The organism is Mesoflavibacter profundi, from assembly GCF_014764305.1.
In the GTDB taxonomy this organism is placed as follows: Bacteria; Bacteroidota; Bacteroidia; order Flavobacteriales; family Flavobacteriaceae; genus Mesoflavibacter; species Mesoflavibacter profundi.
Genome location: NZ_CP061703.1, coordinates 2,235,317 through 2,292,987, shown reverse-complemented (window position 1 = coordinate 2,292,987; position 57,671 = coordinate 2,235,317). Strand labels below are relative to the sequence as shown.

The 57,671-nt window shown below is 29.8% G+C and carries 56 protein-coding genes (2 of these 56 running past the window's edge); 10 read left to right on the top strand and 46 right to left on the bottom strand.

Annotated features, from left to right (window positions below):
* On the bottom strand, nucleotides 1-801 hold the start of the coding sequence (locus tag IFB02_RS10325; RefSeq protein WP_106687292.1) for a peptidylprolyl isomerase. 1,143 nt of this gene lie to the left of the window's left edge; the window shows 801 of its 1,944 coding nt (coding positions 1-801); its start codon is at nucleotides 799-801; its stop codon lies beyond the left edge, outside the window.
* A 161-nt stretch (nucleotides 802-962) separates the two neighbouring features.
* Here IFB02_RS10325 and IFB02_RS10320 point away from each other — a divergent pair, with 161 nt between their 5' ends.
* Nucleotides 963-1,418 (top strand): SRPBCC family protein, encoded by a 456-nt coding sequence (locus IFB02_RS10320; protein WP_106687291.1) that lies wholly within the window; start codon nucleotides 963-965, stop codon nucleotides 1,416-1,418.
* Nucleotides 1,418-1,654: a hypothetical protein gene (locus IFB02_RS10315; RefSeq protein WP_106687290.1), complete on the top strand. Its 237-nt coding sequence runs from the start codon at nucleotides 1,418-1,420 to the stop codon at nucleotides 1,652-1,654. The genes IFB02_RS10320 and IFB02_RS10315 overlap by 1 nt, the downstream gene beginning before the upstream one ends.
* 139 nt (nucleotides 1,655-1,793) lie before the next feature.
* Here IFB02_RS10315 and guaB read toward each other — a convergent pair whose 3' ends face one another.
* The 9 genes from guaB to IFB02_RS10270 form a co-directional block, all read right to left on the bottom strand.
* A complete protein-coding gene (gene guaB, locus IFB02_RS10310; RefSeq protein ID WP_106687289.1) occupies nucleotides 1,794-3,263 on the bottom strand; it encodes an IMP dehydrogenase in 1,470 nt (489 codons plus the stop codon).
* A gap of 169 nt (nucleotides 3,264-3,432) precedes the next feature.
* Nucleotides 3,433-3,681, bottom strand: a complete 249-nt coding sequence (locus IFB02_RS10305; RefSeq protein ID WP_106687339.1) for a hypothetical protein — start codon at nucleotides 3,679-3,681, stop codon at nucleotides 3,433-3,435.
* Between the two features lie 105 nt (nucleotides 3,682-3,786).
* Nucleotides 3,787-6,216 (bottom strand): TonB-dependent receptor domain-containing protein, encoded by a 2,430-nt coding sequence (locus tag IFB02_RS10300; RefSeq protein WP_106687288.1) that lies wholly within the window; start codon nucleotides 6,214-6,216, stop codon nucleotides 3,787-3,789.
* Complete coding sequence (locus tag IFB02_RS10295) at nucleotides 6,197-7,555, bottom strand: HTTM domain-containing protein (RefSeq protein WP_106687287.1); 1,359 nt, start codon at nucleotides 7,553-7,555, stop codon at nucleotides 6,197-6,199. The genes IFB02_RS10300 and IFB02_RS10295 overlap by 20 nt, the downstream gene beginning before the upstream one ends.
* Before the next feature lie 50 nt (nucleotides 7,556-7,605).
* Nucleotides 7,606-8,700 (bottom strand): imelysin family protein, encoded by a 1,095-nt coding sequence (locus IFB02_RS10290; RefSeq protein ID WP_106687286.1) that lies wholly within the window; start codon nucleotides 8,698-8,700, stop codon nucleotides 7,606-7,608.
* An 89-nt stretch (nucleotides 8,701-8,789) separates the two neighbouring features.
* On the bottom strand, nucleotides 8,790-10,004 hold the full coding sequence (locus IFB02_RS10285; protein ID WP_106687285.1) for a DUF4856 domain-containing protein: 1,215 nt from the start codon (nucleotides 10,002-10,004) through the stop codon (nucleotides 8,790-8,792).
* Between the two features lie 112 nt (nucleotides 10,005-10,116).
* Nucleotides 10,117-10,983, bottom strand: a complete 867-nt coding sequence (locus tag IFB02_RS10280) for a hydroxymethylglutaryl-CoA lyase (protein WP_106687284.1) — start codon at nucleotides 10,981-10,983, stop codon at nucleotides 10,117-10,119.
* Nucleotides 10,984-11,020: 37 nt separating this feature from the next.
* Nucleotides 11,021-11,647 (bottom strand): LysE family translocator, encoded by a 627-nt coding sequence (locus IFB02_RS10275; RefSeq protein WP_106687283.1) that lies wholly within the window; start codon nucleotides 11,645-11,647, stop codon nucleotides 11,021-11,023.
* On the bottom strand, nucleotides 11,648-12,700 hold the full coding sequence (locus IFB02_RS10270; RefSeq protein ID WP_106687282.1) for a quinone-dependent dihydroorotate dehydrogenase: 1,053 nt from the start codon (nucleotides 12,698-12,700) through the stop codon (nucleotides 11,648-11,650).
* Nucleotides 12,701-13,016: 316 nt separating this feature from the next.
* Between IFB02_RS10270 and pepT the strand changes: the two genes are divergently transcribed.
* Entirely contained in the window at nucleotides 13,017-14,258 is a 1,242-nt protein-coding gene (gene pepT / locus IFB02_RS10265) for a peptidase T (protein ID WP_191072728.1), read from the top strand.
* A gap of 10 nt (nucleotides 14,259-14,268) precedes the next feature.
* Nucleotides 14,269-15,099: a hypothetical protein gene (locus IFB02_RS10260; RefSeq protein ID WP_191072727.1), complete on the top strand. Its 831-nt coding sequence runs from the start codon at nucleotides 14,269-14,271 to the stop codon at nucleotides 15,097-15,099.
* Between the two features lie 42 nt (nucleotides 15,100-15,141).
* Here IFB02_RS10260 and IFB02_RS10255 read toward each other — a convergent pair whose 3' ends face one another.
* Both IFB02_RS10255 and recQ read right to left on the bottom strand, forming a co-directional pair.
* The gene (locus tag IFB02_RS10255) at nucleotides 15,142-16,074 is read right to left on the bottom strand and encodes a peptidylprolyl isomerase (protein ID WP_106687279.1); all 933 of its coding nucleotides are present in this window, start codon (nucleotides 16,072-16,074) and stop codon (nucleotides 15,142-15,144) included.
* 212 nt (nucleotides 16,075-16,286) lie between these two features.
* Nucleotides 16,287-18,479, bottom strand: coding sequence for a DNA helicase RecQ (gene recQ, locus IFB02_RS10250; RefSeq protein WP_106687278.1), 2,193 nt, complete (start codon nucleotides 18,477-18,479; stop codon nucleotides 16,287-16,289).
* A 195-nt stretch (nucleotides 18,480-18,674) separates the two neighbouring features.
* Between recQ and IFB02_RS10245 the strand changes: the two genes are divergently transcribed.
* The 4 genes from IFB02_RS10245 to lptB all read left to right on the top strand — a co-directional run bounded on the left by IFB02_RS10245 (nucleotide 18,675) and on the right by lptB (nucleotide 21,639).
* Nucleotides 18,675-19,640 carry a KpsF/GutQ family sugar-phosphate isomerase gene (locus IFB02_RS10245; protein WP_106687277.1) on the top strand — a complete coding sequence of 322 codons (966 nt, stop codon included), beginning with the start codon at nucleotides 18,675-18,677 and terminating at the stop codon, nucleotides 19,638-19,640.
* On the top strand, nucleotides 19,640-20,476 hold the full coding sequence (gene tatC, locus IFB02_RS10240; protein WP_106687276.1) for a twin-arginine translocase subunit TatC: 837 nt from the start codon (nucleotides 19,640-19,642) through the stop codon (nucleotides 20,474-20,476). Before IFB02_RS10245 ends, tatC begins: the two co-directional genes overlap by 1 nt.
* Nucleotides 20,460-20,810 (top strand): carboxymuconolactone decarboxylase family protein, encoded by a 351-nt coding sequence (locus tag IFB02_RS10235; protein ID WP_106687275.1) that lies wholly within the window; start codon nucleotides 20,460-20,462, stop codon nucleotides 20,808-20,810. The genes tatC and IFB02_RS10235 overlap by 17 nt, the downstream gene beginning before the upstream one ends.
* A gap of 88 nt (nucleotides 20,811-20,898) precedes the next feature.
* Complete coding sequence (lptB, locus tag IFB02_RS10230; protein ID WP_106687274.1) at nucleotides 20,899-21,639, top strand: LPS export ABC transporter ATP-binding protein; 741 nt, start codon at nucleotides 20,899-20,901, stop codon at nucleotides 21,637-21,639.
* Between the two features lie 81 nt (nucleotides 21,640-21,720).
* On the opposite strand, the gene IFB02_RS10225 is transcribed toward lptB, so the two are convergent.
* Together IFB02_RS10225 and IFB02_RS10220 are read right to left on the bottom strand one after the other, a co-directional pair.
* Complete coding sequence (locus IFB02_RS10225; protein WP_106687273.1) at nucleotides 21,721-22,530, bottom strand: TerC family protein; 810 nt, start codon at nucleotides 22,528-22,530, stop codon at nucleotides 21,721-21,723.
* An 8-nt stretch (nucleotides 22,531-22,538) separates the two neighbouring features.
* Nucleotides 22,539-23,288 carry a CDP-alcohol phosphatidyltransferase family protein gene (locus IFB02_RS10220; protein WP_106687272.1) on the bottom strand — a complete coding sequence of 250 codons (750 nt, stop codon included), beginning with the start codon at nucleotides 23,286-23,288 and terminating at the stop codon, nucleotides 22,539-22,541.
* Between the two features lie 124 nt (nucleotides 23,289-23,412).
* On the opposite strand from IFB02_RS10220, the gene IFB02_RS10215 reads away from it, so the two are divergent.
* A complete protein-coding gene (locus tag IFB02_RS10215) occupies nucleotides 23,413-24,483 on the top strand; it encodes a putative type IX sorting system protein PorV2 (RefSeq protein ID WP_444704727.1) in 1,071 nt (356 codons plus the stop codon).
* 6 nt (nucleotides 24,484-24,489) lie between these two features.
* On the top strand, nucleotides 24,490-25,647 hold the full coding sequence (locus tag IFB02_RS10210; protein ID WP_106687271.1) for a lipoprotein N-acyltransferase Lnb domain-containing protein: 1,158 nt from the start codon (nucleotides 24,490-24,492) through the stop codon (nucleotides 25,645-25,647).
* A 129-nt stretch (nucleotides 25,648-25,776) separates the two neighbouring features.
* On the opposite strand, the gene IFB02_RS10205 is transcribed toward IFB02_RS10210, so the two are convergent.
* From IFB02_RS10205 to IFB02_RS10050, 32 genes are all read right to left on the bottom strand, one after another.
* A complete protein-coding gene (locus IFB02_RS10205) occupies nucleotides 25,777-27,171 on the bottom strand; it encodes a sugar transferase (protein ID WP_106687270.1) in 1,395 nt (464 codons plus the stop codon).
* 80 nt (nucleotides 27,172-27,251) lie between these two features.
* Nucleotides 27,252-28,262: a glycosyltransferase family 4 protein gene (locus IFB02_RS10200; protein WP_106687269.1), complete on the bottom strand. Its 1,011-nt coding sequence runs from the start codon at nucleotides 28,260-28,262 to the stop codon at nucleotides 27,252-27,254.
* The gene (locus IFB02_RS10195) at nucleotides 28,222-29,571 is read right to left on the bottom strand and encodes an O-antigen ligase family protein (RefSeq protein WP_106687268.1); all 1,350 of its coding nucleotides are present in this window, start codon (nucleotides 29,569-29,571) and stop codon (nucleotides 28,222-28,224) included. Before IFB02_RS10195 ends, IFB02_RS10200 begins: the two co-directional genes overlap by 41 nt.
* Before the next feature lie 3 nt (nucleotides 29,572-29,574).
* Nucleotides 29,575-30,648, bottom strand: coding sequence for a glycosyltransferase (locus tag IFB02_RS10190; protein ID WP_106687267.1), 1,074 nt, complete (start codon nucleotides 30,646-30,648; stop codon nucleotides 29,575-29,577).
* 95 nt (nucleotides 30,649-30,743) lie between these two features.
* On the bottom strand, nucleotides 30,744-31,865 hold the full coding sequence (locus tag IFB02_RS10185) for a glycosyltransferase (protein WP_106687266.1): 1,122 nt from the start codon (nucleotides 31,863-31,865) through the stop codon (nucleotides 30,744-30,746).
* Nucleotides 31,865-32,416, bottom strand: a complete 552-nt coding sequence (locus IFB02_RS10180; protein ID WP_106687265.1) for a serine O-acetyltransferase — start codon at nucleotides 32,414-32,416, stop codon at nucleotides 31,865-31,867. Before IFB02_RS10180 ends, IFB02_RS10185 begins: the two co-directional genes overlap by 1 nt.
* 10 nt (nucleotides 32,417-32,426) lie before the next feature.
* On the bottom strand, nucleotides 32,427-33,425 hold the full coding sequence (locus IFB02_RS10175; protein ID WP_106687264.1) for a glycosyltransferase family 2 protein: 999 nt from the start codon (nucleotides 33,423-33,425) through the stop codon (nucleotides 32,427-32,429).
* Nucleotides 33,422-34,453 carry a hypothetical protein gene (locus tag IFB02_RS10170; RefSeq protein ID WP_106687263.1) on the bottom strand — a complete coding sequence of 344 codons (1,032 nt, stop codon included), beginning with the start codon at nucleotides 34,451-34,453 and terminating at the stop codon, nucleotides 33,422-33,424. The genes IFB02_RS10175 and IFB02_RS10170 overlap by 4 nt, the downstream gene beginning before the upstream one ends.
* Nucleotides 34,446-35,996 carry a glycosyltransferase family 2 protein gene (locus IFB02_RS10165; RefSeq protein ID WP_106687262.1) on the bottom strand — a complete coding sequence of 517 codons (1,551 nt, stop codon included), beginning with the start codon at nucleotides 35,994-35,996 and terminating at the stop codon, nucleotides 34,446-34,448. Before IFB02_RS10165 ends, IFB02_RS10170 begins: the two co-directional genes overlap by 8 nt.
* Nucleotides 35,993-37,138 carry a glycosyltransferase family 4 protein gene (locus IFB02_RS10160; protein ID WP_106687261.1) on the bottom strand — a complete coding sequence of 382 codons (1,146 nt, stop codon included), beginning with the start codon at nucleotides 37,136-37,138 and terminating at the stop codon, nucleotides 35,993-35,995. The genes IFB02_RS10165 and IFB02_RS10160 overlap by 4 nt, the downstream gene beginning before the upstream one ends.
* Nucleotides 37,138-37,788, bottom strand: a complete 651-nt coding sequence (locus IFB02_RS10155) for a sulfotransferase family protein (protein ID WP_106687260.1) — start codon at nucleotides 37,786-37,788, stop codon at nucleotides 37,138-37,140. The genes IFB02_RS10160 and IFB02_RS10155 overlap by 1 nt, the downstream gene beginning before the upstream one ends.
* Nucleotides 37,789-37,873: 85 nt before the next feature.
* Complete coding sequence (locus IFB02_RS10150) at nucleotides 37,874-38,134, bottom strand: hypothetical protein (protein WP_106687259.1); 261 nt, start codon at nucleotides 38,132-38,134, stop codon at nucleotides 37,874-37,876.
* Nucleotides 38,131-39,051, bottom strand: coding sequence for a lysylphosphatidylglycerol synthase domain-containing protein (locus IFB02_RS10145; protein WP_106687258.1), 921 nt, complete (start codon nucleotides 39,049-39,051; stop codon nucleotides 38,131-38,133). The genes IFB02_RS10150 and IFB02_RS10145 overlap by 4 nt, the downstream gene beginning before the upstream one ends.
* Nucleotides 39,038-39,616, bottom strand: a complete 579-nt coding sequence (locus IFB02_RS14025; protein ID WP_106687257.1) for an acyltransferase — start codon at nucleotides 39,614-39,616, stop codon at nucleotides 39,038-39,040. The genes IFB02_RS10145 and IFB02_RS14025 overlap by 14 nt, the downstream gene beginning before the upstream one ends.
* A 10-nt stretch (nucleotides 39,617-39,626) precedes the next feature.
* Nucleotides 39,627-40,391 carry a sulfotransferase domain-containing protein gene (locus IFB02_RS10135; protein WP_106687256.1) on the bottom strand — a complete coding sequence of 255 codons (765 nt, stop codon included), beginning with the start codon at nucleotides 40,389-40,391 and terminating at the stop codon, nucleotides 39,627-39,629.
* A gap of 21 nt (nucleotides 40,392-40,412) precedes the next feature.
* Nucleotides 40,413-41,381: a glycosyltransferase family 2 protein gene (locus IFB02_RS10130; RefSeq protein ID WP_106687255.1), complete on the bottom strand. Its 969-nt coding sequence runs from the start codon at nucleotides 41,379-41,381 to the stop codon at nucleotides 40,413-40,415.
* Nucleotides 41,374-42,525: a hypothetical protein gene (locus IFB02_RS10125; protein WP_106687254.1), complete on the bottom strand. Its 1,152-nt coding sequence runs from the start codon at nucleotides 42,523-42,525 to the stop codon at nucleotides 41,374-41,376. Before IFB02_RS10125 ends, IFB02_RS10130 begins: the two co-directional genes overlap by 8 nt.
* Nucleotides 42,522-43,916, bottom strand: coding sequence for a glycosyltransferase family protein (locus IFB02_RS10120; RefSeq protein WP_106687253.1), 1,395 nt, complete (start codon nucleotides 43,914-43,916; stop codon nucleotides 42,522-42,524). Before IFB02_RS10120 ends, IFB02_RS10125 begins: the two co-directional genes overlap by 4 nt.
* Nucleotides 43,917-44,153: 237 nt before the next feature.
* On the bottom strand, nucleotides 44,154-45,029 hold the full coding sequence (locus tag IFB02_RS10115) for an N-acetylneuraminate synthase family protein (protein ID WP_106687252.1): 876 nt from the start codon (nucleotides 45,027-45,029) through the stop codon (nucleotides 44,154-44,156).
* A 13-nt stretch (nucleotides 45,030-45,042) separates the two neighbouring features.
* Nucleotides 45,043-46,197, bottom strand: a complete 1,155-nt coding sequence (locus IFB02_RS10110; RefSeq protein WP_106687251.1) for an acylneuraminate cytidylyltransferase — start codon at nucleotides 46,195-46,197, stop codon at nucleotides 45,043-45,045.
* A gap of 117 nt (nucleotides 46,198-46,314) precedes the next feature.
* A complete protein-coding gene (locus IFB02_RS10105; RefSeq protein WP_106687250.1) occupies nucleotides 46,315-47,217 on the bottom strand; it encodes a hypothetical protein in 903 nt (300 codons plus the stop codon).
* The gene (locus IFB02_RS10100; RefSeq protein WP_191072726.1) at nucleotides 47,218-48,657 is read right to left on the bottom strand and encodes an MBOAT family O-acyltransferase; all 1,440 of its coding nucleotides are present in this window, start codon (nucleotides 48,655-48,657) and stop codon (nucleotides 47,218-47,220) included.
* Nucleotides 48,657-49,538: a glycosyltransferase family 2 protein gene (locus IFB02_RS10095; RefSeq protein WP_106687248.1), complete on the bottom strand. Its 882-nt coding sequence runs from the start codon at nucleotides 49,536-49,538 to the stop codon at nucleotides 48,657-48,659. Before IFB02_RS10095 ends, IFB02_RS10100 begins: the two co-directional genes overlap by 1 nt.
* A 3-nt stretch (nucleotides 49,539-49,541) precedes the next feature.
* On the bottom strand, nucleotides 49,542-50,684 hold the full coding sequence (locus tag IFB02_RS10090; RefSeq protein ID WP_106687247.1) for a glycosyltransferase: 1,143 nt from the start codon (nucleotides 50,682-50,684) through the stop codon (nucleotides 49,542-49,544).
* Nucleotides 50,685-50,687: 3 nt separating this feature from the next.
* Nucleotides 50,688-51,638 (bottom strand): glycosyltransferase family 2 protein, encoded by a 951-nt coding sequence (locus tag IFB02_RS10085; protein WP_106687246.1) that lies wholly within the window; start codon nucleotides 51,636-51,638, stop codon nucleotides 50,688-50,690.
* Nucleotides 51,635-52,591, bottom strand: a complete 957-nt coding sequence (locus IFB02_RS10080) for a glycosyltransferase family 2 protein (protein WP_191072725.1) — start codon at nucleotides 52,589-52,591, stop codon at nucleotides 51,635-51,637. Before IFB02_RS10080 ends, IFB02_RS10085 begins: the two co-directional genes overlap by 4 nt.
* A 5-nt stretch (nucleotides 52,592-52,596) precedes the next feature.
* A complete protein-coding gene (locus IFB02_RS10075; protein ID WP_191072724.1) occupies nucleotides 52,597-53,778 on the bottom strand; it encodes a TDP-N-acetylfucosamine:lipid II N-acetylfucosaminyltransferase in 1,182 nt (393 codons plus the stop codon).
* Nucleotides 53,771-54,901, bottom strand: a complete 1,131-nt coding sequence (rffA, locus tag IFB02_RS10070) for a dTDP-4-amino-4,6-dideoxygalactose transaminase (protein ID WP_191072723.1) — start codon at nucleotides 54,899-54,901, stop codon at nucleotides 53,771-53,773. Before rffA ends, IFB02_RS10075 begins: the two co-directional genes overlap by 8 nt.
* The gene (locus IFB02_RS10065; RefSeq protein WP_191072722.1) at nucleotides 54,901-55,530 is read right to left on the bottom strand and encodes an acetyltransferase; all 630 of its coding nucleotides are present in this window, start codon (nucleotides 55,528-55,530) and stop codon (nucleotides 54,901-54,903) included. The genes rffA and IFB02_RS10065 overlap by 1 nt, the downstream gene beginning before the upstream one ends.
* The gene (locus tag IFB02_RS10060) at nucleotides 55,530-56,162 is read right to left on the bottom strand and encodes an HAD family hydrolase (RefSeq protein ID WP_191072721.1); all 633 of its coding nucleotides are present in this window, start codon (nucleotides 56,160-56,162) and stop codon (nucleotides 55,530-55,532) included. The genes IFB02_RS10065 and IFB02_RS10060 overlap by 1 nt, the downstream gene beginning before the upstream one ends.
* A gap of 2 nt (nucleotides 56,163-56,164) precedes the next feature.
* Complete coding sequence (locus tag IFB02_RS10055) at nucleotides 56,165-57,145, bottom strand: ATP-grasp domain-containing protein (RefSeq protein ID WP_191072720.1); 981 nt, start codon at nucleotides 57,143-57,145, stop codon at nucleotides 56,165-56,167.
* Nucleotides 57,124-57,671 carry the 3' portion of an NAD-dependent epimerase/dehydratase family protein gene (locus IFB02_RS10050; protein ID WP_191072719.1) on the bottom strand. 295 nt of this gene lie beyond the right edge of the window, so the window shows 548 of its 843 coding nt (coding positions 296-843); its start codon lies off the right edge, out of view — the gene reads right to left on this strand; its stop codon occupies nucleotides 57,124-57,126. Before IFB02_RS10050 ends, IFB02_RS10055 begins: the two co-directional genes overlap by 22 nt.

Here is a 57,671-nt window from a genome sequence, read left to right as displayed (position 1 = left end):
GGCTAAAGCTTCAAAACTTTCACCTTGTTTTATACGCTTGTAAATCTCTGTAATTTGTTGTTCTGCATCCTGCGCTTTGTCTTCGTTATTATTGGTTAGCATTATGTGCGCAACGGTTACTGTACCTCTGTTTTCTCTTTTATCTAAAACATTAACTATATGAAATCCAAAACGTGTTCTAAATGGTTGCGACCATTCGCCAATAGCTGTTTGATAAGCTGCAGTTTCAAAATTGTAAACCATTTTAAAAGCGGTAAAAAAGCCTAATTCTTCTGCAAATAAAGTACGACCATTGTGTATAGATTTTACAGCATCGTAACCTTCTGTAATTACTCTATCACGTAATTTATTAATTTCATCTTCGGCTAATTTTACTTGACTTTCTGGAGCGTTTTCGTCTATTCTAACTAAAATATGTCTTGCATTTACCTCATATTTTAATCGCTCGTACGCTTCTTTAACCAAAGCTTCAGTAACTTGATTATTGCTTAAAAAATTGGTAGAAAGTTGTTTTTTATAGCCTTCAAATTCTCTTAAATATGCAGGTTTTTTGTCTAATCCTAACTGTTTTGCTTCAGCAATTTTAAGTTTATATTTGATAAATAAGTCTAAATAGTTATCGACGTCTTTTTGGTTTTCGTCTTTAACTAATTCTAGATTTTTTTTATAAACTCTTTTAAATTCAGATGCGTAAACTGGCGTATCTTCTACACTAAACAAAATTTGTTTTTCTTGTGCTTTTACAACCAAAAAAGTTGAAAAAAATAGAACCGTAAAAAGTGCTATATTACTTAGCTTCATATTATCAAGGACTTATTTTGAGGTACATGCAAAAATAGTAATATTACATTATTAGACAAGTAAATTACAAACGATAGTAGGATAGAATTATTATCTTATTTTAAAATTGAATTGAAATCCTAATTTCTAAATTTTATATTTGTTGTACCAACCAATTAGTAATGAAATATACTACCCAAATCCAAATAGATAAACCTATTGATACTTGTTTTGCTTTAATAGAAAATATAGACCATTTAAAACACTGGCAATCTGGTTTACATAGTGTAGAGCATATCTCTGGTACACCAAGACAAGTTGGAGCTATTTTACAATTAAACTACTTATTTGATAGACAATACTTAACGCTTACCGAAACCTTAACTTTTAAAGAAAAAAACAAAGCCTTACATTTTAACTTTGATACTAAAGGCATACATAATATTCAAGAAAATTATTTTGAAGCAACCGATAGTAATACAACTATTTGGACTTGTAATAACGAATTTATTCCAACTAGTTTATCTACAAGATTAATGTTATTGCTTATACCAAGAGCTTTTAAAAAACAAACAAAAAAATATCTAGCAGATTTTAAAAATTACGCAGAACAAGGCATTTCTGTAAAAGAAGACTAATGAGACAATTAAAACTAATTTGGGATTTTAGAGGACCAGATGCTTTAAAAATTGCCGAGCATCATGTGATACATTTAAAAGAATTTATCGCGATTAAAAATACACAACTTAATATTACTGGCGTAGAAAAATTGTCTGATTTACATTGCATTGCTTTTATGGTGGTTAATGAAAGTGAAATGAAACCAATACGTGATGCTTTAAAACCACATCGTGGACAAGTTTATAATCCGTAATACCTCTTTCATTGAATCACAATACAATCCAGTTAATTAAAATATACAGTTTAAGTCTGTTAAGAAAACAATTTCTAACCAAACACAAATAAAAAAGCACAACTATTATGTTGTGCTTTTTACTACTTATTAATTAAAATTATCTAGAATAATTTGGAGCTTCTTTTGTAATAGTAACGTCATGCGGATGACTTTCATTAATTCCTGAAGATGTAATTTTTACAAATCGTCCAGTTTCTTTTAAAGTTGCAATGTCTTTTGCACCACAATATCCCATTCCTGCACGTAATCCACCAACAAACTGATGTATACTTTCAAACAACTCTCCTTTATAAGGTACACGACCAACAATTCCTTCTGGAACTAATTTTTTAATATCGTCTTCTACATCTTGAAAATAGCGATCTTTACTACCTTGCTTCATCGCTTCTACAGATCCCATTCCACGATAAGACTTAAACTTACGACCTTCGTAAATAATAGTTTCTCCTGGACTTTCTTTTGTACCTGCTAATAATGAGCCTAACATTACTGTATCTGCACCTGCAGCAATTGCTTTAGGTATATCTCCTGTATATCTTATTCCGCCATCTGCTATCACAGGAACACCTGTTCCTTTTATTGCTGCTGCAACTTCTAAAACAGCACTAAACTGTGGGAAACCAACACCTGCAACAACACGTGTTGTACAGATAGATCCTGGTCCAATTCCTACTTTTACCGCGTCTGCGCCAGCTTCTACTAAATATTTTGCAGCTTCTGCTGTCGCTATATTACCAACAATTGCTTCTAATTGTGGGAATTTTTTCTTTATTTCTTTTAAAACATTTACAACACCTTTTGTGTGTCCATGTGCTGTATCTATAACAATTGCATCAACTCCTGCATTTACTAAAGCTTCTGCTCTATCTACAGCATCACCTGTTACTCCAATTGCTGCAGCAACACGTAATCTTCCGTAGTTATCTTTATTAGCAATAGGCTTTTGAGTAACTTTGGTAATATCTCTAAACGTAATTAATCCTTCAAGTTTATCACCTTCTACAATTAAAAGTTTTTCAATTTTATTTTGCTGAAGTATTTTCTCTGCATCTTTTAAAGACGTACCAATTGGTGCTGTTACTAGATTTTCGCTAGTCATTACTTCTACAATTGGTCTAGAATTTTGATGCTCAAAACGTAAATCTCTATTAGTTACAATACCTTTTAATTTTCCTGTGGCATCAACAATAGGAATACCTCCAATACTATGCTCTTTCATAGCTTGTTTAGCATCTGCAACAATTGCTGTAGTTGGCAAGGTTACTGGATCTATAATCATACCGCTTTCTGCACGTTTTACTTTACGTACTTTAGTCGCTTGCTCCTCTATGGTCATGTTTTTATGCAACACACCAATACCACCTTCTCTAGCCATAGCTATCGCCATACGACTTTCGGTAACTGTATCCATAGCTGCAGAAACTATAGGCACATTAATAGTTATATTTCTTGTGAATTTTGATTGAATATTGACTTCGCGTGGAAGTACTTCAGAAAACGCTGGAACTAGTAGGACATCATCGTAAGTTAATCCTTCGCCTACTATTTTATTATTGTGTGCTGTCATGTTGCAATTAGAATTAATTGCGCGTAAAGATAATCATATTATAATTAACAAAAGCTATTTATCACAAATAACTAGCCTAATTAACCTTAATTTTACATTAAACTTACTCTATGAATAAAAAAAGCTTACTGGTTTAGTAAGCTTTTTTGTTATTTATAATCTGTCGTTTTTATGCTTCAGCATGTAATGGTGCCCAATGAGAACATAACATTCCTGGTGCTGCTTTTTGTGGATTAGCACAAGATTTTTCATTAAATCTAGAGCATGTTTCGCAATTTGGATCGTTTTTTAAAGCCACTTGCATTTCAAAACTATCGCAAGTATAATGATCGTTAACTTGAACTTGGTGAGCACTACAGTAGTGACCTTCTGATATTTTTTGACAGTTTACACAACTGTTTCCTATTCTAATTGACATAACTTTTATTTTTAAATTCAATTAAAATTATGATAATATCTTTTTAGAATGAATTTAAACAACTGTTTTGCAACAGTTTGTATTTAGACTGTTTTAAAATAGTAATTAGAATTTCATTTGTAATGTTGCATAATAATTACGTGGTGCAGATGGTATAATTCCTGGTCCAGGATATCCTGTAGCACGTCTTGTAAAGTAATAATTGTCTAACGCATTATTAACGCCAGTTTCTAATTTAAACCTTTTGTAAGTATAACTTAAAGACACATCTAACACATCGTAAGCTGGAATTAGCCCAATCACTCCGCTTAGATCATCTTGAGAACTCGAATTTGTTGCATCTGAAAACTGATCTGACAAATACGAATATTGCACATTTAACAACGCGTTTTTATATCCAAATTTAATACCTGTTTTTAGATTAAATTCTGGCACAAATTCTACTTTATTTCCTTCTACAGCATTAGCTTTACTAGACACATATTCTGATGTAATTACAGAAGTATTTAAAAATGTATTTAACTTAAAATCGTCATTTAGGTTTAGCACCTTTTTTAAATTGAAATCTACTAAAGACTCTAATCCATAAATTACTGCATCTCCAATATTTCCTCTTTCACTTACAATGCGTCCATCGCCTCTATCTTTGGTAATAAATCCAATTCTTCTGTTATAGAATAATCCAAAAATATTAGCATCATAAGACACGTAGTTTTTTAAATTTCCTCTAATACCTAAATCGGCAGTAAAACCTTCTTCATCTGTAATATCTGGATTGATTTGAAATGCTGGATTAGAAATATTTATATCTGAAAAGGTGATCGATCTATAGTTTTGAGAAATATTAGCATAGGTTTCAAAATTGGTAGTAGGTTTATAACTTAAACCTAAACCAAGTAATGCAAACGAACGCTCGAAATTTTGAAACGTATCTACCGTTTCACTAAAAATAACATTACCAGCAAAATCTGTGTTTATGTTTTGATAAAAACCTTCGCTTTCGGTTTTGATGTATTCAAATCTAAAACCTGGTGTTAATGAAAATTTATCGGATAGATATAAAATATGTTCTCCAAAAACAGCCACATTAAGGTTAGGCAACTCGTATTTTGATTGGTTTGGATAATTTGGATATTGCTGTGTTGCAAAGTTAAAATTCGGATTTCCTTCTGCTGTTCCTGGACCTTGCTGTTCGGTATTGTTTGCTTTGTAAAACTTTGTTCCTATTAAAAAAGTAGCATCTTTATTAAATAGCTTGTATTTGGTTAGCAATCTACTTTCAAAACCAAAATTACTAAAATCGCCTTTTATTAAATCTCGTTCTTGATTAGCGTCTTCTTGATTAACACGATTGGTCCTAAAACCTAATGCATTACGTTGTGCTTTTAATCCAAAAAAGTTAAAAGTAAAGTTAGTTTTTTCTGAAAACTGATGCGCTAATTTTAAGTTATATAAAAACCAATCTACTTGAAACCAGTTTCGTTTTCTGTTACTTTGAAATGGATCTTCGTTAAACATTCTATCTGTTAATCCGCCAGCTTGCTGCGCTAGGTAACGCATGTAGGTTACTTCGCCTTCTAATTTTGTTTTATCAGACAGTTGATAACCAATATGACCAAAAATATTTTTAGACTCAAACTCGCTATTTGGTCTAAATCCGTCACCTTTTTTGTAATTAAAGTAACTGTAGTAGCTAAATTTGTTTTTTGTACCGCTAACACTTGTAAAGTTGGTATACAAACCAAAACTACCAACGGTATTACGCGTAATAAGTTCTAATGGTTTATTGGCATTTGGCGCTTTAGTTTTAAAATTAATCAAACCACCAAATTGAGTCCCATATTGTAAAGATGCTGCGCCTCTAATAACTTGTATTTGCTCTAAACCTTCGGCTGCTGGCGTATAATAACTTTCTGGATATCCTAAAACATCGGCGCTAATATCGTAACCATTTTGTCTGGTATTAAAATTTGACGTTCTGTTAGGATCTAATCCTCGTCCGCCAATATTTAATTGTAAACCTGCATCGTCGTTTTCAAAAATATTTAATCCTGCAACTTGACTGTAAATTTGCCTACTATTATTGGTGGCGAGGTTTGCTAAAGATTGATCGACAAGCACGACTTCGGTTTTTTTACCTGCATAAATCGCAGTTTCTTCAACATCTTTTAAACGTTGTAGTTGAAACACTTCTGCTTTTCTTGCGGTTAACTGCACTTCAGATAATTGCTGCGTTAAGTCTTCTAATTCAATATTTAAATTAGTTGTTGTGTTTGTGTTTATTGTACGTTCTTCAATTTCAAATTCATAAGTAAAAAATGCTAATGTTAGTGTTTCTTTTTCTGTCGTAAACGTAAAACTTCCGTTAGCATTGGTTTGTGTTAATAATCCTGATTGTTTATCATAAATTAACACATCTTGTATTGGAGATTGTGTAGATTTTGCAACAACGTTACCTGTTATTGTTTGTTGCGCGTAAGACACAACACTTAATAAAATTGCAGTAATTATAAAATTATAGTCCTTTAATGTCATCGTTAAAAGGTAATATCCAAGATTTGGGTTTAAAAGTTTCTTTTATAGCGTACAAATTTACGTCAGGATTTATAAATAAAGAACTTTGTCTTCCATTTAATGCAACATAACTTTGCACATATACTTCTATATTTTTATGTCCTTGTTTTGTAAAATGATCGCCTAAAAAGTGTGCGTATTCTAATATAAAGTCTGGCTGAAAGCTCATTTGCTTTTCTTGAAAGCTGGTTAAAAAATCAGAATTTTCTACGTAAAAAAATTCGCCTGTTTCACCATTTACAATTTTAAAAGTTGCAATTCCCATTTTTTCCATAAGCATAACACGCCAAGAAAATCGATACCCTTCTTCAGTCCAAAATAATTCACCTGGATATAATAGATATCTAAAAGGAAATACTAATTGAATGACGAAAAAAAGCAACACAATTCGCTTTTGAATATTTAACTTAGAAGGAAATGTTTGTAAAAACGAAATGGTGCTCTTTTTATATTTTGAAAGACTTTTATTGATAAAGTTGATAATTTTTAGATGAAATTTATAATCGAAAAAAATCAGCGTAGATACAATCATGATATACGGAAACATTCCTATGTTAAAAAGCACTCGCGTAAACACATGAAATATAACAACCAAAATAAATGCAAACCATCTTGTGCGTTTATAGAGTAATAAAAACGGAATTAAAATATCGTACAACATACCAGACCAACTCATCGCAAAATGAAACCAGTTTTGTTGCATCAACGTTTCGCCTAAAAATGGTAAATCATATTTAGAAGGTAACCATATTTTTAATGGCATGGCTTTAAACAACCAATCACTATTAAGTTTTGCTATACCTGCAAAAAAATAGACAAGTCCTAATAACAGTTTTACCGAATCTATTGTCCAAGTTGGAACTTGCTTAAAGCTTTTATTTTTAAAATAACTGTCTAAAGAAAACCTAGCATTTGCTGGAAGAAAAATTAATAAGAAACTTAAAATACTTATAAAGTAATAATGGTTTAGATAAGTGGTTTTATCCATTAATTCTATATAAGTAAAACTTAAAAAGAAACCTATAATTGCCAATCTATACTTGTATCCAATTGCAACTAAAAACGCCATTACAAAGCAAAATACAAAAAGTAGATACGTAAATTGACCTAAAGGTTTTACCCATGAAAAGCCATAATAAGAAAAATGAAATTTTGGTTGAATGTAAAGCGTTTCTATCCATCCATTTATCCAAAACCTAATAAGACTATAACACATCATTAAACCAAAAAACAATCTAAACACTACTAAAGGAGCAGCGTTAGATTGTTTATTTAAGTATATCGAAAGTGATTTATACATCTTAAAAAAAGCGCCTTAAAAAGCGCTTTTATAATTTTTTGAGTTACAAATTAATCGCCATCTGCATCTACGTAATCTACATTAATATTAAAAGCTTGTAACATGTCTACTTTAAAAGATACTACTGCTAATTGTAGCACATCAAAAGTTTCAGTCATTTGTGTGTTATCCGAAGTTACTTGAGCGTAAAAATTATCTTGTAACGTGTTAATCTTATCACGTCCGTTATTTAATTTTGTAGTTATTGTAGTTACTAAATCTTGTCTATTTAAGTAATTAAGGTAACTAGAAAATGAAGATCCTGTTTCTAACTGATTGTAAGATACACCATTAAAAAAGTTCTGAACAGCATCTATAGCTTCTAATGCTAGTGTTTTAGAGTAAACTTTAGAGTAATAACCTTCCACTTTTTCGCTTAAAGGTGTTGATCCAGAAAACACACCAGCAGGAATACCAAACTTGTTGGCTCTAAAGCCTTTTTCGTAATAAAAAATAAAATCGTTTGTTAATTTATTAACTGCGCTAGTAGATGTATTATCTGTAGAAGCTGTAAAGGAATTTATGTAATTAGCTTGCCAATCTGTTAAAACAATAGCGTTTAAATCGACCATACGATCTACCAAATCATTTAAATAATTTACATAGTTAGCGTCGTTATACTTTGAAAGGATAGCATTATCGTCTGTATCTAAACCAAATAACATATAATCTAAAGCAGGAAAACCAACTGCATCGTTATTACCAACTGCGCTTAAATCGTAATTTTGTGAGGCAATATTAGACTCGATATCTTGAGTGTTTGTTGGATAAACATTCATTTGAAACACGTAAGAAATCTCTTCGGCTTTACCAATATTAAACATTTCTACATGTTGCCATACTTTGTAGGCTTCTAACCAACTTGTTCTTAATTGCTCTAAATTGGTTTGATTAACTGTCGAGATAAAAGTGTTTTTATCTTCTTGTAATGTTTCTAATTTTTGATCTAAATCTTGAAGTGCTGGAATAATTGAATTATTAGCCCAATTACTTAACATTGCACTTCTATCAAAACCATCGTTACGCACAGAAGAAGAACTCTCTTCACTTGAAGTACACGCAACAATCGTGATTAAAATAAGTAGACTAAAGGCAATTTTTTTCATGTAATTATTTTTTTTGCAAAAATACAAAATAGCAGTCACCTTTTAAATAAAAGACAACTGCTAATTTGAAAAAGAATATTAAAAACTAATTAACTTCCTGCTTGAGCAGTTGTAAAATTAAATTCTGCTGATATTTCATCAGAAATTGTTTGTAATGTTGTTGGTGTTACATCCCAAAATCCGTTGTTAGACATTAATGTTTGGATATAAGCATCTACATCTGCTTTTGTTAAGTAAGGCTCATTTGTGTTTGGTTTTCTTGTAAACTGTAAACTGTAAACAAACCCATAACCTTCTGACAAATCATGAAACACTGAAGCCATATCTGGATTTGCAGCTTCTAAACCTGCTTTACCTTGTTGTAAATAATATACAGCTCTTATTCCTATAATTTCAGAAACTTTTTCTCTTATAATTTGTGCTTGTGCATCTCTGACATCGTAGTTTTTAGCTACAATTGCAGCACGTCCTAATTTAAATGCATTGTAAATATCCATTGCAATTCCAGAAAAATCAGTATCATTTTCTACTCTAGATAAATACTTATTTAAAAAGCTATCTGCACCTAAAGCTGGCATAGCAGCATTAGTTTCAGTACCATATAAATACCCAAATGCTTCATCCCATTTGTGCTCCATATTAGTATAGTTTTTTCCTTCAGCTAAAACAGCATTGTTATTATCTGCAACGTTTGTTCCTGCATCTAAAACTGAAGTACTTAAATAATTATTAAGCATTTGGTCTACCATTAAAGCACCAATTAAACCTTTATTAAAAGCTTGATTGTACTCTAAACCTTTTTCGTTAACATATCTTGTAGATCCGCCACCAGCTTCTTGTATTTGACCAGCTACACCAGGTGTAGCGTTAGTATTCCAATTAGGATAAACATCGTTTACTTGACTAGTTATAAACGCCTCAAAATCTGCTCTTATAGCGGCTTGATCTGTAGTGTTTGCAGAAAAATAATCTGAAGATGCTGCAGTTTTACTCTTTATGCTTTTAGTAGATGCATTTAAGCTAGCATCAGAAAAATCGTCATTACCTTCTTGGTGATCAAACATAGCTTGTAATTGAGCTGCTGTAAAAGATGTATTTTTTAATCCAGAGATAAGCTCTTCTGCCATTAAAATACGATCTGTTTGACCACTGTAACTTACTGTTGTAGATCCGTTTCTTTCAAAAGTGTAAGTATCTGGTGCAGTTACTCCATTACCATCTTCTATTACTATTGTATCGTTATCGTCACTAGAACAAGAAAATAACGCGGTTGCAATACATAAAGTTAAAACTAATTTTTTCATGTAAACTTCTGTTTATTTAGACTTGATTTAAATAATTTAATTTTCAGTGTGCAAAAATAACACTGAAAAACAGTTTACACAAGTTTATTTAGATTAAATTTAAATAAAAATATTAATGATAGACTTTAAAAATCTTTGAAGCCTCATTATAAGCGCTTTCAAAAGACATCGCATTTAAGTCATGCGCTTTTTTTGTTGTTAAATAAGAAAACACTTTTTCGGTAGGCATATTTCCGGTTAATTCATCTTTAGCCATAGGACAACCACCAAAACCTTGTATAGCACCATCAAAACGTCTGCAACCAGCTTTGTAAGCTGCATCTACTTTTTCAAACCATGTACTTGGCGTAGTGTGCAAATGTGCGCCAAACTCAATATCTTGATATTTCGGAATTAGATTTGAAAACAAATAATCTATATTTTCTGGATTAGATGTACCAACTGTATCACTTAAGGATAAAATTTCTACACCCATTTTACTCAATTTTTCTGTCCACTCGCCTACTATTTCGACATTCCAAGGATCACCATAAGGATTACCAAATCCCATTGAGATGTAAACCACTACCTTTTTATTAGCTTGATCTGCTGTGTTTAAAATGTCGTTTAACAAGTCTACAGATTGTGCTATTGTTTTATGCGTATTACGCATTTGAAAGTTTTCTGAAATAGAAAACGGATAACCCAAATAATCAATTTCTGGATGTTGACAAGCATCTTGAGCACCACGTAAATTTGCTACAATTGCTAATAATTTACTTTTGGTTTTGCTTAAATCTAATTGCGCTAACACTTCGGCTGTATCTACCATTTGAGGTATAGCTTTAGGTGATACAAAACTTCCAAAATCTATCGTATCAAAACCTACACGTAATAAAGATTGTATGTACTGTACTTTTTTTTCGGTAGGAATAAATTGCTTAATGCCTTGCATGGCATCTCGCGGACATTCGATTACTTTTACTAGGTCGTTTTTCATGGTCTTTCAAAGATAAAAAAGAAATAGATTTTTGGCTTTATTTCTTCTGAAAAAAGATGAATACAGCAATTCCTACAAACACAACTATTTGCAACCATTTTAGTACTAATCCAGTGTTTTTATTCTGTTTTAAATACTCCGAAATAAATCCTGAAAGCACTGCTATTGCAGAAAATATAATTAAAGAAGTGAGCATAAACAGTAATCCCAATACATAAAATTGAGTTACTGTTGATAAGGTTTCTGAAAATAAAAACCCAGGAAAAAATGCCAAAAAGAAAATAGACACTTTTGGGTTTAACACATTCATTATTACACCTTGTTTAAATAGTTGCCACAAACTTTTTTTTGGTGTGTTTTCGGTGGTTAAAGCAACTTCAGTATCACTTTGATACACTTTATAAGCCAAATACAATAAGTAAACAGCACCTAAAATTTTAAGTATAAGAAAAAGTGTATCGTTATTTTTAATAATAGCAGATACACCAAAAGCAACCAATGTTGTGTGTACCAAACAACCAGAAATTAAACCTGCAACTGTTGCTAAACCATAATTACGACCATTAGTTATGCTTTGCATTAACACATAAATATTATCTGGTCCAGGCGATATGGCTAAAGCCGAAGTCGCTACAATAAACCCTAATAAGGTTTCAACAGTCATTTAATTTTGGTTTAAAATAGCTTGATTAATCTGCTTGATTAATCCTGGTCCTTCATAAATAAAACCAGTATAAATCTGAACTAAATCTGCTCCTGCTTCTAGTTTTTCTAAAGCATCTTCTGCACTGTGGATTCCTCCAACACCAATAATCGGGAATGCTTTATTACTTTTTTCTGCTAGGTATTTAATCACTTTTGTCGATTTCTCTTTTATAGGTTGACCACTTAAACCTCCATTTCCGATAGCTTCCAAACGTTCTTTTGGCGTTTTTAATCCTGTGCGATCTACAGATGTGTTGGTTGCAATTACTCCATCTAGTTTTGTTTCTTTTATGATTTCTATGATTTCATCTAACTGAATGGTATTTAAATCTGGAGCAATCTTAAGTAAAATTGGTTTTTTAGGTCTCGACTGCGCTCGACCTGACAATTCTTCGTTAGCTTTTTGCACTTCGCTAATCAGCTCTAACAAATAATCTTTATCGGTTAACTTAGCGTGACTTCCAACGTTTGGACAACTTACATTAAGCACAAAATAATCAACATACGGATGTAAACCTTTAAAACATTCTAGATAATCTCTAGTGTAATCTTCTGGTGCTGTATCTGTGTTTTTTCCAATATTTCCACCTATAATTAACTTTCCTTTATTTCGTTTTAATTGTGTAATTGCTGCTTCTAACCCTTCGTTATTAAAACCCATACGGTTTATAATTCCTTGGTCGTCTTTTAATCTAAACAAACGTTTTTTTGGATTTCCAGCTTGTCCTTTTGGCGTTACGGTTCCTATTTCTATAAATCCAAAACCAAAGTTGGCTAATTCATTATACAGCACTGCATTTTTATCAAAACCTGCTGCTAGTCCTACTGGATTTTTAAAGGTTAATCCAAAAAGATGACGTTGTAGTTGTTTGTCTTCTACAACATATAAACGTCTAAACACCGAAGTCATTCCTGGTATTTTAGAGGTTAATTTAACAAGCTTAAATGTAAAATGATGAATTTTTTCAGGATCGAAACTAAAAAAAAGCGGTCTTAGAAGGGATTTGTACATCGTGTAATGTTTGCACAAAAGTAGTGTGAAAAAATGTGATTTACAATTTATGTTGAAGCTCTTAATTGTTTTTAATAAAATTCGTCAGTTTGAGTGAATTTTTATGATTAAAATGAATAAAAATTTGTATCGAACACAAGAATTTTTAATGTATTATTAGTTCTCGATAAAATTTTTTCGCTCAACTTCGACTACGCTCAGTTGCCACTCAAAAATCACTCGAACTGACGTTTATTTAATTTTACCAATAAATGTACTATTGAAAATCTTGAATAATTGTACTTTTATACTTTCAAATAAAATAAACACTCAAAATATGATTTCAAAAGAAGACATCATCAAAAGATTTGTTAGCTACGTAACTGTAGATACTGAATCTGATCCAAATAGCGACACAACACCAAGTACCAAAAAACAATGGGATCTTGCCAATGCATTAGTGCAAGAATTACAAAATATAGGAATGCAAGATGTAAGTATTGATCAAAACGCTTATATCATGGCGACATTACCAAGTAATGTGGATCATGACGTGCCAACTATTGGATTTATCTCGCATTTTGATACATCTCCAGATTTTACTGGCGCTAATGTTAATCCGCAAATTGTAGAGCGTTATGATGGTAAAGACATTGTTTTAAATGAAGCTGAAAACATTGTTTTATCTCCGGATTATTTTGAAGATTTATTACTTTACAAAGGTCAGACCTTAATCACAACCGATGGGACAACGCTTTTAGGTGCTGATGATAAAGCTGGTATTTGCGAAATTATTTCTGCTATGGAATACCTGATTAAAAATCCACAAATCAAACACGGAACCATTAAAGTTGGATTTACTCCTGATGAAGAAATTGGTCGTGGCGCACATAAATTTGATGTTGAAAAATTTGGTGCAGATTGGGCTTACACCATGGATGGAAGTCAAATTGGTGAGTTAGAATACGAAAATTTTAACGCTGCTGGCGCTGTAGTTAAAGTGAAAGGAAAAATTGTACATCCTGGTTATGCTAAAGGAAAAATGGTGAACTCTATGTACATTGCTACCGAGTTTATCAACTCGTTACCAAGACTAGAAACACCTGAACATACTGAAGGTTATCAAGGATTTTTTCATTTATATTCTGTAAAAGGTGAAGTTGAAGAAACCGTACTAGAATATATTATTCGTGATCACGACAAAGAGCATTTTGAAGCTAGAAAAGAAGTGATGCAAAACTTAACCGACGAGCTTAACCAGCAATACGAACGAGAAGTGGTAACCATTGAAATTAAGGATCAATACTTCAATATGAAAGAAAAGGTAGAACCTGTAATGCATATTGTAGATATTGCTGAAGAAGCGATGAAACAATTAGATATTAAACCGTTAATAAAAGCAATTCGTGGTGGAACAGATGGATCACAATTAAGTTATATGGGCTTACCGTGTCCTAATATTTTTGCTGGCGGACATAATTTTCATGGACGTTATGAGTATGTTCCTGTAGAAAGTATGATAAAAGCAACAGAAGTAATTTGCAAAATCGCTGAGTTGACTGCTGAAAAGTATAAGTAATACAGATACAATGTCTAAAACACTTTTTATAATCTTTTCGTTTTGGTTTATACTTCCTTTGTTTTCTCAATCTAAGGATGATAACTTCTTTTCTCATAAAAATGATAAAGAGATTATTGAAAGTGTTTTAGATAGTTTAAAAAATCCCAAATCTCTTGAAAGTTTATTCTTAAAAAGTAATAATGGGAATTATAAATCTTTAGGTTTTAATTATAAGATATATTCTTCTATCATCTATAGAAAAAAACTTGTTATAACATGTGATTTTCTTTATTTAAAAGATTCTTTAATTAGTTACGTTTTAAAACCAAAATTACCAAATAGTAAAAGGCTTCAAAAAAAACACTTAAAGTTTTACAATAACACTTTTGAAGTTACAGAAGATAACACAATAAAACCTCTATTTTATAATTATGAAACGTTTTACAAGCCTTTAAAATATTATAAAGGAAAACGTATTTCTAACCCTGAAATAGACCATTTTATGTCTACAGAATCAGGTTTGTATTATGGAGAAGTTGTTGGTATTTATGCTGTTCCATTAGAAAACTGGAAATTATTACTCGATTTAGAAGACCAATTAACTAGTGATGTTATCCTTCAACTTTTATATAGTAAAAACCCTGTTAGTAGACTTAATACCATTAAATATTATTATTTAAATTCGGAAAAATTTGCAGATAAAAGAGACGAAATTGAAAATACAATAAACTGGACTAGTCTTAGAGGAGATACATTAATTAATTCTGTTTATGGTTGTTTTTCAAAGCATTCATATTTAAGAATTATAGCCAAACAGTTAGAAGAAAATTACATAAAACAAAAAACCTCACAAGACTAATCCTGTGAGGTTTTATTTTATTTTGAGTTTGTAAGCTAAAGTTTATTTAACATTTACTAATTCTACATCAAAAATAAGAGTCGCATTTGGAGGAATAACGCCACCAGCACCTTGCGCACCATAAGCTAAATCACTTGGTATTACAAAACGTGCTTTATCACCAACGTTTAATAATAAAATACCTTCGTCCCAACCTGGAATAACTTGTCCTACTCCAACTTGAAAGTCTATTGGTTGGTTACGCTTGTAAGAACTATCAAATACAGTTCCGTCTGCTAATTGTCCTTTATAATGTACAGAAACTTGATTACCCTTTTCAGCTTTTTTACCACTTCCTTTTTGTATGATTTGGTAACGTAAACCGCTTTTAGTTTCTTCAAAACCTGCTGCTAATTTATCTAACTCAGCACGCTTTGCTTCACGTTCTTCAGCAATACGTTTTTCTCTAGCGCCTTCAAATACTCTAAAAGCTTCAATAGCGTTAAAGTTTTTTGCTGCTTCACCTTCTCTTACAATTTCTAAAGATTCAATAACATCTCCTTGTTGGATAGCATCTACTACATCTTGTCCTTCTACAACTTTTCCAAATACGGTATGCTTACCATCTAACCAATCTGTAGCAACGTGAGTGATAAAAAACTGACTACCATTTGTTCCTGGTCCTGCGTTAGCCATACTTAAAACTCCTGGTCCATCGTGTTTTAAATCTGGGTGAATTTCGTCATCAAATTTATAACCTGGATTTCCTGTACCTGTTCCTTGAGGACAACCACCTTGAATCATAAAATCACTAATTACTCTGTGAAATTTTAATCCATCGTAATAAGGTGTTCCTTGAGGTTTTGCAGAGTTTTCCATATTACCTTCTGCTAAAGCTACAAAGTTACCTACTGTTCCTGGTGTTTTTTCAAATTCTAAATTAACAAGAATTGCTCCTTTTGAAGTATTAAATTTTGCGTATAAACCGTCTTGCATTGTCGTATTTTTTTAATGAATTGCAAAGATACGTAATGATTTAAGATTTACTAATTTGGAATTACTTTTTTAAAATGAATTTATACTTTCTATTAAAACACAAATTTCACGAATTGACACTAATATTATTGAAAAATAAAATTAATAACACCAACTGCTAACTGCTAACTGCTAACTGCTAACTGCTAACTGCTAACTGCTAACTAAAAAAACTAATTAGCGACTTCACTAATAAATTTAATTCGGTATAAACGCAATTCTTCATCATCGTAATCACCATCAAATTCATCTAAAGCCACATCTATCTTATCGGTTTCAGTATCCATAAAATAATCGTGTAGTTCTTCTTGCTGGTCTTCATCTAAAATTTCATCTATCCAATAATCGATATTTAATTTGGTTCCAGAATAGACTATAGCTTCCATTTCTTTTATAAATGCTGGCATTTCCATGCCTTTTGCAGACGCTATATCTGTTAATGGTAACTTTCTATCTACATTTTGAATAATGTATAATTTTATTCCAGAATTGCTTCCTGTAGACTTTACAACCATATCGTCTGGTCTTACAATATCATTATCTTCTACATATTTAGCGATAAGTTTGACAAAATCTTTACCGTATTTTTTTGCTTTACCTTCGCCAACACCATGCACGTTAGATAGTTCTTCTACAGATATAGGATATTTTAAAGCCATATCTTCTAAAGAAGGATCTTGGAAAATCACAAATGGTGGAACTCCTAATTTTTTAGCATTAGACTTACGTAAGTCTTTAAGCATTTTCATTAATTGTTCATCTACAACTGCGCCGCCACCTTTTGTTGCAGTAATTATATCTGCATCTGGATCTTGGCTAAAGTCATGATCTTTTGTCATCATGAAAGATGTTGGTTGATCTAAAAACGCTTCACCAGCTGGTGTTAATTTAATTACACCGTAAGTTTCTATATCTTTTTTTAATAATCCAGCGACTAGCATTTGTCTTGTTAATGCCATCCAGAAACTTTTTTCTTTGTTTTTTCCTACTCCAAAGAATGGTTGTTCGTCTGTTTTATGAGAATTTATTAACGCGTTAGATTTACCTACGATTACATTTACTAGTTCTTTAGACTTGTATTTTGCATTGGTTTTTTTAACAATGTCTAGTATTGTAGTTACTTCTTTAGAAGCTTCTTCTTTTTCTTTTGGATGACGCATATTATCATCCATATCGCCACCTTCGCCAGTTTGGTTATCAAAGTCTTCACCAAAATAATGAAGTATAAATTTACGTCTAGAAATAGAAGTTTCTGCAAATGCAACAACTTCTTGTAATAAAGCGTGACCAATTTCTTGTTCTGCAACTGGTTTACCAGACATAAATTTTTCTAACTTTTCTATGTCTTTGTAAGAATAGTAAGCTAAACAATGTCCTTCGCCTCCATCACGACCTGCACGACCAGTTTCTTGATAGTAACTTTCTATACTTTTTGGTATATCATGATGTATTACAAAACGTACGTCTGGTTTGTCAATACCCATTCCAAATGCGATGGTTGCTACAACTACATCTATGTCTTCCATTAAAAACATATCTTGATGTGATGCTCTTTTTTTAGCATCTAACCCAGCATGATATGGCACAGCTTTTATACCATTAACTTGTAATACTTGTGCTAACTCTTCTACTCTTTTACGACTTAAACAATAAACAATTCCAGACTTACCATCGTTTTGTTTTATAAAACGAATTATATCTGAGTCTACATTTTTTGTTTTTGGTCTTATTTCATAATACAAGTTTGGTCTATTAAACGAGGCCTTAAAGGTATTAGCATCTGTCATTCCTAAGTTTTTAAGAATATCTTCTTGTACTTTAGGAGTTGCTGTAGCTGTTAAACCTATTATTGGAATATTTTCTCCAATTCGTTTTATTATGTTTCTTAAATTACGGTATTCTGGTCTAAAATCGTGTCCCCATTCACTAATACAATGGGCTTCATCTACCGCCATAAATGATATTTTTACCGAACGTAAAAATTCGACATATTCATCTTTTGTTAACGATTCTGGAGCTACATAAAGCAGCTTAGTAACACCATTTTTTATATCTGACTTTACTTGTTTTACTTCTGTTTTATTTAAAGAAGAATTTAAGACATGAGCAATACCGTTTTCGTTAGAGACACCTCTTATAGCATCTACTTGGTTTTTCATTAAAGCTATTAAAGGTGATACCACAATAGCTGTTCCTTCTTGCATTAAAGCTGGTAATTGGTAACATAAACTTTTACCGCCACCAGTAGGCATAATAACAAAGGTGTTATTTTGATCTAAAATACTTTTTATTACTTGTTCTTGTAAGCCTTTAAACTCACTAAATCCAAAATATTTTTTTAATGCTGCATGCAAATCACTTTTCACTATACGAACAATTAGAATTATTTAAATTAATTACATTTACACAAAACAACAACAAACATAAAAAGGAGAAATATTTACATTTCTCTCTTGAAAATTTAGTTAAATTTGCTGCTGTAAAAAAGCTCTATAATTCATAGAACTTTTCATATAAAATTAAAGATAATAAAATCTTTACAAACCAAAAAAATAAATACTTTGAAAAATAATAACGCCATTATAAATAGCGCTAAAGAAACCATAAAACTAGAAGGTGAAGCTATCTTAAACCTTGCTAATTTTATAAACGAAGATTTTGTAAACGCTACCAATTTAATTTATAACTCTAATGGTCGTGTTATTATTACAGGTATTGGTAAAAGCGCAATCATAGCAACAAAAATTGTGGCTACATTAAACTCTACTGGTACGCCAGCTGTATTTATGCATGCTGCAGATGCAATTCATGGCGATTTAGGTTTAATCCTAGAAGACGATGTTGTAATTTGTATTTCTAAAAGCGGAAATACACCCGAAATTAAAGTCTTAGTTCCTTTAATTAAAAATGCTAACAACAAAATGATTGCCATTACTGGTAATAAATCATCTTTTTTAGGGCAACAAGCAGATTATGTTTTAAATACTTTTGTTGAAAAAGAAGCTTGTCCTAACAACCTTGCTCCAACAACCAGCACAACAGCACAATTAGTTTTAGGCGATGCTCTGGCTGTAAGCTTATTAGAATTACGCGGATTTACAAGTCGTGACTTTGCTAAATATCATCCTGGTGGCGCTTTAGGTAAAAAATTATATTTAAGAGTTTTAGATATTTCTTCTGTAAACAAAAAACCAGCGGTTACTTTAGATACAAGCATTAAAGATGTAATTATTGAAATTTCTGAAAACATGCTTGGTGTTACAGCTGTTGTTCAAAATCAAAAAATTGTAGGTATTATTACAGACGGTGATTTAAGACGTATGCTTGCTAAAGTAGACGATTTTTCTTCATTAACTGCAAAAGATATTATGAGTAGCAATCCTAAACGTATAGAAGAAGATGCTATGGCTATAGATGCTATGGAAATATTAGAAGAAAATGGTATTTCACAATTATTAGTAGAAAAGGAAGGAAATTATGCAGGTGTTGTTCATTTACATGATTTAATTAAAGAAGGCATAATATAATGGCAAATAAACAAGTAGACGAAATGTCTTTTTTAGACCATCTTGAGGATTTAAGATGGCATTTAATTCGTATTGTTGCTGCAATAATTATTTGTGGTACTGTAGCATTTATTTTTAAAGGTTTTATTTTTGACCATATAATTTTTGCTCCAAAAAAAATGGATTTTCCAACCTATCAATGGTTATGTAAATTATCCATGTTTGTAGGTGTAGAGAATTCTTCTTTTTGTGGAGAAGAGTTTCCTTTTATTATTCAAAGTAGAACTATGGCAGGACAGTTCTCTGCTCACATATGGACTTCTATTTATGCTGGATTTATTATTGCGTTTCCTTACGTGATCTATCAACTTTGGAAATTTATAAGTCCTGGTTTAAATGATAACGAACGTAAAACATCTAGAGGATTTATAGTCATTACATCTTTACTTTTCTTTTTAGGTGTATTATTTGGCTACTACATCATAACACCATTATCTATTAACTTTTTAGGAACTTACACCGTAAGTGATCAAGTCTCTAACGAGTTTGATATTTCATCCTACATAAGCCTTGTAAGAGCATCTGTTATAGCTGCTGGAATAATTTTTGAACTTCCTATTCTAATTTACTTTCTTACTAAATTAGGCTTAGTTACACCAGAAATTTTACGTAAATACCGAAAATTTGCTTTAGTAATTGTACTAATTCTTGCTGCAGTAATAACTCCACCAGATGTTGCCAGTCAAATAATAGTAGCAATTCCTGTTATCATATTATACGAGATAAGTATATACATCTCTAAATTTGTAGTGAAAAAAGAAGAAAAAAATACCAGTAAACATGTCAGACCTAGTTAAAGACTTTAACGATTATAGAGCTAAGATGAACGATAAAATTCTTAGCGATAACAACAAAATAATTAAACGCATATTCAATTTAGACACTAACGCTTTTACAGCTGGTGCTTTAGATGTTAAGACTAAAGAACTTTTAGGATTAGTAGCATCTACCGTTTTAAGATGTGATGATTGCGTAAAATATCACTTAGAATCTTGTTACAAAGAAGGCTTATCTAAAGAAGAAGTAATGGAAACCTTAAGTATTGCAACATTAATTGGCGGTACAATTGTAATTCCGCACTTGCGTCGTGCTTACGAATATTGGGAAGCTTTAGAACAACAAGAAAACTAAACCATTAAGGTTAAACTTAATATAAAATAAATTATACGTTTTAATAGTTATTGTTAAATGACTATTTTTAGCAAAATTAAATCTATAAATGAAGCTTAAAGCAGAACATTTAATGAAGTCCTACAACGGACGAAAAGTTGTAAAAGACGTATCATTAGAAGTAAATCAAGGCGAAATTGTTGGTCTTCTTGGTCCTAATGGTGCGGGAAAAACAACGTCGTTTTACATGATTGTTGGACTTATCAAACCAAATGGTGGTAATATCTATTTAGATAACACAAATATTACCAACTATCCAATGTATAAGCGTGCTCAAAACGGTATTGGATATCTAGCGCAAGAAGCTTCTGTTTTTAGAAAATTAAGTATTGAAGAAAATATACTAAGCGTATTACAACTAACCAAACTAAGTAAAAAAGAACAATTAATGCGTATGGAAGCTTTAATTGAAGAATTTAGTTTAGGACATATACGTAAAAACCGTGGAGATTTACTTTCTGGTGGAGAACGACGTCGAACAGAAATTGCTAGAGCTTTAGCCACAAATCCTAGCTTTATCCTATTAGACGAACCTTTTGCTGGTGTAGATCCTGTTGCTGTAGAAGACATACAACGTATAGTTGCGCAGCTAACAGAAAAAAACATTGGAATCTTAATCACAGACCATAATGTACAAGAAACGTTAGCGATTACAGACCGTACATATTTAATGTTTGAAGGTAGTATTCTTAAAGCTGGAGAACCAGAAGAATTAGCTAATGACGAAATGGTAAGAAAGGTATACTTAGGTCAAAACTTCGAGTTACGTAAAAAGAAAATTAGGACGTAATTGTTACAAACCTAAAGAAATTAAAAAAGCTCAAAATTTAAAATTTTGAGCTTTTTTCACTTATAAATGTAACTTAATAATTTACTTTTTATTAGAAGCTGCTTGCTCCGCAAGAATCTTTTTTTGATATCTACCTTGTACCACATCTACAATAACCAACACAGCTATTACAAAATAAAATGTAGTTTTACTCATTGGCTCAATAGGATTGCCAAATAATTTAATATGTGCAAGATGTCCGCCTTCTGTAACTAGCATTATACCAACAATAAATAAAATAAAAAGACCTAACACTTCATACATTCTATTTTTAGCTAAAAATAGAGAAATCCTATCGGCTAAAAACAACATTAATAAACCACTTAATACAATTGCGATAGCCATAATGATAAATGCTGTCGTACTATTGTCTATATCACTTGTTAACCCTATTGCTGCTAAAATAGAATCAAATGAAAATACTAAATTCATTATAACAATACTTGTTATCACTGCACTAGAAGACTTTACTCTTTTCTCTTTATCTTCTACATCTACTTCCAAATCATGAGCACCAATCATATGCCAGATTTCTTTAATAGCAGTGTAAATAATAAATCCGCCACCTGCAAGAACAATAAGACTATGTCCATTAAACTCAAAACTTGCTGCGTCACCTATTTTTCCTGTTAAAAACGCAACAGGTTCTTGAAATAAATCAATAATAGAAACCAAAACAAATAGTAAAACTATCCTTAAACCTATTGCAATTAAAATTCCTGTTTTTCTTACTTTTTTCTGGTCTTCAGCTTTGGCTTTTTTAGATTCTAAAGAGATGTATAATAGGTTATCAAAACCAAGTACTGCTTGCAACATAACAAGCATTAATAGTGTAAAAATGTTTTCTAACATGGATTAATTTATTTGATAGTATTAAATAATGATAAAAGGATATATAATAAAATTACTAATGGTATAGCTGCAAATTGTAATACAAAAAGTAATACCACTGCTAAAATTAAAAATATGTAACGTACAGCATTAGGTTTAAATGCATACGTTTTAAATTTTAGGGCAAATAATTTTACTGGACTGTTTAATAAATAAGTACTAATTAAAGTGATTATAATTAAAAATATAGGATTTAATATTGTAGCGTTTGTAATGTCGTTATTTTGAAACTCTAAAATTAATGGCAAAGACAATATTAACAATGCATTTGCAGGAGTTGGCAATCCTTTAAAATACGTTTGCTGGTCTTCGTCTAAATTAAATCTAGCTAACCTGTAAGCAGATGATAATGTAATTAACAACCCTAAAAATGGTACTGGATTAAATTTTACTCCAGACCAAAACATATGATCAGACCAAGAAGCATTTAAATTTATACCTTGACTATTTGTAGCTAATTCTAATAATTTATACATTATCAAGCCTGGTACTAAACCACTAGTTACCATATCTGCCAGACTATCTAACTGTATTCCTAATTCACTTTGCACATTTAATTTACGTGCTAATAGTCCATCAAAAAAATCAAAAAATATACCTAAAAACACAAATACACCAGCTAGTACAAATTGATTATTTACGACTAGTATGATGGCTATACTTCCACAAAATAGATTAAGTAATGTGACAAAATTTGGTATAAAAGCTTTTATTTTCATCCAGTTAGTTTTTTGGTAAAAATAGTAAACAATTTTAGTCTATCACTATTCTAAAACAATATACTATTAAAATTGAAGTTTATTATATTGAAAAAATGTAGCATCTTTGTAAAAAAAATTGAAATTGAAACAATTACTATTTAGCATAATAGCATTAATAGCAACGCAATTATCTGGGCAAACTACAAGAAAATATTCTAACGAGTTTATGAATATTGGTGTAGATGCAGCTGCTTTAGGCCAAAGTAGTGCTATTGTAGCAAGATCTAACGATGTAAATTCTGGCTATTGGAATCCTGCAGGACTTATTAACCTTGAAGACAACCAATTAGCACTTATGCATTCTAGCTATTTTGCAAACATTGCTAATTACGATTACGCTGCTTTTGCTATGCCTTTAGACGATAATAGTGCTTTTGGAGTTTCATTAATTAGATTTGCAGTAGATGATATATTAGATACTACACAATTGATTGACGACCAAGGTAATGTTAATTACGACAGAATTAGTCTTTTTTCTACAGCAGATTACGGTTTGACAGTTTCTTATTCTAGAAACTTACCAATTCAAGGGTTAAGTTATGGTGTTAATGCTAAAATAATACGTCGTATTATTGGTGATTTTGCCAAAAGTTGGGGCGTAGGATTAGATGCAGCAATCCAATTTGAAACCAATAATAACTGGAAATTTGGTGTTATGGCAAGAGACATAACTACCACTTTTAACGCTTGGACAATTAATGAAGAAGAATTTGCTAAAGTGCAAAATGCAGTTGAAGGTCAAAACCAAGAATTACCAGAAACTTCCGAAATTACAATTCCTAAACTACAATTAGGAGTATCTAAATTTTATAGATTTAATTACGATTACACACTAGAAGCTGAAATTGATTTAAATGTAAGATTTGAACAAAATAACGATTTAATCTCTACTTCTTTCGCTAGTATTAATCCTGCTTTTGGATTTGAATTTGGATATATTGATATGATTTATCTTCGTGGTGGAATGGGAAATTTTCAAAATGAATTACAGATAGATAATTCAGAACAACTTACATTTCAACCAACCTTTGGTGTTGGTTTTAAGTATAAAGGTATAGAAGTAGACTATGCGTTTACAGATATTGGCGATCAAAGTGTAGCTTTATACTCTAATGTTTTTTCTTTAAAACTTGACTTTAGCATTTTTAGATAATCCTCGATGTACAAAAAACTATATTTATTATTTATCCTACTAGGTTTAAACACCTTAGCTTTAGGGCAAAAATCTATACCTAGTAACGCACAAATTAGTGTTTTAACTATTGGTCCTGGTGACAACTTAAATGATGCTTTTGGACATAACGGAATAAGAATAAAAACTACGTACAGTGACATAGTTTACGATTTTGGTCGCTATAATTTTGAAGACCCTAATTTCTATTTAAATTTTGCAAAAGGTAAACTTAATTACTTACAAGGTAAAGCATACACTAATAATGTATTAGATTTTTACAAGTCTGAAAACCGTAGTATTAAAGAGCAAATTTTAAATTTAGATGCTAAACAAAAAAAGACTTTACATGCCTTTTTAGAAGCAAATTATGCTAAAAATAAAGGTGCATATCTATACGATTTTTTTTATGACAACTGCGCAACTAAAATTAGAGATGTAGTTGAGTTAGCGTCTTCAAACACAATCAAATACGATTTACCTACAGATTATAAATCCCAAACGTTTAGAGATTTAATTCAAAATAATTTAAACAGAAATACTTGGGGAAGTTTAGGTATAGATATCGCTTTAGGCGCTGTAATAGATAGAGAAGCTACGCCAAGAGAACACTTATTTTTACCGGAAAATATTTATAAGTTTTTTGAAAAGGCATCTATAAATAACCAATCTTTAGTTTCTGAAAGTAAAACTTTAAACCAAGTAAATAAATCTAAGATTTCAGGTGTTTTCATATTCAGTCCTTTAGTAATCTTAACGCTATTAGCCTCTTTTATTGGTTTTATAACGTATAAAGATTTTAAAAATAATAAAAGATCTAAATGGTTAGATGTTTCTATTCACGTTATTTTAGGTAGTATTGGCTTGCTTTTATGCTTATTATGGTTTGCTACAGATCATTCTGCTACAGCTAATAATTATAATTTATTATGGGCTTTCCCTATAAGTTTAATAGCTGTTATAGAAGCAAATAAAAACACACCTAAAAAATGGTTTATTGCTTATTTAAAATTTTGTTTATTAATGCTTTGCTTACTAACAATACATTGGTTAACCGGTGTACAAAAGTTTGCGCCTGTATTAATTCCTATTTTAATCGCACTGTTTGTTCGCTATATTTATATTTTGAAGTTTTTAAAGAAGTAGTTCTCAAAACATTTTACTCTTTCCAATTAAAAAATTGAACTAACAACAACTTTTAGACTTTAAGCTTTTGAACATTGAATGCTGAACCTTAAACTTTAAACTTTGAACTTTGAACTTTGAACTTTGAACCTACTGTCCTCTAAAGAATATTACAGTACTTAGTGTTTTAATAATAATATTTACATCTAACATAAAGCTTCTATGTTTAATGTAAAATAAATCATACTGAAGTTTTAGTAAACTATCATCTACACTAGAACCGTATCTAGCTTTTACTTGTGCCCAACCTGTTAATCCAGGCTTTACGATATGTCGTGTTTCATAAAACGGTATAACTTGAGATAATTCTTTTACAAAAACTGGTCGTTCTGGCCTAGGACCAATTAAACTCATATCGCCTTTAAGTATGTTTATAAATTGCGGAAACTCATCCAATCTAGATGTTCTTAAAAAACGTCCAAAAGGTGTTACTCTACTATCATTTTTTGTTGCCCAAACTGCGCCATCAGTTTCGGCATTTTTTACCATACTTCTGTATTTATAAATCTTAAAAGGCTTTCCGTTTTTTCCAATTCGTTCTTGTGTGTAAAATAATGCGCCTCTATTACCTACAAGATTTCCTAATAAAACTAATGGTAAAAAAATAAGACCTAAAACAAGACCAAAAAGCGATAAGGCAATATCTACTAATCGTCTATAAGTTAGATATAGTTTGTTTTTATTATTTCTACTAAAAGGGAAATATTTATAAAAGTCTTTACCTACAAATTGAACTGGTACTCTATAAGTCATCTCTTCATAAACTTGCGTGTATTCTTTTATAGGAAATCCAGATTCTAGTAGACTTATTAATTTGGAATAAATTGAAGATGTAATATTTTCAGAATTATAACTTGCTATTACAATTTCTGAAATTCCTTCATTCTCAATAACTAATTCAATTTCAGAAGGCATAAATTCTTTTATACCTTTATATTTAATTGTGTCTTTTTGCTCTGCTTCGCAATTAACAAAACCAACTATAATATAATTTGGATCTGCATCTTTAAAAGCTTCGACTATACTTTTAATATTAGATGTTTCTCCAATTATTAATACTTTTTTATAAAATCTTGGAGACGATATAAATGTAATATAAGCCCAACGCCAAACAAATAATCCAAATAAAATTGCTAAGTAAAAGTATACAATTTGTAGCCTGTTTTCTGGTAAAGAAGGTGTATAAAACGGTGTTAACAGATAAAATAATACCGTAACAGATGTTGTTAAAATTATGGTGCTTACTACCGTTTCTAGCCGACTTGATTTTTGTAAATCATACAACTCTAACACAGTTCCAAAAATTGAAATATATAATGCTAAGACAAATATCCAAGCCCAATGCTGAGTAGAAACATTAAAATAATCAAAATGAAATACGGAATTTACTAAATATAGTGAAGCTCCAATAGAAAGTAGATCGAAAATACGTAATAGTATTTTACGTTCTGAAATCTCAAAGTGAATGCCACTAGACTTACTCATTTACACATACATTGGAAGAATAAGCCCAAAGATAAAAACTAATTAAATTTATACAAGTATTACTACAATTTAACTAACATTTAATTTAATAAGTCCATCCATTGCTTTTTAACCGTTTCCCATCCAAACGATTCGGCTTTTTTACGTGCGTTTAAGGTAAGATTGTCAATTAAAGCTTGGTTTTCTTTTAAATTAATAATTGCATTTACAAATGGCTCTACAGTTTTTTCTTGAACTAATAAACCATCTGTATTGTTGTCTATTAAGTAAGGTAATCCTCCAACATTTGTACTAACTACAGGTAATCCTAATGCCATAGCTTCTATAACACTTACAGGCATATTATCAAAATTTGTAGTGTTTATAAAGACATTATAATCTTTAGATAACGCTATCCAATCCTTTTTACTTAATCCACCAGTAAATGTTACCTCAACACCAATTTTATTAGCATAAAGTTTGGTGTCTTCTAAACTTCCATCCTTTTCTGGTCCTACCATACACAAACTGGCAATAATTCCTTTTAATTTTAAAGCTTTTAAAACATCTACAGCTAATTTAGGATTATAAATACTAGCAAAAGATCTAACCCAAAGTAGATGTATTGAAGAGATTGGACTTCGGTTTTTAAATTTATATAGATGAAGATCTATACTATTTGGAATAACCATACAATCCAACTGTTTTAATTTAAAATGATGTTGAATATATTTTGAAGGCGAAACATTTTTATAAGCATTTTTAAAGATTAGTGCACTTAGTTTAGGATTATTTTGTAGTCGGTTTGGTAAATTACCGCCATGTAATATTGGAATATATTTTAAACCTAAAATCCTGCATAACTTGCTTACCGCAAAAGCATAATAAAAGTTTAAAGTACTATAAGTATCTATCAAAATATAATCTGCTTGCTTACGATGTTTATAAACAGTCCAAAGCATATCAAAAAGTCTAAGTACTATATTTTTTTTTGTCGAAGCGTAACTTAATTGAAACCCTAAAGTTTCCAATTGCTTGCCCAAAGTATCTATAGTAGTTACGGTATTCCCTTTACTTTGTAATTTGTTCCCTATGTAAACTAGGTATTTCATTTTTAATATGAATTAAACTTAATGCATAAATAAACGCAGGTGCAGCAATACGCATAGACGAGTGGTTTATGGTAAGAAACCAAAATAAATAAAAAGAGAAAAACAACACATTGCTCCTATCTTTGAGTCTGAATAATAAAGGCGTTAATAAGAGGATCAAAAACGCAAAAATACCTAATAGTCCATGTTCGGCTATAATTCTACTCATTTCGTTGTGCGTTGCAGCATGTATACCAGTAGTTTGAAATCTTAAATCCTTGACTCGTCCTACTCCTATTCCTAAAAACGGATTGTTTAGAAAATAATTAAATTCTTCTACAAATAAATCTGTTCTTCCAGTAGAAATATCTTCTTTCTCTAAACCAATAGCATTTTGGTTAGCATAACGCTTTTCAATCATTCCGTTGGTTTGCAAAGCAGACAATATCCATGTTATAGATCCTACCATAAAAAATAAGATCATTGATATTTTTATTTGTTTCTTTTTTGTTTGTTCAGATTGTTTGTAAACAAAAAATAAAAAAACACCTATCATAATTATCGCAGTAAATACGCCACCACGACTAAAGGTTACAATTGCTCTAAAAGCAATTAATAATATAAATCCTAAATCTACTAATCGTAATATCTTGGTTTTACTAAAATAAAAATATCTAACAGTCATTAAGAAAAACCCTAAACCTAAAATTGTAGATACTTGATTAGGCCCAAATCCTCCTGAAGCTGCAAAGTTAGAACCAGTTCCAGTGGACACACTTGATACATCCGGATTATATATAAATATATAGATTGCAAGACTAACAATTGGATATATCATATTATTAATAATAGATAACAATTGTTCTTTATTCACTTTTATATTGTAAGCAAATAAAGCAATTATACCTAAAGTCACTGGACCACTTAAATTAAATGCAATAGCTTTTCTAATATTAACACTAACATCTAAAGAATAGAGTGATATATATACACTTGGAATTAATAATATTATATAAAAAATATATGGTGCAGCTTTTTTATTAAAACCGTTATAGATTAATCCTAGAACTGAAAGCAGGATGAGTAAATATTTACTAGATTCATAAAACAAACCACTACCTGTCATTCTTAGAATTATTTCTGAAGAAATAACATAACCACAAGCCTGAAATATAATTATTGGCTTAATACTTGGTTTTGCAGAGATAATCTTAAAAAAAAAGTAAACTATTATACCATAAAAATACAGTTCTCCTAATATTTTAAATTGAAATATTAAAAGTCCTATAAGAACATGTAAGCCAATTATTTTTAAATAATTTTTATCCATATGCTAGGCAAATCTACGATAAACCTTTAATATTTGATTAATAATTGAAGTTTGAGAAAAATGCATTGTGACATGCTCTAATAGTTGATTTGAATATTTAGAAGCTTTATCTTGATCACGAATTAAGGTTTTAATAGCATTAATAAAGGCTTCTAAGTCGTTAGAGGCTATTAAAATACCGGTTTGATTATTAATTATAACTTCTTGACATTGACCAACGTTTGTTGCTATTGTTGGTTTAGCCATTAAACCGTATTCTAATAATGCTAATGGTAATCCTTCGGATATTGATGGCAATACTGTAAGTGTTGCTTGTTTAATTATTTGTGATGTATCAGGACAACTTCCGTATATAAACACATGTTCTTCAATATCTAATGTCTTTATTAAACTTTTTAGTTTTTCTGAATACAAATCTTTAAAATCTTTCCCTACCAAATGTAAAGTCCAATCAGGATATGTATTTAAAACCTCTTTAAAAGCTTGTATTAAAAATTCGTGATTTTTTTGAGGTCTTAAATTTGCTAAACAAACAATTCTCTTCCCTTCTTCGCCTTTTAAATTTGTTTGCTTTGGTGTATTATTTATTACGGCAAAATTTGGCAGATAACTTATGTGTTTTGTAAACAGATGCTTTTTATTCCATTGTACAAGTAGCTGATTAACACAAAATACATGATTAAAAAACAAAGAACATAGTTTTAAAACTAGTTTTGGTCTTTGAAATAAAAATTCACTTTTACCATAATGGTCGTGCCAAACCAATTTTAACTTCGGATAGGTTAACTTAAGTAGTGTCGCTAAAAAAAATGAGCTTGAATGCGCATGGATAATAGTTATCTTTTCTTTTTTAATAAAACGTCTTAATCTTAAAATAGCTTTAAGATCTAAAGTTCCTTTTTTATTTAAAAATAAATAGCCTACAGTTTTTAAGACGCCTATTTTTAGCAAGCCTTCGTGTCTAGTTGCACATAAGTAAGAAGAAATTTCAGTTTCAGATAACGAATTAGCAAAGTTAACAGCAACGCGTTCTGCGCCGCCAGTTTCTAAACTATCTATTAACTGTAATACTTTCATTGTTTTTAATTAACTGTTTATCTCAATTATCATTCTTTCTACTTTAAGAAAAAAATCCCTTTTTCCTTTTTCCTTATACCTTATTCCTCTTCTCTCTACTCTCTACTTTCTTCAAACAAAATCAAATCCTTCACTTCGTTTTCAAATCGATCTAAAGTATAAGTTTGCGACCAATGTAATGCATGTATTGACAAATTTTTAAATTGATCTTCTGTATAAGATTTAAACGTCTTTAATGCATTGTTTATATCTGGTGTTATTAATAATCCGCGTTGTCCTTCACCTAACATATCTGCTACACATGATACGTTGGTTGCTATTGGAATTGCTCCAAAAAACATAGCTTCTGCTAATACTTTTGGCCAACCTTCAGACTTTGAAGCTAAAATCAAAAAATGAGATGTTTTATAATAGGCCTTAACCGTATCTTTAGATTGATTACCATGTAATTTAACAACGTGATCTAAATTATGTTTATGAATATAGTCTTGAAGTTGTGCTTTTAAAATACCATCTCCAAAAACATCTAAAGTAGCTTTTGTACCCGATTTTACTAATTGTTGAACAAATTGAATCGCAAACATTGGTCGTTTGCCTTCTACTAAACTACCAACAAACATAAATTGCAATGGTTTTGAATAGTCTCTTGTTTTAACCTGTTCCTTTTCAGCATCATTAAACGTAGCGGTAAAAAAGGGTTTAATATTTTTTGATTGATTAGGCCAATTGCCATAAACCAAAACAGATATATTTTTTGTTAGAAAAGTATTAGATAACATCCATTTTTGAATGCGATAGCTTAAAGGTTGTTTAGCGTTTGGATCCCAATTTCCTGCATACTTAGCTGTTTTTATTTTTTTAGGAAAAAAAATTTGAACAACACAACCTAATAAACCAATATTACCTGGACATCTTAAATGTATGTGATCTGCCCAAATCATAGCCTTAAACAGTGCTATTATAATAATTGGTAGTTTTATTACACTTAAGATAATGTGTTTTATAGATGTTAATTGTAAGCTAGGAACAGCTACAAGTTCTGGTTGATTTTTAAAAGGCGCTATCAACAATTTACCAGAATAACTATTTGGTGATAAAATTTTAAATTCGTCTACATAATCAGACCAAATATCCATTTCTCTAACATATGGTGCGTAAGCACAATAAGTTTTGTTTTGATATAATGTAGGCGCATTTGTAACTACTAAAAACTTCATTATATATATCCTTTAGAAGAATTATTATTTACTTTTTTTGCTGGTACGCCAAGTAAGGTAACACCATCTTCAAAAGTATTAACAACTAGAGAATTTGCAGCAATTACACAATTGTTTCCTATAGTAATTTTACCTGCTACAACTGCATTGGCACCAATATAAACATTATCTCCTATAACAGGAACACCTCTTGAAGCTTCTCTACCACTTACTCCAATGGTTACACCTTGCGACAAATTACAATTATCACCTATAACACTTTTAGCATTTATAATAATACCTCCAAAATGACCAATGTAAAATGAATGTCCTATTTGTACAGAACTTGGTATTGAAATTCCTGTAATAATTTCTATTAATTTTTGCCATAACAGACAAATTATTAGTAAAATATGTTTTATTATCGGAATTTTTAATCGGTAACAAAAATGTGCTATTCTGTGTTGAAAAATTGCCCAAAACCCTTGTGTTAAAAACACAATTGAAAAAAAATGACCACCATATTTTTTGTATTTTCTGTAGTCTGAAGCTATTAAGGCAAACACATGCATCGTTATAAAATTAAATTTGCTTTGGTGGGTTAAAGATAATAGAAAACCAACCAACGACACGTCCTAAACTTTCGGTTAAAGCTTTTTGTCTTTCATTAGTCGTAATTACATTGGTCATTCTAATTAATGTTAACAAGAAAGATGTTGAATGAAATTTAAATCTTGCTTTAATGGTTGGATTAGGATTTTTTACACGCCAAACATACCAGCCATTTCTAACTACCATTTTACCATATTTATATTGGTTTGGTCTTCCGGAAGCATCATGATAATGCGCTAAGCGTGCAGCTGTGTTTATACAGTTTTTACCATATTTTAAAGCTCTTAAACTAAAGTCAGCATCTTCATAAAGTCCATAACCTTCAAAGTATTTAGAAAAACTTATATGTTTAAATAGGCTTTTACGGAAAGACATAGACATACCTATCAACAAATCAACCTCATGTAACTGACCTGTTAAAGGATAACCACATGTTCTTCCATGAGAAAATTCTGGAAGTATTCCAGGTAATAAAGGAGACTGTAATCCAACATAGTTTCTTACCACATTTCTTAAACCTTCTTTAACCACGTAATTATCAAATTGATAATATCTAAATTTATTATAAGTTACATTAGGTTGTTTAACCTTCCAGTTATTTTCATTTACAGCAACGCCACCAACACCTATAATTTCAGGATTATTTAAAAACGTATTTAATACTTCTTTAAAATAATCTGGTTCTAAAACAGTATCGTCATCTAAAAAACAAACCACATCAATAGTGTTTCCTACCTGATTAACACCAAAATTTCGTTGTTTAGTTAATCCGCGTTGCGAATCATCTACTTTAAAATATTTTAAATTTTTAAAAGGATTTTCTTCTAAAATAGTTTTGGTATCATTATTTGTAGATCCATCAATTATTAAAATTTCGTCTGGATATAAGGTTTGAGTTGTTACAGATTTTAACAATTTTAATAAAGGTTGCGGACGCATGTATGTACATATCACTAAAGAAAATCTCATAACAATTCGGTTTTAAAATGATTATGTATGTGCTTAAAATAGGCTTCTCTTTTTAACATAGTTAACCACAATTCTCTGTTAGATTGCTGAATGTTTTTAAATGCTTCTTCACTTAATGAATTATGAAATTCTAATAGTTGAGTTGCTATTGGGATTTTAGAATTAGAGTCTATAATCAAACAATGCTTAGACCAATCTATACTTTGATCAAGTGGTAATTTACAATCTGTATCTATCAAAATGGGAATACGACCAACAGCAAGCGTTTCATAAAAACGTACCGAAAAATTACCTACACCTCTTATACAAAACGTATAAGCCGTATTATTTATGTTATTATAAAATGCTTTACTACTATCTATTTTTGTTTGTTCATTTTGTAGTCCTGCGCGATATTTATTTCTTAAAATAAAATTAGAATGAAAAGATTCGTTTTTTGATAAAGTTTGCAAATACCTTGCACGTTTGATACTTGAAGGATAAAACGCTTGTTTATCTACTTTCCATCCTTTAAACTTACGTTTAACTGTGTATTTTAAATGATTAAAAAATTCTTTAATCCATTTTTTAAATCCTAATTGTGCATGACCTACAAATCCTATTGTTGGCTGTTTGGATTTAGTTATTGGCTTAAATCTAGAATCTAAAAATGTAGTGTAAGGATCATTAATAAATGATGGTAAAATAAAAGTTTTATTGTTTAATTTAGATTTAAATCCACCAAGTCTAAATGTGTAAGCATTATCAATATAATTAGTAAAACCGTAATCTCCAGCAGTATATATCCAAATTGGTTTTGCACATAATTTTGCTTCACTTAATAAAGCATCTGTAGCATCTTTGTCCTTAATAAATAGTGCATAGTCTATTGGAAACACTACAACATCTGCATCTTTTACCTGATTAACTAATTGATAGTATTCTAACAATTGTTCATCTTTTTTAAATGCTAAATCAAATAGCAACGGAAAGACTTGACGTCGATACGTTTCACTTAAAAAATTGGTATTTGTGTAAAGTTTAATCATTCTGTTTTGCTAATGCTTGACTCCACTTTTCACTTATTTTCCATTTTGTTTGAAAATCCTTAATGAAAGAAACTGGATTTTTAATCTTACTTTTTTTATACGTTTTTAAACCTAATAATAATTTATAGCCTAATAATTGCTTTTTGGTTAAATAAGTTTTGTACAATAAATAAATTGGCGGAGATGGTTTTGGTTGTATTTCTTCATGATCCCAAAGCTGTTTTACCTTGGTTCTATATCCTCCAAACGGAGCTTTTAAATGTGTTATTATAATATCTGAGAAAAACACAACATCTTCGCCTTGATATCTAATTTGCATTCCAAAATCTGTGTCTTCGCCATAATTAAATTCATAACTCATATCAAATTTGACTGTTTTTAATAAACTAGAATGAATTAATGTATTACCAGCTCCAAAAATACTTGTTTGAGCTGTATCCATAAAAGTTTGTTTTTCATGTGGTTGCAAATACACTGTAGTCGCTGCTTTTATTCCATAATTTATTGCAGAGTCTAATAAACTTTCTATCAAATTTGCATCAAATCTATTATCGTCGTCACCTAATAATACCCATTCGCTTTGTGTTTTGGACAAAGCAATATTTCTAGCATTACAAACACCTGTTTGATGTGTAAATGTGTGATCTATAATAAATGGCCAATCTTGTGTGGTTAAATAATCTAATTCGGATGTAGAGTTTGGTTCTGGATTTTGTTCAACAATGACTACAGTTTTAGGTAATAATGTTTGTTTAGACAAATCTACTAACACATCATACAAATATTTTTTTCTTCCAATGGTTGGTATAATCACATCTACCGTAGACGTTGTGTTAACTTGTTTTAAACTATTTATTTTGACTTTACCTAAATTAAAATCATGATGTTGTTGCTTATAAAATAGAGATTTTAATAAGGCTACAATAGGCAATCGTTTTTCATAAACACATAAACTTAAGGTTAAAAAATAAACCCAAACCCATTTATAATGTTGCTTTACAAATTGATACAAAGTACTTGTAGAGGCAACTTCTGGTTTATAGTTTATCGATACGTTTTCTTTTAGTAACTCTGGTGACGAATAACAAAATAAACCTTGAGGCATACCATGCTTTGCTAAGCTTAATAAAAAATAATTAAAGCTGCTTGATATATCAATGTTGGCTTTAACTGAATTGAGTACAGATGCGTGTATACCGCCAACCAAACTAGACATTAACCAAGTTGGATAATTTACAGTTTTATTTACATTATAAAAATAGTTTCGATCTGCATAACCAAGTGCATTGGAAAGATAATTTTGAGATGTAGGATTAAAACTAGCCATTATTTTTTCATGATGAAACACCTTTTTAAACCCTTCAGGATTTAAAAATGGTTTTAACTCTACATAACACCAAGCTACTAATTGTTTAGGATAAAGCGCCGCAATTTCAAATAATTGTGTTGTTAGTTGACTAGACGTAAAGTCTACATGTATAGGATTAAAATGTATATCTAAAACTTGGACTACATGTTTATTATTGTGAATTAAATAAATCATGATATCAAGTTTTGATAATAGTCTATATTCTTTTTCACTTGGTTTTCAATATCAAAAGTATGTTCTACTTTTTTTCTTGCAGCTTGACCTAACTTTAAGCACAATGCTTTATCATTAAATAAAGTCCTGATTTGCTCTGTATACGCATCGGTTTGCTTGGGATGAATTAAAAAACCGTTCTCACCATCATCTATTAACTCTTGTGCCCAACCTATGCTAGTATTTACTACCGGTTTTTGTAGTGCCATACTTTCTATAGTTACCATACCCAAAGTTTCAGCAAAACTAGGAAATGTACAAACATGAGCATTTTTAATGTGAGTTTGCACTTCTGAATACGGAAGCTTTCCTAAATAATTAACCTTTAATTTAGCTTGATCTGAGAAGATATTTTGCATTAATTGATAGGTTGAAGTTGAGCCTGTTTGTATATCATTAGAATCGCCACCAATTAAAATTAATTGTGCTTCTGGTTCTTTTTGCACTAACTTATTAAAAACCTCGGCTAATTCTAAAACTCCTTTTTTTCTAATAATTGTCCCTATGTAAAGTAAGGTTTTTGGTTTAAAAGCTTCTGGATTAGAATTTATAAATTGTTCTAATTGTAAACCATAATGAATGGTTTTTATTTTGTTTCGGTTTAACCCAAATATTTTAGCTGTTTCTTCTCCTGCATAAGTTGTTGGCGCGATGTAAGCTTTGGCTTTTTTTAATGCTAATTTCTCAAATACAAAATTTTTAAATTTTTGTTTTCTGTTTTCTAGCTTACAAAAATAGGCGTCGCTACCATGAAATCGAATTACTAAAGGCACTTTAAATCGCATAAATGCAGTAATTCCTGTCCAATCTGGTGCTTCAATAATATCTATTTGCTCTTTTGCTACAATAGAATTTACATATGTATTTAAAAGTTTTCTATAACGATACCAAGTAAAAAATGAAAAGTGTTTCTTTTTTATTAAATGTAAAGTAACACCTTCAGACTCTATAATAGTATCCTTAGATTGATGATATACAAATACCGTTACTTTTACATTTTGCTTTACCAAGGTTACAGCTAGGTTTTTTATACTTGTAGCTATACCTGCTGCATGATTGACTTCTGGATGTGGATATTCGGATGTTATTAAACCTACATGCATTACTTCTTATAATATAATTGCTTAATTAAGCTTTTTACTTTTGTTTTTAATAATAAATTATTTCCTGCCTTATTTGCATGAGGAAATGCAACAAGAGGTTTGCGTGCTCCTAAAAAAGATACTAATGTCTCCCAATTACTGTTTTCTATATCAAATATTAAAAAATTTGATTTTCCTTCAAAAAATAATTCAACCTCTAAATTATGGTTTTGGTATCGTTTTAAATAAATGCTTTCGTCTTTAATAGAATTGTTTGTACCATAAATGTAATCATGGTATTTAAATTTTTGGTCACCAAAATGCTTCTGTACACTTTTAATCCAGTGTTTTTCTGATCTTTTTGTTAATATAAAATAAGCATCTGGGTAAAGTTGATAAAGCTCTTTATAAATTAAAAACCAAGGTGTATCTTGAAAAGAATCATAAGTATTTAGTAATGGTTTAGCCTTTTCTAAAATATAAGATTTTACATCTTTATTTAAATCATAATCATAGGCTTCTTTTAAGCTTCCACAAACGGTATAACCTAATATTTGTAATGCTTTACCTAAGGTAGATGTTCCTGTTTTATGAAACCCAATTATAAAAACTTTCCTTTTTCTTTTTAAGAAAATTCTCCTAAAAAGTCCTAATAAAAATGCAGAAGACATTTTCAGGCTATTTTGCTCATTTCTATTAAGTTCAGGAAAGTACATGGTGTTTTTAATTTCGGTTTAATATACTACTTGTAGATTTTTATCTTAATAAAGTGTATTGTTTATTATTAACGTTAGAAGTTTGTAAAGTTAGTTTTTCAATTACAAATTTGTTTCCTTTTGGACCACATTTATCCAAATATCCTAAGAGATTATTCTTTTCTATTTGATATAAAAATTGAACTACTTTAATACTTTGTTTTACTAAAGTCACTACTATTTTTTTTATGCGTGTTGTATTACCTTTAGTATGAGAAACTTCAGTATAAGGATATTCTGATGTTATAAAACCTATCGTCATTTTCTTTCTGTCTTTTTATCTTTATCTGTTATACTTAAAATTGAAGCCAATATAAAAATAAATACTTCGCCTACTAAAAACCATAATCTACTTATAACCGATATAGATATTGCGTCTTGCTTTTCTAAACCTATCCCAATTAATATTGTAATTAATACGCCTTCTCTTACACCAATTCCTCCAGGAGCTATTAATGCTAATACCGCAACAACGCATGCTAATGCAAAACTAAATCCTACAGATAATGGTACATCATACGCTATAATAGATGAACTTAAAAAATAAAAACCTAAACACCAGAAAACCCAATTAATAAAAAAACTAGGTAGTAGTTTTAATGCTTCTTTAAAGGTAAGTACTGGATAATCTATGTCTTTTTTTAAAAATTTATTTACTAACGCTACTAGTTTATGTTTAAAGTATTTTGAAAAAAGAAATAATGAGAAAAATATAATAAATACAAATACTACAATGTTTAAAGATAGACTTAACTCTACTTGAAAAAAAATGTAAATACCAATTATCAATCCAACCCAAAGTGATATTAATTGAGTTTTTAGAGATTCGAAAGCTAGCTTCTTTATTGGGAAATTATACTTTTTTTGAACATATAAAGCTCTAGAAAACACTGTCAAGACTTTTCCTGGAATATACTTTGTGAAAATTGATAGCCCATTGGAAATAATACCTTCTTTAACTGATAACTCTACAACTTTATCTTGTTTTAAAACAACACGCCAATTTTCACATGAGAAGATAAAGCCTAAAAATAAAAAGATAAATGAAATTATAAACCTATATATATTTAAGATATTGGGAATGACTAAATAATCTGATTTATATAAAAACAACAACAAAAAAGATATTGAAATATAAACCGAGAGTTTAAAAAAATTAATGTTCTTAATCAAGTTCATAATTTTTTCCTTTATAAGCAGGTTTATCTTTTATTATTTTACATGGTATGCCACCTGCAATCACATTTGAAGGAATATCTTTATTAACAACAGAATTTGCTGCAATAATTACATTATCACCAATAGTTACACCTGGTAAAACAACTACTCCCATACCTAACCAGACATTATTACCTATTTTAATCGGATCTTTTTTAACCCAATTATCATAATCGTCTTCGTCATGGTTAGCAGAAACAAGTCCAACATTAGGACCCATTCTTAAATTACTTCCTATTTGAATTCCGTTTTTTGCTTGAATGTAGCAACCTGCATTCATACCAGGAGCAGTTCTTTTACCAACTTTTATATTTTTTCTAAATAGTACTCTACTTGTAAAATGGACTGGCCATTCCACAAAACCATTTATTCTAAAAATTTTTTGAGGAATAAAAAAGTACAATAAATAAACCATAGCTATTCCTTCAGATTTTCTATAAAATAAAAATCTAATAAAGAAAAAGATGTATTCTAAAAAATGATATTTTTTTAAAAACGAATTATTAAAGGTCTCTTTATTGTTCATATTTACTTGTTTAAAACTCGTAATTATATTGCTTCATTAAATCTCCACAAATATTATATATTTTTTTTAGGTCTTCTTCTGGCCAAGAATTCCATGTTTTTGCAATATTTTTTTTACCCACATTTAATTTTTCATAGTTTTCACTAAAGACTATTTGATCTGCAGGTAAACCCATAAAACTTGCCATTTCATATAAATAGTCATTTTTATTAGGCCCAAAAATATCTTCGTATTTAAACATTTTATAATTTGGGTTTTCTTTACAAGAATCTTCAATAAATTTATTTACAATCACCCATCTTGCTGCAAGTATTTCGTATTGATTTAGTTTTTTATTGGTTGTAACTTCTTTAGTAACATCCATAAACCAATAGGGTAAATATTTTTTAGCTAAAAGCTTTTTTCCTTTAAATACACCATGATTTAAATGCGATTTTATGTAATCTCTAGGATCTCTAACAATGTGAATGATTTTTGCATCCTTAATCATTTCATTTATTACTCCTGAATACCCATATAGAAAGTTATTACTTTCTATATAAAAATTATAATCTTGATTTTTTGTTTTGAATAAATCTTTTCTTGACCATTTAAAAATTGTTTTTAATGTTTGTTTTCCTACTTTTCCTTCTCTATACATATTAGAAAGAATTCTAAATCGTCTTGAAGGAAATGGTTCATGAACAGATTTTACGTTATTTATTTTTTCTGAAAAAAAATGAGCAAGAAATTGTGTTCCTGTTCTACCTGTAGATACAATAAAAATATTTTTCATCTTAAATAAACTAATACCTTTTTATTTTGAATTAAAATGGTCTTTTTTTAGTAGTACCAGAATTTTCTCTTGGTTATCTCTTATCCTATTTAGCATATCGGCTACAAAAGCTAATGTTGCTATAAATACAGACATACCACATAGCGCCAGCGCAATAAAACCTATGCTTTTATATGGCGTTATCATGCCTTTATTTAACCAATGTATAAATACAAAACCACCTAATAATAACCCTAAGACTAAAACAAAAAGTGCTATACTTAAGAAAAAACGTAATGGTCTATAATCTTTTAAACATTTAAATATTATTAAAGATGTTTTTACTGCATATTGTACTAAACTATTAGCTACTCTAGATACTCTATCTTCAAAATATTTAACCTTTACAGGGATTTGATTTATATTGAAACCTTTATTTAATAAGTCCAAAATGGTTTCATGAGTATAGGTAAAATCACCTTGCAGGTTTAAATTAAGTAAACAGTCCTTGGAATAGGCTCTAAAACCACAAGAAGCATCTTCTATTTTTGTTTTTCCTACCAGACTAACTATACTATTTACTCTTTTGTTTCCCCAATATTTTACTTTAGGCATTTTATCTGGTCGTTTATTATAAAACCTATTACCTATACAAAAATCGGCTTGATTTGTTATAATAGGATTAATCATGTTAGTAATTTGATTAACATCAAATTGACCATCTGCATCTATACTAACTAAAATATCGGCTTGAGTTTTTAATGCAAAATCAACTGCTGTTTGAAACGCTTTTCCAACACCTCTATTATAAGAATGCGATATAACGTTTGCTCCAAAAGATTTTGCAATTTCTGCAGTATTATCTGTACTACCATCATCTACTACTAAATATTGAATGGTAGAAATTCCCTTAATTTTTTTTGGTAAGGACTTTAATACATTTAAAATAGATGCTGCTTCATTTAAAGCAGGCATGTAAATAATTAAACTATATGTTTTATCACTACTCATACAATTTGGATATTACTAAATAATCAACTCTAAATTCATTAATTATATAGATTACAGATATACATTGACTAATTAAAATAAACCATTTATCATTTATACCAATAAGCTTAGAAAAATAATAAAATCCTAAAAAATAAATTGGTAATAATACAAGCCAATATCTACTAAAACCTGTTCCTGCAAAAACAAACCCAAGCATAACAAGGATACATGACAGTAAAACAATTTTTAAAGCTTTAGTATTTCCTTTTTTAATAAAACCAATTAAAAAAACAACAAATAAGACACTACTAATTAAAAAACTTCTAATACCAGTAATAGGCACAAATAGTGACACAAATGCTGGTAAACCATTTACTTTATCTACTAAATAATGCTTCTCCAAACCTAATCCGCACTTTATGTTATATAGCAAAGGATTTTCTGTTTTAAAACGATTAAAGTAACTTATTCCTGATAGTTGATTTGTTTCTACATTCACCATATATTTTATCCAAATCACTACAGGTATTAGAAAAAATATCGAATATTTAGTTATTATCCATATTCGTGAGTTAAAATTATCTTTTAAATCATTATAAAATCTAATTAATAAAACTAAACCTATCACACTGTAAACGTATCTTGTAAGACACATTACGGTAAAGAAGAAAAGTAGTTTTATTATCGTATTTTCTGAAAATTCTTTTGTCATATAATACATAAATCCCCAAAAACTAAAAAACAATATAGCTTCTGGATACATTGTAGAAAACCAAGACACAGAAATTGGATTAACTACTGTTAATACAACTATTAACAAAGCAATAGTGTGATCTAGTTTTTGTGATTTTAGTAATAAATAGAGGTATTTTAATCCAAATCCATATAGTAAAATATTAAATATTTTATGAAATACTAGACTATAAGGTTGTGATAAAAAACTATTAAAAAAGGCGGTTACAAAAGATATTACTGGTGTAACTGTAGATGGATAATCTGTATAATAATATTTTCCTTTTAAAATATTGCTAGCTATTTTAAAGTAAGTAATCTCATCGTTTACTAAAGGCACCAACAACGACCTGCACATAGAAATAAGACTTAGTACAATAATAAAAAGAAACGATAGTCTTATATAATTTTCTTTTAATATGTTTTTCATTCTAATAGATTTGTGATTACATCCCAAATTTGTTTAGAGGCTTTGGTTGGTGTTGGCCCAACAATAATTTTAAACCATGCTTTTCCTTCTGGAACATTGGTTAATTGACCATCTAAAATTTGTTTAACTTGATGTTCTAATTCATTTTTATCGGTACAAAATATAGCTGCTTTATCGCTAGGCATACTTCTAAAATGAACATATTTATAGTTTTGTCCAATATCTCTAATGCCTTTTTTTAATTGAGGCTGCTCATAATTATAATAAATACATGCTTTATCATGAGCCACAAAATCAAATACAGTACTTGAGCACACATTGGTCACAAAAGCACTATGCTCGCATACATTATAAAGCATTTTAAAATCTTCTGGAGCTGGTAAAACTTGATTCCATTGATCACCAACTTGTTTCCAAATTGGATCTAAAACTTCAATTATATCTGCATTTTCTTTTAAAACCGCATTATAACGATTGGTGAAATCTACAGGACATTTTCTGTAAATAATTCCCAAATTATAGCCTTTTGTATTTAAGCTACGTACCGCATTAGCCAAGTCTTCTAAATAGTACTGATCTAAAGGAGATGTGGTTTCGTCATCACCAGAATAACAGATGTATTGCTTGTCTACATCCAAACCATAGGTATTAAAAAATTCCTCGCGACTTTCTTTTAAATCTTGATTAAAATGAGGCTCGAATTGTGGCGTTCCCGTTACAAAAACTTGTTCAGGTTTAACAAAAGGATAGTATTGCAATACTTCGCGCTTCATATGATCACTCCATACACAATAATAATCTGTTTCTACAACTTGCATCGCTTTAGGGACATTATCCCATGAATAGACAAATGCTACAGTTGGTATACCTAAATCTTTTGCTGCTAACAAAGCACTTATAGATTGTGTTGCGCGTTGCGTTGTACAAAACACAAGATCTGGACGATGTTGCTCCAATTGTGCTTTACAATAGGCATATTTAGGATTTTTTCGTTCTAAAGCATTAATTTTTTCCCTTAGTGTTTCTACTCCTTTTTCTGAAGAATATAAGCCTACTAATAACTTTGTATATAAACTTTTAAACGTGTTTTTTAATCCTTTATAACTAAACGGAAATTTATAAGTTGGATAGACCTCATCATTAAATTTATCTCTAGACACGTTTAATTCTGCACGTTTTCTGGCTCTAGAATATATTGGTGTTAATGGATGTATTTGATGATTTTCAATTATGACTTGTTTAAAACCTAATTCTTTTTCTAAATCAAAAATAGTATTGTTCCAATAGGTAATATCAAAACCCATCTCTTCACCAATAGACTTAAAGTTGGTAAAAGCAAAGTTGCGTAATCCAACACCATCTGGAAAAAATATAAATACTTTTTTACTCATTTAACTTTATTCTTAGAGTTTAGTTTTTTTTAAAGTTGTAAGCAATTAGGGAAAAGTTAAAAATTAAAAGGAATTAGATATTTGGGTAATAAAACTTCCTGAATGTAATTAAGTTTTTTGTTGAAATAAAAGATATATTTAAATACATTCACAAAACTTCTATTTTATTTTCTCCATTTCTTTCAACTTCCAACTTCACACTCCACTCTTCACACTTCCAACTTCCAACTCCTAAACCTATCCTTTCTGATTTTTTAACTTATCGCGTTGTACTTGTTCTATTGGTAAAATATCTTGTGTTTTATACGTCAAAGATTCATATACTGCTTTTAAATCTCTTGACAACTTACGCAAACCTGCAGGTTCTAAAGACGCAGCATGATCTGTTCCTTTCCAAGTACGATCTAATGTATAATGACGTTCTATAACATTTGCACCTAAAGTATAGGCTGCCATATCTACTGCTATACCTAAATGATGACCAGAAAACCCAATATGTTTTACAGCATCTCCGTATTTTTCTTTAAGGATATTAATATCCAACAAACAAACATCTTTAAACGGAACTGGGTAACCAGATGTACAGTTATATAAGACTAAATCCTTAGCACGGTTATGAGATTTAAACAGATTTACTAAATCTTCAATTTCATCTTTAGTTGTCATTCCTGTTGAAATATGAAGCTCGCCATCATAATGTTCACACAACCACGTTAACATTTTTTCGTTGTTATTACAAGCAGATGGTATTTTGATAAATTTTGGTTGTAATCCTGCAATTTCTTTTGCAGATGTTAAATCCCAAACCGATGTCGAGTAATCCAATCCCATATCTTCACAAAACTCTTTTAACTCTTGGTGCTGATTAACATCAAATTCTAAAAACTCGCGATGTTCACCATAAGTATCACCGTAAGAGTTTACAGGATTTGGATGCGGCGCATTGTATTGCGCTTCTGTTAGTAATTCTTTATTGTGTCGTTTTTGAAACTTTACTGCATCTACATTACAAAAGATTTTTGCTACTTTAATTAATTCTTTTGCTATTTCCATATCGCCTTTATGGTTACAACCAATTTCGGCAATGACATAAGGTTTTTTATATGTACTCATAAAAAATATTTCGCTAAAAGCGTTTATTATATTGTTTTATAAATTGACAAGCAGATCTAATTGCTCCTGCACCAGAAGGTTTTGGTAAAATAATATCGGCTTGATTAATTACTTCTTGCATAGCATTATTTGGTGCTAAAGACCAACCAACGCTACAAATATTTGCTAAATCATTAACATCATCACCAACATAGGCTACATTATTTAAACTAAATTGATGTGTTTTTGCCAATTGTGTTAGCAATGTATGTTTATCTTTTACACCTAAAAACACATGTTCTATTTGTAATTTTTCCATACGTTTTGCAACTAATTCAGAGCGTTCACTAGTCATAATCATCACTGTAACTCCAAACTGTCTTAAAATTTCTAATCCCATACCATCTCGCATATCAAACTGTTTGGTATGTTCTCCATCTTTTGTATAGGTTATGGTTCCATCTGTAAAAACACCATCTACATCTAGTACTAGATGAGTTATTTTTTCGGCTTTTTTTAGTTGTTGTTGACGCTGTATAAGTAATTGTTCTACAACGGTCCAATCGTTTTCTGTATCAATTTCATACAGGCTATCTTCGGGCATAGTTACAACACCAACTGCATCGCCCAATCTGTTTTCCTTTGTTTTTAAAACCGAAGCCAAACAGGTATAAACAGCTCCATTTTCTACTAAAAGTCCATCAAAATCTTGACGTCTTGGTCTATTTTTATAATCGTAATTTAATGGTTTACCGGATGCATCCCATATAAATCGATGTGTATTTACTACAGTAACTGTAGAGTCGTATCCTTTAGACAACAATGCTAAACTATTATTAATATCTGTAGCTGTTGTAAAAGGTGATGTAGCTTGCAACAAGCATATAGCATCAAAATTGTAATCTAAAGTTTGAGCAAATTCTAACATAGCACTTTCGGTACTTGCTGTGTCTGTTGCGCTAGCTTCGCTACGTTGTAAAGCTTTTATTTTATTTGTATAGTGATATTCTTTTTCAATAAAACTAATAATATCTAAATCGTCTGTATAGACATAAACCGTATCTAAATCTGATTGTAAAGCAGCTCCTAAAACCCAAGTAAATAAGGGCTTTCCAACCATTTTACGTTTGTTTTTTCCCGGAATACCTTTAGACCCTTTTCTTAAAGGAATAAAACCTACTGATGTCATATTTTGATAGGATACATTTTTTGGTTAAGTCGCTAAAATACACTTTTTTTCGGATGAAAGTGTATGTTTTCAGGATAAAAGGTAAAATATCTAAAAGCTTGTAAGAATTAATAAACTTTAGTTAACTTTTATAAGAAATTCACAAAACGAATTAGTAAAAATCCTAGCACCATTTTGATTTAGATGCGACTTATCTATAAAGTATTTATTTTGCTTAAAATCTTGATTTAAAGTGTCGTAAACAAAAATAGATTCAGGTTGTTCTACTAAATCTAAAAACCTGTTATAGAATTGCTGATCAAACGCTTCAAAACTAGGCGGAAATGCATAAACCAAATTAATTGAATTGGCTTTACACAATTGCTGTATTGCTTTAAATGCTTCGACTTTATTATCATTTTCAGCTTCAATCTTATAATTAGTTAATTTAGAATTAAATTCCATTGTAGCATCGTAACTTGTAACAAAGATTTTAGAACCATGAGAAGACAGCTTATTTATTGGTTTTACAGGTTGTTTTGTGAAGCTAAAATCGTTTTTATTTAATCGTCCTAAGCATAAAAATTTAGAAAAATAACTATGTTTATTTTCTTCTATAAGTATAGAATTAATATAATTATTCTTCTTTACTGCAAATAATTTGTCGTACCTAAAATTAAGTGTTTTTGTATCTACAAATTGATAAGTTTGATCTATTGTTAACACTACTGTTTTTGGTGCTTTATTAAAGTTTATCAAAGTCTGTAATATAAAGTGATGAAAAGTAACATCACTACCTCTATACGATAAGTTATAAGTAGATTGACCTGTTTTTTCTTCTATGGTTTTTGCAATAAAATCATGCGCGCCTCTTGATGAGCCTAATAGGATTATATCCTTTTGCATTTGTCCATCAAGAATGTTTAATAATCGTTGGTCGTCTTGAGTATGAGCCGTATTGTACAATAACACACAAAAGAGTTTATCTACTAAAAACAATAGTAAAGCAAATAGAAATATGTGTGTTAAAAATCGTTTCATTTAAAACTGAAAATAAATAAATTCTTGTTCGGTTTGACTACTAAAAATAAAAGTAAGCACTATTAAAAACATATAAAAACTCCATCGTAAGGCTTTAGATTTACGTATTAATAAACGCTCTATCGCATATGCATTTGCACGACCTAACCATTCTATAAACATAAAAAACAGTAATAAAACAAACAGGTAAAATGGTCTTACTGTTGGTAAACTTAATAGACTAGCACTAAAGATTTCTTTTAAATAGGTAAACGCATGACAAACGGTTTCTGCCCTAAAAAATATCCAAGCTAGCACTGTTAATCCAAAGGTTAATCCCATAGAAAACACGTCTTTTATATTAGGCAACCATCTATCTTGAGCTACGACATTTAAATGTGTTCTATTACGTTTAGTAAGTAATAATGGTAAAAAATAAAGTGCATTTAAAAATCCCCACATTATAAATGTCCAATTAGCGCCATGCCAAAAACCACTCACTAAAAAAATAATAAATGTATTGCGCACTTTTAACCATGTGCTTCCGCGACTTCCGCCTAAAGGAATGTATAAATAATCCCTAAACCAAGTGGATAAACTAATGTGCCAACGTCGCCAAAATTCGGCAATATCTCTTGAAAAATACGGAAATGCGAAATTCTGTTTTAAATCAAAACCAAATAATCTAGAAGTACCTATGGCAATATCAGAATATCCCGAAAAATCACCATAAATCTGAAAGGTAAAAAACAATGCGCCTATTAATAAAGTACTACCGTTATAATCTTGGCTATTGTTAAAAATTTGATTGGCATACTCGGCACAATTATCTGCAATAACAATCTTTTTAAAAAATCCCCAAAGCATTTGCTTACAACCATCTATTGCTTTACTGTAATGAAAATATCTACGTTTATAAAACTGAGGTAATAAATGGGTTGCACGCTCTATTGGTCCAGCAACTAATTGCGGAAAGAAACTTACAAATGCTAAAAATGAAATAAGATCTTTAGTTGGCTCTAGTTTCTTCTTATAAACATCTATAGTGTAACTTAAGGTTTGAAATGTGTAAAAGCTTATACCAACTGGTAAAATAATCTGTAACGTATTTGGTTTAATTTGATGCCCGAAAAAAGAAAAGGCTTGCACAAAATTGTCTACAAAAAAATTATAGTATTTAAAAAATCCTAAAAAGCCTAAGTTTACAGCTATACTTGACCAAAGTAACAACCGTCTTTTAGACTGATTTTTTTGGTTTTGCAGTTGTAATCCAATAGTATAGTCTACTAAAGAACTAAAAATAATTAATGATAAGAAACGCCAATCCCACCAACCATAAAACACATAACTAGCTAAAACCAATAACGCATTTTGAAATTTTAAACGGGTATTAGTCACAAACCAATACAATATAAATACGATTGGTAAGAAGACTGCAAAATCTATAGAGTTGAAATACATTAACTATAGCTTATTGATTTTAAATTAGTCTGTTTTAATAAGGTACTTCTCTTTACTGGTTGTCTAAATTTTAAGATTGAACGTAAAGAAAACAAAGCACTAAATACAACTTGCCAATACATTTTAAAATATTTAAAATCGGTTAATGCATAGCTTTTAAAGTTATGCCACAACAATCGAATTAGCTTTTTTATAGGTTTAGGATGATACACCAAATAATAACGTATACTATTGCGTAACTGATGTTTAAATCTATAATAATTACGTCCTTGCTGTTTACGTAACTTAGTATTTACCCTATGATTAACTTGTAAATTGTAAGTATATAAAATGTCATATCCTAAATCTAAGACTTCTATAGCCAATGCAGGTTCTTCTCCATATATAGTCATCCATTTTGGAAAACCATTTGTTGCCTCATAAACCGATTTTTTTATTGCAAAACCACATCCTATAAAATCTGTAGTTATATAGTCTTCACCTGTTTTAACGTGTTGTAAAGCATCTTGATCTGTGTTAAATAATCCTCTAACTTCTTGAAATGCGATTATCCCTAAATTTGGATTAATTTCAAAATAATGCTTAACTGCGTTATTAAAATTTGTGGTTAACGGATGTGCATCGTCGTCTAATCCTACAAATATGTCGCCTTTTGCCTTTTTATAAAGTATAGCTCTTGCTGGCGATGCACTAACACTTTGCTGTAAAATGGTCCAGTTTACCCAATTATAATCTTTTACTATAGCTTCTGTAGCATTACAACCATCGATTAAAACTAAAACTTCATGAACAGATAAATCTATTATTTTATAGAGTTTATCTAAGGTTACTTTTAAATCGGCTGCTCTATGTTTAGTGACTATTAAAAAAGAAATATCCATAGGTTATTTTATAATTTGGGTATATAAAGACTGTATTTTAGGTTGCAAATGTAAACGATTACATCTTTTATCTATTAATTTAACATTAATGTCTTTAGCATGTTCTAATAAGGCTTGATTGTTTAGTGCTTCGGTTATTAATTGTTCAATGTCTTTTATATCTAATGGATTATGTATTAAAAATCCATTTTTATGATGTGTAATCACTTCTTCTGTAACATGTCCAGGATTGGATTGGATTGGAAATGCGCCCATTCCCATTGCTTCTAATAAAGCATTTGGCATTCCATCTGAAGTACTACTTGCTATATGTAAAAGACTGTTTCCCATATAACTTAATAGCGTTGAATTACTTAAAAATTGACCGCGTTTAAATATCTTCACATCTAAATTACTAAATACAGTAGATTGCTTTAAATAATCTATAACCACTTGATCTGCACTGTAAACAACAATTTGCTTATCCTTTAATAATTTAATATCTACGTTAGCTAAAGCTTTTAAAACAATAATGGCTTGTCCTACGCCATCATCGTAACCTTTTACCATGATAGTTTGACGTTGCGATATAGGTACAATAGCATCTAATGGAATGCTTATACCACCATTTCCTGGAAATACGCCTAAAAACTTATGTTTAAACCCTAAGTTTTGAGCGATTTTATAGTCTCTTTGGCAATCTGTAATTAGATAATCTACGCGATTTAAAAACTGTTTTGCCTCTTGTGTAGTAACACCAAGTGCTTTATAATTATACATGTCGCTTCCCCAAGACGAATAGATTACTGGTAGTGTTGTTTGTTCTAAAACTTCTAAAATAGGTAAACCAGATAATTGCATTTCAAAACAATGTATAATATCTGGTTGTATTTGGTGTAACACCTTTTCAAACGCTTTTAACACCGATACTTCATTAACCTGTTGAATTAGTGTATATAATTTAGGTGCATGTTTTTTAATACGTTGTCGTAATGGATAATCCCATCTTAATTTCCAACCGTTACATTGCTTTACCCAATGTATTTTTTTTGAAAACCCATTGCCATCTGTGATATCAAACCAATACACTTCATGTCCTGAATGTTCTAGTTGATTTACCCACTGAAAAAAGTGATGATTTGGTATGGCTACGGTTAGAATTTTCATTAGTTATCTAAATAATACACGTTTAATAATTAGTCCTTTAGATTTTAATTTTTCAGTTGTTGATAGTGCATTTATAGTATAAAGGAATTTAAGTTGATCTTTATATTTAAACACATATCCTATTCGGTTTTTTAATTGTTTTTCTTTTTTTAAACCTGAGTAAAACATCCAAAATGCTTTTTTTGCAATGGTTCTTTTAAATGTTTTATCATTCCACAATGTTGTATTAAAAGCTAATTTTAAACATTGATAACGATAATAAAATATGTCTAAAATTTTTATTGAATTTTCTTCTACTAAAGAACTAATTTGCGATTGATCACTATTACCGCTTCTAATCGTTGCTAAAACGTGATTTAATACGATTAGTTTTGGTTTGTTGGCCAACATCCTAATATGAAATTCGTTATCTTGGTAACGTGTAATTTGCGGATCAAATAGCTTTTTATCCTGTAAGTATTGTTTTTCCCATAAAAAACTACAGGTTTGCAATTCTATAGTCTCTAAAGCATAGTCTTTAAACAATGTGTCTTCAGAAAAATTAAATTTTGATTCTCTAAACTGTGTGAAATTTGCATTTGCATAGCGATTACGGCTAATTACTGCATTTGTATTTGTAGTAACTGCTTCGACTTTTAATTTTATAAAGTCTTTAAGCATGACATCGTCACTATCAAACCAATTTATGTAAGCTCCTTTAGATTGTAAAAAACCAAAATTTCGGCATGCATTTGCACCTTTAATATAATTTGAAGGTCTTTTGTAAATTTTAAACCTGTTATCTTTTTGTTGGTAAGAATGTAACACGTCTAAAGTATGATCTGTACTACCATCATCAACAATCACACATTCCCAATTGGTATAGGATTGTTTAGTTATAGAGTCTAATGTTTTTTTAACAATATGCGCTCTATTATATATAGGAATGATTATGGATACTAGAAAATTATTCATAATCTAAATAAAGGTTTTAATCTAGTTTCTCCAAATTTTAAAGTTTTAACCACATTATAAGCAAAATAAATTCTTTGTAATTTCATATTGAATATCAAAGATCTATTTTTATTATTAGCTTTAATAAACTTAATAACATCTTTGCTTATTTGATATTTTTTTGCTGCTAAACTTGATCTTAATAAAGTTAAAACCGATTTAATTACTGCTGCGTTTATTGCTAAGTTTTTTGGGTTAGAGTTTATTATACGTCTTCTTACTTCTAAGAAAGACTGATAATGATTTTCTATTACGTTTAAATAGTTTGAGCTTATTGAGTCTTCTGCTTGTCGATACCAAATTAGCGGTTGATCAATAAATCCACCTTTTGGATTATTTTGAAACATTCTGGAATTAAATTCTAAATCTTGAGATTGAGTTAAATCTTGATCAAATAACTGTTTATTCTCTAAAAAAGATTTTCGCCAAAATACGGTTTGTGTACCAATAGTGATTTTTCCAGAAACATAATCAAGCAAAAGATCTTTGTATTTAATATTTGTTGTTTGTTGTTGTTTAAATTGTCCGTTAATTTCTTCAAAAAAAATCATTTGACATAAACAAAATTGACTTGACTTGTTTGTATTTAAGTAGTGCGTTTTTGCTTTTAATAAATCTTTAAACATTAAATCATCACTATCAAACCATTGTATATATTGTCCTTTACTTATAGAAAAACCAAAATTACGACAAGCGTTTGCTCCTTTTTTAAATTGTTCTGGTCTTTGATATAATTTAATTCTGTTGTCTTTATTCTCATAGAATTTAACAACTTCTAAAGTATGATCTGTACTACCATCATCTACCACAATACATTCCCAATTTTTAAACGTTTGATCAATAATAGAATCTAGTGTTTTGGCAATATAATGTGCACGATTGTAGACTGGAATTATAATAGATACTTCTACCATTTTACTTATTTATTTAAATTTAAAATGGAATGAATTTGATTTTCTAAATCTCTTTTTAACTGGTTTTGGTTAAGCTGATCATACAATATTTTCCTGTTGTTTTCTATTTGATTTATATCCAAATGACTTGATATACTTTGCGCGTTTAAATCTTTTTCTACACTAAAAACTATAACACCTAAGTCTTTTAAATAATGATAAAAAGGATTTTTTTCGCTTAAAAACACTTTTGCTCCATACCATAAAATAGCTATCGTGTTACCTACAGCTTGTTGCCTAAAATTATAAAATATTGCAATTCCTATGGTGTTTAGTATTTGATTGTAATCTTCTAAAGGTAAAAATGTTAGTAATGGATTAAATTTATCTTTAAAAATGAGTTGTCCTTCTTCTTTTATTGCTTGTATATAACTTGGGTTACCGTAACTTAGTGGTACATATATTTTACTTTGTGTAATTGGTAATTGTTTTAAAGCATTAAAAACGTCTAGATGATTACCAGTTCTAAAGCCAGAATTACCGATTAAAATAGCTGTTTTATTACTTTCTATTTTTGCATTTACATCTACAATTAAATGTAACGGATAATACCAAAATTTAAAGTTTTTTTTCTCCTGTTGTATAAATTTACAAATACTGTGATGCTCTTGTTTAAAAGAAGTTGCTAGATAATCTATACGTTGGATAGATTTTTCTTTTTTTTTAATAATAGATAACTCTCTATTTCCTTTTAATGTATGATATATTGGCCTTAATGCGTTTTTCACTCGTTTTTTAAACGAGTAATTAGCACTTGGCGATTTTCTAATAAATTTTTTTAAAGTAATTGGCGCAAGTATTGGTGCGTCTTTTGTATAGTTATGATCGTTGTAAATCTCAAAACCAAAACACATCCAAACTGTTTGTATTGATTGTGGTAATTGCAAACAAAAGTCATAGAAATCTTTAGACAAGCTATGAAAAACCACAATGTCTTTTGATGTTATTTGATCAATAATATTTAAAACAGAATTACTATCTACTTTTGTAACAAACGACTGTGTATTAATATATCTAAATTCTTGAGTTATATCTTTTACAAGCACGTAAAATTTATTGTATCCGCTATAAACATCTTCAAATTGTTTTATAGCAGAATTTATAAATTTTTCGTCTTCACAAATATGATATATTAATGGTTTACTCATTAAAAAACTCTAAAATTAAGTCTATTATTAATTGCTGTTGTTGTTCTTCTAATTCAAAATAAAAAGGTAATCTTAATAATTGCGAGGTAAACTTATCTGAATTTGGTAAGTCTGTTGCTTTGTAATAATCTAAACTTTTGTAATATTCACTTTTATGTAAACTTAAATAATGAAATACTGCATAGACTTCCTTTTCTTTTAAAAATTTAATTAGTTCGCTTCTTTGGTTTTCAGTTTTACAAATTATGTAAAACATATGCGCATTATTAGTAGCGAAATCAGGAATTTTTGGCAGTGTGATTTTATTATTCTGTTCTAGAATATTTAATTGGTTATAATAATTATCCCAAATTTTTATTCGTTTAGCTTGTATGGGTTTAATATTTTCTATCTGCGCCCACAAAAAAGCTGCTATTACCTCTGATGGTAAAAATGAGGATCCAGTATCTACCCAACCATATTTATTAATTTCGCCTCTAAAAAAAGATGATCTATTTGTTCCTTTTTCCCATAAAATTTCTGCTCTATCTATAAATTGTTTGTCATTTATACCTAATAATCCTCCTTCACCTGATATTATATTTTTAGTCTCATGAAAAGAAAAAGCACTTAAATGACCTATGCTACCTAACGGCTTTTCTTTGTAATACGAATCTATTGCTTGCGCAGCATCTTCAATAACAAACAAATTATAAGTTTTTGCTAACGTCATTATTTTATCCATATCTACAGCAACACCAGCATAATGTACCACTACTATAGCTTTAGTGTTTTTGGTAATTAACGCTTCTATTTGTTCTGGATCTATATTGGGTTGATCAGATTTTGAATCTGCAAACACAATTTTTGCGCCTTGTCTTACAAATGCTAAAGCTGTAGATACAAATGTGTAAGAAGGCACTATAACCTCGTAACCTTTACAATCTATTAGCATTGCACACATCTCTAATGCATCTGTGCAAGAAGTTGTTAATAAGGCTTTTTTTATGTTATAAGTATCTTCAAAATAGTGTTGGCATTTTTTAGTAAAATCTCCATTTCCAGAAATTTTACCAGACATCACAGATTGCTCTATATAATGTGGTTCTTTACCTGTAAGATAAGGTTTATTAAATGGAATCATTATCTTATAAATTTTGCAGGATTACCAACGTATAACCCTTGTTTTTCTATTGATTTAATTACTACTGTACCTGCGCCTAATTGGGTTTTACTAGTAATAGTTATATTGTCTATTATAGTAGCATTTATTCCTAAAATACATTGCTCTTCTACATTTACAAATCCAGCAATTGCAACTCTAGGCGATAAAAAACTATGTGAACCTATAACAGAATCGTGCGCTATTGTACAATTAATATTTAAAATACAATTCTCTTTAACTTCTGTATTAGCATCTAAATTTACCTTTGGATAAATCACACAACCTTGCCCAATCTTAGCTGTTTGATCTACATAACATGAGGAATGTATAATTTTACCAAATGGTACTTGATCTTTAAACGTATCGTAAACAGTCTTTCTAACTTCTAAATGTTTATAGCCTATACCAATAATTAGCTCGTCAAATTGTTTGTTTTTATAAGCCGAAACAACATTATTTATAGTCCCTAAAACTGGTATATTTTTTATTTGATCTTGCGTTGTATAATCATCAAAAAAAACTACACTATTATAATGTTTGTCTGACAATGCAAAATGTGCGATTTGCTGTCCTAAATCTCCTGCGCCAATAATTGCCAACGTTTTCATTAAATATAGCTTTTAATTTGTTCTAAAGATGAAATTATATTAGAATGATTAGGATAAAAATTATCTCTATCTATTATTAAAGTTTTTATTCCTAATTGACTTGCTGGTTGATAATCTAATTTAAATGAATCGCCTATATATAAAACATCTTCTGGTAAGATATTTAATTTATCCAGTGCTAGTTTATATAACCTAATATCTGGTTTAGAATACCCTATTTTTTCTGAAACAAATATGTTTGAGAATGAAACATCTATTTTATCCTTTAAAACATCTTCTAAACTACTATTAAAATTAGATATAATACCTATAGGAATATTTAATTCTTGTAAAACACTACAATCATTAAATGCTTGCCAAGGTAAATAGCTGCATGCTTTAAATATTTGTTCTAAAATATCTTGATTTGGTATTATACCTAAGCTATAAAGCAATTCTGAATTAAAATTTTGGTAAAAGGTTTTATCTGTGCGATCTGGAAATTTAATTACTTCTGATAAAAGTTTGTGGTGCTTCTTTAAAATTTGAAGATCTACCTTGTAATTGTTTTTAAACAGAACTTCTAAAATTTTATCGTAAACTTCCGGTTTATGTAATAATGTACCAGCTACATCAAACAAAATATATTTCATAATTAATAAATTTTAAAATTGCTTGATTTATTGTTTAAATCTGAAGTTGTGCTGGCATCAGGATAAATTACATCATATAATAATCTTATAGCAACGCCTTCTTTTTTAGACACTTTTGAAGGTTTTTCTTGATATAAATATTCTTGTAAAATGTACTTAACATCTTGAAAACCTAGGTTATGTCTTATTGAATTTGTTCCAGAAATCCTGCAATTCACCTCAAATAAATGAATGTTTTGATTATTATCTACAATGTATTGTAAATTTAAACTTCCTCTAATTCCTTCTTGATCTATCATTTTTAAAATGATATCTTCTTTTAATTTATTATCAAAAGTATTTACTGTTTTACACTTATTTGTTGCTCCATTTTGCAATTGGCGTTCCATGGAGAAAATACCATGTAAACTTTTATTTTTATCAATGTAAATTGCTGTTGTTATCTCTTTTCCTTTATGTAAAGGTTGTATCATATAATCGTCTGAATATGATTTTGGGTCTTTGGGATTTATTGTAATACCTCGTGATCCTCTACCTTTTCTTGGTTTTACAATAATATCGCCTTCAAATCCTTCAAACTCTGATGGTAACCAAGATTGTACAAAAGGTATATTTAGTGATGTATGGTGTTTGTAAGATAGATATTTATCTAAATAAACATTTGTTATTGAAGCGTCACAAGCTACTATAGTTGCGTTTATGGAATTGGCATTTAAACTTAGATAATACACTTCAAAATCTGTAGTTGGTATTATTAGATCTACATGTTCTTCTTCAACTATTTTTTTAACAAAATCTATGTAATCATTGTCATAAGCATAAGGTACCATAAATGTTTTATCACATAAATGATTGCCTGCGCTAAATGCTTCTACATTTGTACCTATAATGTGTATTGGCCAATTTATATCTCTGATATTTCTTAATACTCCTTGACCTACATTTCCTCCTATTCCTGTTACTAAGACTGTTTTTTCTTCCATGAAATATATTGCATAAGTCCTTTTTCTACACTAAACTTTGGTGTCCAATTTAAAGTTTTTTGGGTTAACGTGTTATCAAACACATAAGAATCTGAACTATCTTCGTTTATAAATTTAATATTTGCCTGCGTTTGAGCACTTATTGTTTTAGCTAATTCTAAATTAGAAATAGATTTATCTCCAACTGCTAATAAAGGAAAATCTATAGCGTCTTCAAAAGTTATTAATCTGGTTAAAAGGTCTAATACATCTTTAATGTATATATAATTTTGCAACCTTTTTCCTTTTCCCCAAACTTCTATTTTATTTTTTTGCAACGCCATGTTTACATAGTTTGGTATTATCGTGTTTTCTTTCATATTTGGACCATATAAAGAAGATAATCTAACTATGTAACTATTTTGCGAATCTTTAAATAACTGTTCTGCTTGCAACTTAGTTTTTGCATAATAAGAACTAGGTTGTTCTTTTGACTTTTCCTTAATTATTGAAATGTTTTTGTAAACAGAAATTGTAGATATATAAA

Excerpts from the sequence above, each read along its gene's own strand:
- IFB02_RS10320 (WP_106687291.1), top strand. The coding sequence starts at position 963 with ATGAAATATACTACCCAAATCCAAATAGATAAACCTATTGATACTTGT.
- IFB02_RS10315 (WP_106687290.1), top strand. The coding sequence starts at position 1,418 with ATGAGACAATTAAAACTAATTTGGGATTTTAGAGGACCAGATGCTTTA.
- guaB (WP_106687289.1), bottom strand. The coding sequence starts at position 3,263 with ATGACAGCACACAATAATAAAATAGTAGGCGAAGGATTAACTTACGAT.
- IFB02_RS10305 (WP_106687339.1), bottom strand. The coding sequence starts at position 3,681 with ATGTCAATTAGAATAGGAAACAGTTGTGTAAACTGTCAAAAAATATCA.
- IFB02_RS10300 (WP_106687288.1), bottom strand. The coding sequence starts at position 6,216 with ATGACATTAAAGGACTATAATTTTATAATTACTGCAATTTTATTAAGT.
- IFB02_RS10295 (WP_106687287.1), bottom strand. The coding sequence starts at position 7,555 with ATGTATAAATCACTTTCGATATACTTAAATAAACAATCTAACGCTGCT.
- IFB02_RS10290 (WP_106687286.1), bottom strand. The coding sequence starts at position 8,700 with ATGAAAAAAATTGCCTTTAGTCTACTTATTTTAATCACGATTGTTGCG.
- IFB02_RS10285 (WP_106687285.1), bottom strand. The coding sequence starts at position 10,004 with ATGAAAAAATTAGTTTTAACTTTATGTATTGCAACCGCGTTATTTTCT.
- IFB02_RS10280 (WP_106687284.1), bottom strand. The coding sequence starts at position 10,983 with ATGAAAAACGACCTAGTAAAAGTAATCGAATGTCCGCGAGATGCCATG.
- IFB02_RS10275 (WP_106687283.1), bottom strand. The coding sequence starts at position 11,647 with ATGACTGTTGAAACCTTATTAGGGTTTATTGTAGCGACTTCGGCTTTA.
- IFB02_RS10270 (WP_106687282.1), bottom strand. The coding sequence starts at position 12,700 with ATGTACAAATCCCTTCTAAGACCGCTTTTTTTTAGTTTCGATCCTGAA.
- pepT (WP_191072728.1), top strand. The coding sequence starts at position 13,017 with ATGATTTCAAAAGAAGACATCATCAAAAGATTTGTTAGCTACGTAACT.
- IFB02_RS10260 (WP_191072727.1), top strand. The coding sequence starts at position 14,269 with ATGTCTAAAACACTTTTTATAATCTTTTCGTTTTGGTTTATACTTCCT.
- IFB02_RS10255 (WP_106687279.1), bottom strand. The coding sequence starts at position 16,074 with ATGCAAGACGGTTTATACGCAAAATTTAATACTTCAAAAGGAGCAATT.
- tatC (WP_106687276.1), top strand. The coding sequence starts at position 19,640 with ATGGCAAATAAACAAGTAGACGAAATGTCTTTTTTAGACCATCTTGAG.
- IFB02_RS10235 (WP_106687275.1), top strand. The coding sequence starts at position 20,460 with ATGTCAGACCTAGTTAAAGACTTTAACGATTATAGAGCTAAGATGAAC.
- lptB (WP_106687274.1), top strand. The coding sequence starts at position 20,899 with ATGAAGCTTAAAGCAGAACATTTAATGAAGTCCTACAACGGACGAAAA.
- IFB02_RS10225 (WP_106687273.1), bottom strand. The coding sequence starts at position 22,530 with ATGTTAGAAAACATTTTTACACTATTAATGCTTGTTATGTTGCAAGCA.
- IFB02_RS10220 (WP_106687272.1), bottom strand. The coding sequence starts at position 23,288 with ATGAAAATAAAAGCTTTTATACCAAATTTTGTCACATTACTTAATCTA.
- IFB02_RS10210 (WP_106687271.1), top strand. The coding sequence starts at position 24,490 with ATGTACAAAAAACTATATTTATTATTTATCCTACTAGGTTTAAACACC.
- IFB02_RS10205 (WP_106687270.1), bottom strand. The coding sequence starts at position 27,171 with ATGAGTAAGTCTAGTGGCATTCACTTTGAGATTTCAGAACGTAAAATA.
- IFB02_RS10200 (WP_106687269.1), bottom strand. The coding sequence starts at position 28,262 with ATGAAATACCTAGTTTACATAGGGAACAAATTACAAAGTAAAGGGAAT.
- IFB02_RS10195 (WP_106687268.1), bottom strand. The coding sequence starts at position 29,571 with ATGGATAAAAATTATTTAAAAATAATTGGCTTACATGTTCTTATAGGA.
- IFB02_RS10190 (WP_106687267.1), bottom strand. The coding sequence starts at position 30,648 with ATGAAAGTATTACAGTTAATAGATAGTTTAGAAACTGGCGGCGCAGAA.
- IFB02_RS10185 (WP_106687266.1), bottom strand. The coding sequence starts at position 31,865 with ATGAAGTTTTTAGTAGTTACAAATGCGCCTACATTATATCAAAACAAA.
- IFB02_RS10180 (WP_106687265.1), bottom strand. The coding sequence starts at position 32,416 with ATGCATGTGTTTGCCTTAATAGCTTCAGACTACAGAAAATACAAAAAA.
- IFB02_RS10175 (WP_106687264.1), bottom strand. The coding sequence starts at position 33,425 with ATGAGATTTTCTTTAGTGATATGTACATACATGCGTCCGCAACCTTTA.
- IFB02_RS10170 (WP_106687263.1), bottom strand. The coding sequence starts at position 34,453 with ATGATTAAACTTTACACAAATACCAATTTTTTAAGTGAAACGTATCGA.
- IFB02_RS10165 (WP_106687262.1), bottom strand. The coding sequence starts at position 35,996 with ATGATTTATTTAATTCACAATAATAAACATGTAGTCCAAGTTTTAGAT.
- IFB02_RS10160 (WP_106687261.1), bottom strand. The coding sequence starts at position 37,138 with ATGCATGTAGGTTTAATAACATCCGAATATCCACATCCAGAAGTCAAT.
- IFB02_RS10155 (WP_106687260.1), bottom strand. The coding sequence starts at position 37,788 with ATGTCTTCTGCATTTTTATTAGGACTTTTTAGGAGAATTTTCTTAAAA.
- IFB02_RS10150 (WP_106687259.1), bottom strand. The coding sequence starts at position 38,134 with ATGACGATAGGTTTTATAACATCAGAATATCCTTATACTGAAGTTTCT.
- IFB02_RS10145 (WP_106687258.1), bottom strand. The coding sequence starts at position 39,051 with ATGAACTTGATTAAGAACATTAATTTTTTTAAACTCTCGGTTTATATT.
- IFB02_RS14025 (WP_106687257.1), bottom strand. The coding sequence starts at position 39,616 with ATGAACAATAAAGAGACCTTTAATAATTCGTTTTTAAAAAAATATCAT.
- IFB02_RS10135 (WP_106687256.1), bottom strand. The coding sequence starts at position 40,391 with ATGAAAAATATTTTTATTGTATCTACAGGTAGAACAGGAACACAATTT.
- IFB02_RS10130 (WP_106687255.1), bottom strand. The coding sequence starts at position 41,381 with ATGAGTAGTGATAAAACATATAGTTTAATTATTTACATGCCTGCTTTA.
- IFB02_RS10125 (WP_106687254.1), bottom strand. The coding sequence starts at position 42,525 with ATGAAAAACATATTAAAAGAAAATTATATAAGACTATCGTTTCTTTTT.
- IFB02_RS10120 (WP_106687253.1), bottom strand. The coding sequence starts at position 43,916 with ATGAGTAAAAAAGTATTTATATTTTTTCCAGATGGTGTTGGATTACGC.
- IFB02_RS10115 (WP_106687252.1), bottom strand. The coding sequence starts at position 45,029 with ATGAGTACATATAAAAAACCTTATGTCATTGCCGAAATTGGTTGTAAC.
- IFB02_RS10110 (WP_106687251.1), bottom strand. The coding sequence starts at position 46,197 with ATGACATCAGTAGGTTTTATTCCTTTAAGAAAAGGGTCTAAAGGTATT.
- IFB02_RS10105 (WP_106687250.1), bottom strand. The coding sequence starts at position 47,217 with ATGAAACGATTTTTAACACACATATTTCTATTTGCTTTACTATTGTTT.
- IFB02_RS10100 (WP_191072726.1), bottom strand. The coding sequence starts at position 48,657 with ATGTATTTCAACTCTATAGATTTTGCAGTCTTCTTACCAATCGTATTT.
- IFB02_RS10095 (WP_106687248.1), bottom strand. The coding sequence starts at position 49,538 with ATGGATATTTCTTTTTTAATAGTCACTAAACATAGAGCAGCCGATTTA.
- IFB02_RS10090 (WP_106687247.1), bottom strand. The coding sequence starts at position 50,684 with ATGAAAATTCTAACCGTAGCCATACCAAATCATCACTTTTTTCAGTGG.
- IFB02_RS10085 (WP_106687246.1), bottom strand. The coding sequence starts at position 51,638 with ATGAATAATTTTCTAGTATCCATAATCATTCCTATATATAATAGAGCG.
- IFB02_RS10080 (WP_191072725.1), bottom strand. The coding sequence starts at position 52,591 with ATGGTAGAAGTATCTATTATAATTCCAGTCTACAATCGTGCACATTAT.
- IFB02_RS10075 (WP_191072724.1), bottom strand. The coding sequence starts at position 53,778 with ATGAGTAAACCATTAATATATCATATTTGTGAAGACGAAAAATTTATA.
- rffA (WP_191072723.1), bottom strand. The coding sequence starts at position 54,901 with ATGATTCCATTTAATAAACCTTATCTTACAGGTAAAGAACCACATTAT.
- IFB02_RS10065 (WP_191072722.1), bottom strand. The coding sequence starts at position 55,530 with ATGAAAACGTTGGCAATTATTGGCGCAGGAGATTTAGGACAGCAAATC.
- IFB02_RS10060 (WP_191072721.1), bottom strand. The coding sequence starts at position 56,162 with ATGAAATATATTTTGTTTGATGTAGCTGGTACATTATTACATAAACCG.
- IFB02_RS10055 (WP_191072720.1), bottom strand. The coding sequence starts at position 57,145 with ATGGAAGAAAAAACAGTCTTAGTAACAGGAATAGGAGGAAATGTAGGT.